Origin of the sequence: Trichocoleus sp. ST-U2 (assembly GCF_039961875.1) — a bacterium.
GTDB lineage: Bacteria > Cyanobacteriota > Cyanobacteriia > Cyanobacteriales > FACHB-T130 > FACHB-T130.
Genome location: NZ_JAMPJY010000029.1, coordinates 1 through 57,671, shown reverse-complemented (window position 1 = coordinate 57,671; position 57,671 = coordinate 1). Strand labels below are relative to the sequence as shown.

Annotated in this window: 49 protein-coding genes and 1 pseudogene (1 of these 50 running past the window's edge); 20 read left to right on the top strand and 30 right to left on the bottom strand. The window is 46.0% G+C overall.

Features of this window, described 5'->3' with window-relative positions; translation table 11 throughout:
- The 4 genes from NC996_RS18615 to NC996_RS18600 form a co-directional block, all read left to right on the top strand.
- Nucleotides 1-927, top strand: partial view of a sodium-dependent bicarbonate transport family permease gene (locus NC996_RS18615; protein WP_190412389.1) — the 3' portion only. The gene continues 45 nt to the left of window position 1, outside the view; the window shows 927 of its 972 coding nt (coding positions 46-972); its start codon lies beyond the left edge, outside the window; it ends in the stop codon at nucleotides 925-927.
- Between the two features lie 4 nt (nucleotides 928-931).
- On the top strand, nucleotides 932-1,243 hold the full coding sequence (locus NC996_RS18610; protein ID WP_190412390.1) for a P-II family nitrogen regulator: 312 nt from the start codon (nucleotides 932-934) through the stop codon (nucleotides 1,241-1,243).
- Between the two features lie 114 nt (nucleotides 1,244-1,357).
- Nucleotides 1,358-2,074: a carbonic anhydrase gene (locus tag NC996_RS18605; RefSeq protein WP_190683955.1), complete on the top strand. Its 717-nt coding sequence runs from the start codon at nucleotides 1,358-1,360 to the stop codon at nucleotides 2,072-2,074.
- A 447-nt stretch (nucleotides 2,075-2,521) separates the two neighbouring features.
- Complete coding sequence (locus tag NC996_RS18600) at nucleotides 2,522-3,061, top strand: inorganic diphosphatase (protein ID WP_190683952.1); 540 nt, start codon at nucleotides 2,522-2,524, stop codon at nucleotides 3,059-3,061.
- Nucleotides 3,062-3,096: 35 nt separating this feature from the next.
- Here NC996_RS18600 and NC996_RS18595 read toward each other — a convergent pair whose 3' ends face one another.
- A complete protein-coding gene (locus NC996_RS18595; protein ID WP_190683948.1) occupies nucleotides 3,097-3,459 on the bottom strand; it encodes a SnoaL-like domain-containing protein in 363 nt (120 codons plus the stop codon).
- A 140-nt stretch (nucleotides 3,460-3,599) separates the two neighbouring features.
- On the opposite strand from NC996_RS18595, the gene NC996_RS18590 reads away from it, so the two are divergent.
- Entirely contained in the window at nucleotides 3,600-4,481 is an 882-nt protein-coding gene (locus NC996_RS18590) for a LysR family transcriptional regulator (RefSeq protein ID WP_190683944.1), read from the top strand.
- 159 nt (nucleotides 4,482-4,640) lie between these two features.
- Here the strand turns inward: NC996_RS18590 and NC996_RS18585 are convergent, their stop codons facing one another.
- Nucleotides 4,641-4,880 carry a hypothetical protein gene (locus tag NC996_RS18585; protein ID WP_199302971.1) on the bottom strand — a complete coding sequence of 80 codons (240 nt, stop codon included), beginning with the start codon at nucleotides 4,878-4,880 and terminating at the stop codon, nucleotides 4,641-4,643.
- Between the two features lie 298 nt (nucleotides 4,881-5,178).
- Nucleotides 5,179-6,378 carry an FAD-dependent monooxygenase gene (locus tag NC996_RS18580; protein ID WP_190683941.1) on the bottom strand — a complete coding sequence of 400 codons (1,200 nt, stop codon included), beginning with the start codon at nucleotides 6,376-6,378 and terminating at the stop codon, nucleotides 5,179-5,181.
- Nucleotides 6,379-6,598: 220 nt separating this feature from the next.
- On the opposite strand from NC996_RS18580, the gene NC996_RS18575 reads away from it, so the two are divergent.
- On the top strand, nucleotides 6,599-7,495 hold the full coding sequence (locus NC996_RS18575; protein WP_190683938.1) for a pirin family protein: 897 nt from the start codon (nucleotides 6,599-6,601) through the stop codon (nucleotides 7,493-7,495).
- 124 nt (nucleotides 7,496-7,619) lie between these two features.
- The gene (locus NC996_RS18570) at nucleotides 7,620-8,978 is read left to right on the top strand and encodes an aminotransferase class V-fold PLP-dependent enzyme (protein ID WP_190683936.1); all 1,359 of its coding nucleotides are present in this window, start codon (nucleotides 7,620-7,622) and stop codon (nucleotides 8,976-8,978) included.
- On the opposite strand, the gene NC996_RS18565 is transcribed toward NC996_RS18570, so the two are convergent.
- The 8 genes from NC996_RS18565 to NC996_RS18530 form a co-directional block, all read right to left on the bottom strand.
- Nucleotides 8,941-9,078 carry a hypothetical protein gene (locus NC996_RS18565; RefSeq protein WP_339380246.1) on the bottom strand — a complete coding sequence of 46 codons (138 nt, stop codon included), beginning with the start codon at nucleotides 9,076-9,078 and terminating at the stop codon, nucleotides 8,941-8,943. The two genes, NC996_RS18570 and NC996_RS18565, sit on opposite strands and share 38 nt — an antisense overlap.
- Before the next feature lie 129 nt (nucleotides 9,079-9,207).
- On the bottom strand, nucleotides 9,208-10,794 hold the full coding sequence (locus tag NC996_RS18560) for a DUF2326 domain-containing protein (RefSeq protein WP_199302969.1): 1,587 nt from the start codon (nucleotides 10,792-10,794) through the stop codon (nucleotides 9,208-9,210).
- Between the two features lie 167 nt (nucleotides 10,795-10,961).
- Nucleotides 10,962-11,231 (bottom strand): ABC-three component system middle component 6, encoded by a 270-nt coding sequence (locus tag NC996_RS18555; RefSeq protein ID WP_347277783.1) that lies wholly within the window; start codon nucleotides 11,229-11,231, stop codon nucleotides 10,962-10,964.
- Entirely contained in the window at nucleotides 11,228-11,857 is a 630-nt protein-coding gene (locus NC996_RS18550; protein ID WP_190683931.1) for a hypothetical protein, read from the bottom strand. Before NC996_RS18550 ends, NC996_RS18555 begins: the two co-directional genes overlap by 4 nt.
- Nucleotides 11,858-11,860: 3 nt before the next feature.
- Nucleotides 11,861-12,571, bottom strand: a complete 711-nt coding sequence (locus NC996_RS18545) for a hypothetical protein (RefSeq protein WP_190683928.1) — start codon at nucleotides 12,569-12,571, stop codon at nucleotides 11,861-11,863.
- Nucleotides 12,572-12,743: 172 nt separating this feature from the next.
- The gene (locus tag NC996_RS18540) at nucleotides 12,744-13,364 is read right to left on the bottom strand and encodes a DNA-3-methyladenine glycosylase (RefSeq protein ID WP_190683925.1); all 621 of its coding nucleotides are present in this window, start codon (nucleotides 13,362-13,364) and stop codon (nucleotides 12,744-12,746) included.
- Nucleotides 13,365-13,387: 23 nt separating this feature from the next.
- Nucleotides 13,388-15,283: a potassium transporter TrkA gene (locus NC996_RS18535; RefSeq protein ID WP_190683922.1), complete on the bottom strand. Its 1,896-nt coding sequence runs from the start codon at nucleotides 15,281-15,283 to the stop codon at nucleotides 13,388-13,390.
- 508 nt (nucleotides 15,284-15,791) lie between these two features.
- Nucleotides 15,792-16,145, bottom strand: a complete 354-nt coding sequence (locus NC996_RS18530) for a DOPA 4,5-dioxygenase family protein (RefSeq protein ID WP_190426645.1) — start codon at nucleotides 16,143-16,145, stop codon at nucleotides 15,792-15,794.
- A gap of 541 nt (nucleotides 16,146-16,686) precedes the next feature.
- Here NC996_RS18530 and katG point away from each other — a divergent pair.
- Entirely contained in the window at nucleotides 16,687-18,915 is a 2,229-nt protein-coding gene (katG, locus tag NC996_RS18525; protein ID WP_190683919.1) for a catalase/peroxidase HPI, read from the top strand.
- Nucleotides 18,916-19,308: 393 nt separating this feature from the next.
- Here the strand turns inward: katG and NC996_RS18520 are convergent, their stop codons facing one another.
- Nucleotides 19,309-20,040: a DUF3427 domain-containing protein gene (locus NC996_RS18520; RefSeq protein WP_190683916.1), complete on the bottom strand. Its 732-nt coding sequence runs from the start codon at nucleotides 20,038-20,040 to the stop codon at nucleotides 19,309-19,311.
- 364 nt (nucleotides 20,041-20,404) lie between these two features.
- On the opposite strand from NC996_RS18520, the gene NC996_RS18515 reads away from it, so the two are divergent.
- Complete coding sequence (locus NC996_RS18515) at nucleotides 20,405-20,824, top strand: phage integrase N-terminal SAM-like domain-containing protein (RefSeq protein WP_339380245.1); 420 nt, start codon at nucleotides 20,405-20,407, stop codon at nucleotides 20,822-20,824.
- A 21-nt stretch (nucleotides 20,825-20,845) separates the two neighbouring features.
- On the opposite strand, the gene NC996_RS18510 is transcribed toward NC996_RS18515, so the two are convergent.
- The 6 genes from NC996_RS18510 to tmpT all read right to left on the bottom strand — a co-directional run bounded on the left by NC996_RS18510 (nucleotide 20,846) and on the right by tmpT (nucleotide 27,429).
- Nucleotides 20,846-21,364 carry a DUF1993 domain-containing protein gene (locus NC996_RS18510; protein WP_190683913.1) on the bottom strand — a complete coding sequence of 173 codons (519 nt, stop codon included), beginning with the start codon at nucleotides 21,362-21,364 and terminating at the stop codon, nucleotides 20,846-20,848.
- Between the two features lie 152 nt (nucleotides 21,365-21,516).
- The gene (locus NC996_RS18505; RefSeq protein WP_190683911.1) at nucleotides 21,517-22,014 is read right to left on the bottom strand and encodes a cupin domain-containing protein; all 498 of its coding nucleotides are present in this window, start codon (nucleotides 22,012-22,014) and stop codon (nucleotides 21,517-21,519) included.
- A gap of 426 nt (nucleotides 22,015-22,440) precedes the next feature.
- Nucleotides 22,441-24,453 carry a methyl-accepting chemotaxis protein gene (locus NC996_RS18500; protein WP_190683907.1) on the bottom strand — a complete coding sequence of 671 codons (2,013 nt, stop codon included), beginning with the start codon at nucleotides 24,451-24,453 and terminating at the stop codon, nucleotides 22,441-22,443.
- A gap of 310 nt (nucleotides 24,454-24,763) precedes the next feature.
- On the bottom strand, nucleotides 24,764-25,738 hold the full coding sequence (locus NC996_RS18495) for an aldo/keto reductase (RefSeq protein WP_190683904.1): 975 nt from the start codon (nucleotides 25,736-25,738) through the stop codon (nucleotides 24,764-24,766).
- Nucleotides 25,739-25,972: 234 nt separating this feature from the next.
- Nucleotides 25,973-26,776, bottom strand: a complete 804-nt coding sequence (locus NC996_RS18490; protein ID WP_190683902.1) for a sulfite exporter TauE/SafE family protein — start codon at nucleotides 26,774-26,776, stop codon at nucleotides 25,973-25,975.
- A 14-nt stretch (nucleotides 26,777-26,790) separates the two neighbouring features.
- A complete protein-coding gene (tmpT, locus tag NC996_RS18485; RefSeq protein ID WP_190683899.1) occupies nucleotides 26,791-27,429 on the bottom strand; it encodes a thiopurine S-methyltransferase in 639 nt (212 codons plus the stop codon).
- 136 nt (nucleotides 27,430-27,565) lie between these two features.
- Between tmpT and NC996_RS18480 the strand changes: the two genes are divergently transcribed.
- Nucleotides 27,566-27,985: a helix-turn-helix domain-containing protein gene (locus NC996_RS18480; RefSeq protein ID WP_190524816.1), complete on the top strand. Its 420-nt coding sequence runs from the start codon at nucleotides 27,566-27,568 to the stop codon at nucleotides 27,983-27,985.
- A gap of 222 nt (nucleotides 27,986-28,207) precedes the next feature.
- Here NC996_RS18480 and NC996_RS18475 read toward each other — a convergent pair whose 3' ends face one another.
- A complete protein-coding gene (locus NC996_RS18475; RefSeq protein ID WP_190673192.1) occupies nucleotides 28,208-28,960 on the bottom strand; it encodes a DUF4336 domain-containing protein in 753 nt (250 codons plus the stop codon).
- Between the two features lie 182 nt (nucleotides 28,961-29,142).
- On the opposite strand from NC996_RS18475, the gene pyrC reads away from it, so the two are divergent.
- Both pyrC and NC996_RS18465 read left to right on the top strand, forming a co-directional pair.
- The gene (pyrC, locus tag NC996_RS18470; protein ID WP_190683896.1) at nucleotides 29,143-30,195 is read left to right on the top strand and encodes a dihydroorotase; all 1,053 of its coding nucleotides are present in this window, start codon (nucleotides 29,143-29,145) and stop codon (nucleotides 30,193-30,195) included.
- A 180-nt stretch (nucleotides 30,196-30,375) separates the two neighbouring features.
- Nucleotides 30,376-30,996, top strand: a complete 621-nt coding sequence (locus tag NC996_RS18465) for a heme-binding protein (protein ID WP_190683893.1) — start codon at nucleotides 30,376-30,378, stop codon at nucleotides 30,994-30,996.
- Here the strand turns inward: NC996_RS18465 and NC996_RS18460 are convergent.
- The 6 genes from NC996_RS18460 to NC996_RS18435 form a co-directional block, all read right to left on the bottom strand.
- The gene (locus NC996_RS18460) at nucleotides 30,993-31,289 is read right to left on the bottom strand and encodes an antibiotic biosynthesis monooxygenase (protein ID WP_190434234.1); all 297 of its coding nucleotides are present in this window, start codon (nucleotides 31,287-31,289) and stop codon (nucleotides 30,993-30,995) included. The two genes, NC996_RS18465 and NC996_RS18460, sit on opposite strands and share 4 nt — an antisense overlap.
- 47 nt (nucleotides 31,290-31,336) lie before the next feature.
- A complete protein-coding gene (locus tag NC996_RS18455; RefSeq protein WP_190412415.1) occupies nucleotides 31,337-31,561 on the bottom strand; it encodes a hypothetical protein in 225 nt (74 codons plus the stop codon).
- Between the two features lie 283 nt (nucleotides 31,562-31,844).
- Nucleotides 31,845-37,238: an AAA family ATPase gene (locus tag NC996_RS18450; protein WP_190683891.1), complete on the bottom strand. Its 5,394-nt coding sequence runs from the start codon at nucleotides 37,236-37,238 to the stop codon at nucleotides 31,845-31,847.
- A 528-nt stretch (nucleotides 37,239-37,766) separates the two neighbouring features.
- Complete coding sequence (locus tag NC996_RS18445) at nucleotides 37,767-39,341, bottom strand: amidase (RefSeq protein ID WP_190683888.1); 1,575 nt, start codon at nucleotides 39,339-39,341, stop codon at nucleotides 37,767-37,769.
- A 90-nt stretch (nucleotides 39,342-39,431) separates the two neighbouring features.
- A complete protein-coding gene (locus NC996_RS18440) occupies nucleotides 39,432-40,328 on the bottom strand; it encodes an AraC family transcriptional regulator (protein WP_190683885.1) in 897 nt (298 codons plus the stop codon).
- 321 nt (nucleotides 40,329-40,649) lie between these two features.
- Entirely contained in the window at nucleotides 40,650-42,353 is a 1,704-nt protein-coding gene (locus tag NC996_RS18435; RefSeq protein WP_190683882.1) for a bifunctional diguanylate cyclase/phosphodiesterase, read from the bottom strand.
- Between the two features lie 887 nt (nucleotides 42,354-43,240).
- Here NC996_RS18435 and NC996_RS18430 point away from each other — a divergent pair.
- Nucleotides 43,241-44,992 carry an ABC transporter transmembrane domain-containing protein gene (locus tag NC996_RS18430; RefSeq protein WP_190683989.1) on the top strand — a complete coding sequence of 584 codons (1,752 nt, stop codon included), beginning with the start codon at nucleotides 43,241-43,243 and terminating at the stop codon, nucleotides 44,990-44,992.
- A gap of 129 nt (nucleotides 44,993-45,121) precedes the next feature.
- Nucleotides 45,122-45,715 carry a restriction endonuclease gene (locus NC996_RS18425; protein ID WP_190524801.1) on the top strand — a complete coding sequence of 198 codons (594 nt, stop codon included), beginning with the start codon at nucleotides 45,122-45,124 and terminating at the stop codon, nucleotides 45,713-45,715.
- 17 nt (nucleotides 45,716-45,732) lie between these two features.
- Here NC996_RS18425 and NC996_RS18420 read toward each other — a convergent pair whose 3' ends face one another.
- Both NC996_RS18420 and NC996_RS18415 read right to left on the bottom strand, forming a co-directional pair.
- Nucleotides 45,733-46,719 (bottom strand): site-specific DNA-methyltransferase, encoded by a 987-nt coding sequence (locus NC996_RS18420; protein ID WP_190683880.1) that lies wholly within the window; start codon nucleotides 46,717-46,719, stop codon nucleotides 45,733-45,735.
- A gap of 44 nt (nucleotides 46,720-46,763) precedes the next feature.
- Nucleotides 46,764-47,012 (bottom strand): helix-turn-helix domain-containing protein, encoded by a 249-nt coding sequence (locus NC996_RS18415; RefSeq protein ID WP_190683876.1) that lies wholly within the window; start codon nucleotides 47,010-47,012, stop codon nucleotides 46,764-46,766.
- A 413-nt stretch (nucleotides 47,013-47,425) separates the two neighbouring features.
- On the opposite strand from NC996_RS18415, the gene NC996_RS18410 reads away from it, so the two are divergent.
- On the top strand, nucleotides 47,426-49,210 hold the full coding sequence (locus tag NC996_RS18410; RefSeq protein WP_190432910.1) for an ABC transporter ATP-binding protein: 1,785 nt from the start codon (nucleotides 47,426-47,428) through the stop codon (nucleotides 49,208-49,210).
- Between the two features lie 90 nt (nucleotides 49,211-49,300).
- On the opposite strand, the gene NC996_RS18405 is transcribed toward NC996_RS18410, so the two are convergent.
- Nucleotides 49,301-50,704, bottom strand: a complete 1,404-nt coding sequence (locus tag NC996_RS18405; protein WP_190412424.1) for a sugar porter family MFS transporter — start codon at nucleotides 50,702-50,704, stop codon at nucleotides 49,301-49,303.
- A 109-nt stretch (nucleotides 50,705-50,813) separates the two neighbouring features.
- Here NC996_RS18405 and NC996_RS18400 point away from each other — a divergent pair, with 109 nt between their 5' ends.
- Both NC996_RS18400 and NC996_RS18395 read left to right on the top strand, forming a co-directional pair.
- On the top strand, nucleotides 50,814-50,942 hold the full coding sequence (locus NC996_RS18400; protein ID WP_277881936.1) for a hypothetical protein: 129 nt from the start codon (nucleotides 50,814-50,816) through the stop codon (nucleotides 50,940-50,942).
- Between the two features lie 634 nt (nucleotides 50,943-51,576).
- Nucleotides 51,577-52,776 (top strand): PEP-CTERM sorting domain-containing protein, encoded by a 1,200-nt coding sequence (locus NC996_RS18395; protein WP_190683871.1) that lies wholly within the window; start codon nucleotides 51,577-51,579, stop codon nucleotides 52,774-52,776.
- 291 nt (nucleotides 52,777-53,067) lie between these two features.
- Here the strand turns inward: NC996_RS18395 and NC996_RS18390 are convergent, their stop codons facing one another.
- Together NC996_RS18390 and NC996_RS18385 are read right to left on the bottom strand one after the other, a co-directional pair.
- Nucleotides 53,068-53,676: a DVUA0089 family protein gene (locus NC996_RS18390; protein ID WP_190683986.1), complete on the bottom strand. Its 609-nt coding sequence runs from the start codon at nucleotides 53,674-53,676 to the stop codon at nucleotides 53,068-53,070.
- A 411-nt stretch (nucleotides 53,677-54,087) separates the two neighbouring features.
- Nucleotides 54,088-54,435, bottom strand: coding sequence for a hypothetical protein (locus NC996_RS18385; RefSeq protein WP_190683868.1), 348 nt, complete (start codon nucleotides 54,433-54,435; stop codon nucleotides 54,088-54,090).
- A 269-nt stretch (nucleotides 54,436-54,704) separates the two neighbouring features.
- Between NC996_RS18385 and NC996_RS18380 the strand changes: the two genes are divergently transcribed.
- The 3 genes and pseudogenes from NC996_RS18380 to NC996_RS18370 all read left to right on the top strand — a co-directional run.
- Nucleotides 54,705-55,955, top strand: coding sequence for a glycoside hydrolase family 10 protein (locus NC996_RS18380; protein WP_190683865.1), 1,251 nt, complete (start codon nucleotides 54,705-54,707; stop codon nucleotides 55,953-55,955).
- A 508-nt stretch (nucleotides 55,956-56,463) separates the two neighbouring features.
- The gene (locus NC996_RS18375) at nucleotides 56,464-57,057 is read left to right on the top strand and encodes an HPP family protein (RefSeq protein ID WP_190683862.1); all 594 of its coding nucleotides are present in this window, start codon (nucleotides 56,464-56,466) and stop codon (nucleotides 57,055-57,057) included.
- Nucleotides 57,058-57,351: 294 nt separating this feature from the next.
- Nucleotides 57,352-57,537 (top strand): annotated as a pseudogene (locus NC996_RS18370) (neutral zinc metallopeptidase); the annotation flags it as partial.
- Between the last annotated feature and the right edge of the window lie 134 nt (nucleotides 57,538-57,671).

Genomic DNA, 57,671 nt, shown 5'->3' with positions numbered 1-57,671 from the left:
CTATTCTTCTTTCTAGGTATGGTGGCAGTTTTTGTTAAATCGGATCTGGAAATTCCGGCTCCTTTCCCCAAGTTACTGTCACTTTATCTACTATTTTCCATTGGCTTTAAGGGAGGAGTAGAACTGATTAAAAGCGGCTTAACCCAGGAAGTGATATTCACCATGCTGGCAGCCGTATTGATGGCGTGTGCCGTCCCGATCTATACCTTTTTTATCCTGAAGCTGAAGCTGGATATCTACGATGCAGCAGCGATCGCCGCGACTTATGGCTCCATCAGTGCCGTAACTTTTATCACGGCAGGAGCTTTTTTGACCGAGTTGGGGATTGATTATGATGGTTATATGGTTGCAGCCCTAGCGCTTATGGAATCTCCGGCTATCATCGTCGGGCTGATTCTGGTCAATCTATTCACACCCAGCCAGGGAGATCGGGACTTTTCCTGGCCCGAAGTGTTGCAAGAAGCCTTCCTGAATAGCTCCGTATTTCTGCTGGTTGGTAGCCTGATCATCGGAGTCCTAACTGGAGAACGCGGTTGGCACACTTTGGAACCCTTTACTCAAGGATTGTTCTACGGTATCCTGACCTTCTTTTTGCTCGACATGGGGTTGGTTGCAGCTAGAAGGATTAAGGACTTGCAAAAAACGGGTGTTTTTCTCATTTCTTTTGCAATACTAATCCCAATCCTCAATGCAGGCATTGGAATTTTGATTGCAAAATTCATCGGAATGCCCAAGGGGGACGCGCTCTTATTTGCGGTACTTTGTGCAAGTGCTTCTTATATTGCTGTTCCCGCCGCTATGCGTTTAACGGTTCCTGAAGCGAATCCTAGCTTGTACGTTTCTACCGCACTAGCTGTAACGTTTCCTTTCAACATCATTGTCGGAATTCCCGTATATCTGTACGGCATTGAGATGCTTTGGAGATAACATCATGCATTCAGTTAAACGAATAGAAGTCATCGCAAATTCAGTTGAACTTGGCAAAATTTTAGACAGTTTAAAAAAATCAGGTGTAACCGGGCACCTAGTCATCCGAAATGTTGCCGGACAGGGGCTTAGAGGCGGTTCTGAAGATTTAGATATGACGATGCTGGATAATGTCTATGTCATCGCATTTTGTGCGCCAGAAAAACTTAAAGGTGCTGTGGAAATTATTCGACCAATCCTCAACAAGTTTGGAGGCAGCTGTTACATTTCTGATGCGATGGAAATTCGCTCGACGAGATGCGTTGCTTCGTTGTAAGGCGGCTGTTTCTATCTTCTGTGAATCTGAAGAAACTAAAAAACAAAAATAAAGTCTAGCTTCGGCTTTGAACTTTGAATCGTTTATTCTGCAACTTTTACTTCTTCAATAGCGATGAATCAAAACAATGGGTTGATGGGGCGGCGCAATTTCTTGAATTTAACGGGAAATGGCGGAATAGCACTGATGGCGGCTGTGGCGGGAAGTGCATTCTGGGGCGTGCAAGCAAACCGAGCGATCGCAGCGACCGTTGAGCCTCCCAGCCCTGATGCCGCCCTAAAACGGTTGATGGAGGGCAATCAACGGTTTGTGCAACACAAGGCTAAACATCCCGATCAATCAGAGGCACGGGTTAAAGAAATTGCCCAAGCACAACACCCTTTTGCAACGCTGCTAACCTGCGCGGATTCGCGGGTATCTGCGGAAATTTTGTTTGACGAAGGACTCGGTGACTTATTTGATATCCGGGTTGCCGGAAATATTGTGACACCGGAGGTGCTTGGCAGTTTGGAATACGCTGTCGCTATCCTCAGCACTCCTGTGATTATGGTTTTAGGTCACGAACGCTGTGGTGCTGTCACTGCCGCAGTCCAGGGGGAACGTCTCCCTGGAAGCATGAATTCTTTTGTTAAAGCCATCAAACCTGCGATCGCTAAGACAAAAGATGAATCGGGCGATCCGGTTGATAACGCTGTAGTTGCAAACGTTCGGTATCAAATTGAGAAATTAAAACAAAATTCAACGATCGTTTCGGAACGATTGCTAGATGACAAGCTCAAAATTGTCGGAGGTCGTTACGATCTGGATACCGGAAAAGTCACATTGATTTAGGATTGCGTATAGCAGACATCTGAATTTCCATCAATGCTGATTCCACTGCTGCGAACATTCGCTCTGCTAACGCTGAGACTAGATAAATTCGCCCCTACTCTCTCTCTGCTAAATGATGGTTGCAATAGATGGGTAGGGGCGTTTGCATAGCCTGGTAGATAAACCCCGCAGGGTAAAGTACACCGAGAATTACATCCTAAGGTTGGTTGGCATGCTGAATTTTGAGCAAATCGGATGGAGTTGCAATCCAAGTTTGGATAGGTCAAGGGGCAGATGCAGTCGAACTCTATGTCCTACGCTCCATAAAACTAGATGACCGATCGCGATATGATAAGTGCGATCTGCGCTAGCCTTCGGCTTCTCCAACGGAGTACGCAGCAGCGCTAGGCTTACGCCTCGCTTCGCTAACGCTATCGCTAGCAAGAAATAGATACGTGCTAGTAAACTATGGCAACCGACCCTCTCCACCTCCCTCCGTTTGACTCAGATGATGCCGAAACGCTCAACGTCATCATTGACACGCCCAAGGGCAGCCGTAACAAATTTGAGTGGGACAAGAAGTACGGGTTGTACAAGTTGGGCGGCGTACTGGCAGCAGGCGCATTTTTCCCATACGACTTCGGTTTCGTGCCCTCGACTCTAGCCGACGACGGCGATGCTATCGACGTGCTGGTATTGATGGAGGAGCCTGCCTTCGTCGGCTGCCTTGTCCCATCGCGGCTCATCGGCGGCTTTGGCGCTTTTCAAACCGAGGAGGGGAAAACTGATCGCAATGACCGCTTGCTCGCTGTTGCCGCCAACTCCCGCAACCAGCATGACGTGAAAACGCTCGACGACCTGAATCAGAACCTCATCCACGAGATTGAACACTTTTTCGTGTCGTACAACGCGGCTAAGGGCAAAACGTTTGAGCCTCAAGGTCGCTTTGGACCGGAGCAAGCCCGCCAACTGGTTATTGAGGCTGCGGAGCGTTTTCGTGAGTGTTAGCAAGTTGTCGGATTCATCAAAATCGTTGAGGCAGTTTAGGCGGCGTAATAGAAACGCTCGTGGATTACTTTGCCATCTTTCCATCTCTGTACAGACACTTGATCGTGCGTGACTTTGCCCCATTCAGAATGGGTGTAATCGACAAACCACTCAGAAATAATCACGTCTTCGCCATAAGCAACCGCTTTCAGTTCTGCTGCACGAAATTCAGTCACTTTAGAAAAGAACTCCAGTTCTCTAGCGCGATTGGCTGCTTTCCCTACAGTGGCAGGCGTTTCATTTTCCTGCATCACTACATCCTCGCCATAGTATTTTTCAAAGGCTTCCATCGCTTTCCCTTGTAAAACCAGGGTCTTGATGTCTTCAAAGTTGGCTTTCAGGTCTGTTGCTGTAATCATGATTTTTCTTCTATTGGTTAGCTCAAAGTTGTTAGGTGAGAAACTTGATTTGCCTCACAACATCAATCATGTTTCATTCCTTCGGGTTTGAGAAGACTGCAAAATGGAATATGATTTATTCCGTTTGAGAATCAATCCCCATGTCAGACCTGATCGCCTGCATCAAGAGTTTTGTGCGAACAGTGGAAACGGGCAGTTTCTCCGCCGTTGCTAGAGAGATGGGTACCACTCAACCCACGATTAGCAAACAGATTGTTGCACTAGAAGAGTATCTGGACGTGCAATTACTGGTGCGCTCAACGCGCCAAGTGAGTTTGACCGATGAGGGAATGCGCTTTTATGAGCGTTGCCAAGCCGTTCTCGAAGCACTCTCTGAAGCCGAGTCTAGTGTGGGAAAACGGCAGAACCCTTCTGGACTATTGCGGCTCAATTGCTCGGTTGCGTTTGGGCAGATGCAGGTACTCCCTCGCCTGAAACGATTTCTCGATCGCTATCGGGATATCAAGATTGACCTAACGATGTCTGACCACTTTGTCGATTTAGTTGGAGAGGGTATCGATTTAGCAATCAGAATTGGCAAATTTGTCGATCCCAACTTAATCTCACAGCCACTCGGCACATACCGATTTGTCGCAGCCGCATCGGCAGCCTATTTGGAGAAGTTTGGTGAGCCACAAGTACCAGCCGACCTTTTGCACCACAACTGCATTGTTTATACCCGGCAGTCTACGGGTAATGAATGGCATTTTCGAGGCACGACAGTAACAGTGAGTGGAAATCTGCAAGTCAATAACTCGATGGCGCTACGTGAAGCCGTGTTGGCAAACATTGGCATTGGCACCTCCCCCATATGGGCGTTTACTGATGAACTCCAAAATCAATCGGTCAACGTCATCCTAAAAGAATACGAACCTGAGCCAATCCCGATTCAGGTCGTTTACCGTCGAGGACGCTTTCAGTCGGCGAAGATTAAATGCTTTATTGACTTTCTCATAGATGAGTTTAAGGCTGGACTGTCTTGATACAATAGACCTCTTGCTCTCATTCGCTGCTGGGATACTATGGGGTCTGAAATTAGGCGATAGCGAAGCGAGAAGAGCGAAGCGCAACTTGATTGATGCGTCGGCACAGATGCCTTCACTGCTGATGCTTTCACCACTGATGCCAATTTTAGAAGCTGCTTATATAGATTCGATGACCCTAAGAATATCTTCATCAGTAGCCGGACTATTATTATCAATAACCGCATCCCATTGATGGTTAATGCTTGCTGCTATCTTATTGTATTCTTCTACTTTCTCATCTAATACTGGTATGTGTTCTGAATTGTCTCTGTTTCTCACTCTCCTCAAACACTCTTCTAAATCAGCAAAGACTTTTATCAACTTGACTTCGTATTTATTTCTTAATGACGAATGCATCTAATTGAATCCGTCTCCTGCCCCTAAACTTTCAATCATTACCTTACTATGCTGCTGAAACTCCTTATCGATTTCCTTCTCAACTGTTTCCAACCATTCTCACCTGGCGCTAATTTCAGCCAGATCGGCTCTACTCTTAAGAACTTTATGTCTGTATTTTTATTGACTTGACTTCCAATATATGTTTTTCCTGAGCCTTTTGGACCAATGAGTATGTATAGTATTTTCCTCATCTTGTTATTACCTGTAACGGCTCTACTGGTATTGCAAACATGACGACAGGAGTTTACCCCCTAGTTCACACCGTTAACTGTATCTGCGTTACCCCTTGGCGCAACTGGCGCTGCCTTTGTAACCAAGAGTGCCTCACGCCCTTGCCCAGCAGGGGAGCTAGCTGACTCACCGCCCATCGCAGCAGTGCGCTTTTACGCAATAGCTCAGCCTGAGCCGCTTCCTGACTTTGAAGCTGCTGCACTCGAATAATCTCTGGCTCCCGTTCAGATTGAATCTGTGGCAACACCGCATCAATTGCCGCATCTGTTGCTCCCTCACGCAACAAGGGAACCAGATGATTTGCTGAAACGATCGCATCCCGCAATGCCATATTGATGCCTTGGGCGCGAATCGGTGACATTGGGTGAACGGCATCGCCCAGTAACAGTAAGCCTGGTGCATACCAACGCGGACAACGCCCGACGACAACGGATAACAGAACAGGACGCTCAATACTTTCCGCATGAGTCCGGATATGCTCGGCTAACCACGGGGGCGAGGCTTCTGCCAAAATATCAGGCCAATCGGCTTGCTTCCAGTCCATTGGGGCATCTTCATGGAGTGCCCAGCCTATCTGAAGATTCCCCTCGGAAGAGCGAAACAGCCCAAATGCATTGCGATCGCGAACAATCGAATAAAATACGTTCTCGGATTCAAAGCGATCGCTATCAGCCAATTTAAACCAAAGAATATCAAAGCTTCCGGACTGTTGCTCTAGAGGTAAGTTGGCTTGCTGCCGAACAACAGAATTACGACCATCCGCCCCAATGACTAGATTGGCACAGATGGAGCGATCGTCACCCAGCTTCACGCCCGAAACCCGTTGCTCGCTCCACACCAAATCCTGCACTGGAGTACCCTGGACAAACTCAAAATTGGGATAAGTGCTTGCCTGGTCGATCACGGCTTCCAGGAAAGCAGGTTGTGAGACAAGGGTGCAGGGCTTACCACCCGGTTCGATTGGCTCATTAACTCGAAACAGAAACCGATTTTCGATCAGGACTTCCCAGGCATCCAAAGGTCGATGAGGGATGCTCTCTAGCACAGACGACAATCCCATCTGCTCTAGAGCATCTAGCCCACTGGGCATCAGCCCCTCACCGCGAAAAACTCTCCGGAAGTTACGGGAGGATTCAATCAGTTTGACGGCGATGCCACGTTTGACGAGAAGCAGTGCAAGCGTTGCACCAGCAGGACCTGCCCCGACAATTACAACCTGAGTCATCACTTTAAAACTGCTTTGAATGACTTCAGAATACCAAAGTTATCTGTGCCATCTAACTCCTAGTAATAACGTGGCACAGCCCACTTGAGGTAAGCAGTTCCAGGCTGTAGAGAAGATGCGATCAACAATCTGTATCCCTAATCAAAAGGAAGAAGCTGATATAGCTCTAAGATTAGAAAATTAATCAGGCTTTGGTCAGAATTACGGGGTAATCTTTGCTATGTCCAACAGCATTGGTGATGTTCTTGAACCCGAAGTTAAAGATTTGGGCGGATTTGAGGCGAGGCGCATCTTGCCTCACGCAACTCGGCAGATGGTTGGACCATTCATCTTTTTCGACCATCTCGGCCCAGCTATCTTTGCACCGGGTCAAGGGATGGATGTGCGACCGCATCCGCATATCAATTTAGCAACACTGACTTACTTGTTTGAAGGGGTGCTGCTCCATAGCGATAGTCTCAAGGTTGTTCAAGAAATTCATCCCGGAGCAGTGAACTGGATGACTGCGGGTCGTGGCATTGTCCATTCGGAGCGAACGCCCAATGCGGTTCGGAGTCGCGAAAGACGGCTACATGGTATCCAGACGTGGCTCGCACTTCCTTCGGAACATGAGGAGACCGAACCTTGGTTTCGTCACTACCCAGCGACTGACATCCCCGCTTGGCAAGATGGGGGTGTCTCAATCACACTAATTGCAGGGCAGGCGTATGGTCGCACATCACCCGTTCAAACGTTCTCGCCGATGATCTACCTCGATGTCCAACTGCCGACTGGAACCGAGTTCACGCTGCCTCCGGACTATAGTGAGCAAGCCGTCTATAGCGTTACAAACGGTCTGAGCATAGATGGCGAACCGCTGGAGCCACAACGAATGATTGTATTGAATCCCAATCAGACTGTGAGCATTAGTGCGAAAGCTGACGCTCGTTGCATTGTGGTAGGTGGTGAACCTGTCGGTGAGCGGCACAAGTGGTGGAATTTTGTCTCTAGCCGCCTTGAGCGCATTGAGCAAGCGAAAGCGGACTGGAAGAACGGACGGTTTGAGCGGGTTCCACACGAAACCGAGTTTATCCCGCTGCCTGAAGAACCCCTCTCGCTGCCTGAACAACCCATGTAAAAGGAGCAGCTTATTCCTATTTAGGCGCGACGGCAGCTTGTTGCATCCAAAAATCATTCCAGTAGCGCTGCGCTATGCTCGCTTATGCGGGATTGTTTAGCCCCGTGCAGGGAAGGAAGAGGATATGCGAGAACTCTTGCAAACAACGTCTGAATATGCTGTTCGCTATCTTGAAGGCTTGGACGCTCGGAACGTTGCGCCAACCCAGGAAGCGATCGCTAATCTCATCCAGTTCGATGAACCCCTCCCCAATGAACCTGTCGATCCTGAACTTGTCTTGCAACTACTCGATCGAGTTGGTTCACCCGCATCAATCGCACAAGCAGGTTCCCGCTTCTTCGGACTTGTCACGGGTGGTTCACTGCCTGCCGCTTTAGCAGCCAACTGGTTAGCTGCCGCGTGGGACCAAAATTGTGGAATGTATCGCATCACCCCAGCTACAGCCTTACTGGAGCAGGTAGCTTTGCGCTGGCTGCTAGACGTACTGCATCTCCCTGCCGACTGCGGTGGTGCCTTCGTCACGGGAGCAACTGTTGCTAACTTTACAGCACTAGCTGCCGCCCGCCACGCCGTACTCGAACGGGAAGGTTGGAATGTAGAAGCAGACGGGTTGTTTGGTGCGCCACCGATTACGGTTGCAGTTAGCGAGGAAGCGCACCCAAGCTTGTTGAAAGCGTTGGGATTGCTGGGATTAGGTCGAAGCCGAGTTGTGAAAGTCCCCGTTGATGGACAGGGGCGGATGCGTCCAGATGCGATTCCATCCCTTAATCGTCCTGCGATTATTTGTACCCAAGTCGGAAATGTGAATACAGGTGCGTGCGATCCAGTTGGAGAGATTTGCGATCGCGCCAAGGAAGTGGGAGCCTGGGTGCATGTAGACGGCGCATTCGGACTCTGGGCCGCCGCCGCTCCATCGTTGGCGCACCTCACCGCTGGTATGGAAGAGGCTGATTCTTGGGCGACAGATGCTCACAAGTGGTTAAACGTACCGTATGATAGTGGGCTGGCGTTTGTTCGCGATGCCTATGCGTTGCAAGCGGCAATGGCGATTACTGCCGAGTATTTACCCACTGTCAGCGAGCAGCGCAACCCGTCAGACTATACTCCTGAATTATCGAGGCGTGCGCGTGGTGTTGAGGTGTGGGCAGCTTTGCGATCGCTCGGTCGCTCTGGTTTGGCAGACTTAATTGAGCGTACCTGTCGCCATGCTAGACACTTTGCCAAGGAGTTGAAAGCGGCTGGTTACCCCATTCTCAATGATGTGGTGTTGAATCAAGTCTTAGTATCCTTTGGGGATGCAGAAACGACCCATCAGGTGATTGCCGATATTCAAGCCGAGGGGACTTGTTGGTGTGGCAGTACGCTTTGGCAAGGGCAGACGGCGATGCGAATTAGTGTTTCGTCTTGGGCAACAACGGATGCTGATGTGGAAAAAAGTTTGGCAGCTATACTGCGAGTTGCTGGGAAATATTGTTCTCGATAATTTTAGGATGAGCGATCGCTTGACGATTGCAGATTGCGATCGCTCGATAAATCCTCTCACCACTCGCATCGGATATTGGCAAGATCGCGACTGTAGTCATGTCCTTAGCTAAGAGCGTCTTACTCACCAACTATAGTTGGCTTAACTTTAGATAGGAGACTGTAGGGACTAGTGCTTGCGTTTAGCGAGAGCTGATGCCAAAGGCAATTGCACTGGGGTAAACTTCCGTCTAAAAGCGAATACCTAGTAGTCCTCCCTCATCACTATCGTCAGTAAGTGTAAGTCTTATAAAGGAATCGAAATTCAAATTAAAATCAACTGCGAATTGTGAACGTGGAATCATATCTGAATTAAAAGTACATATGTACTGAAAACCACATCGCCTAGACTCCCTATCAGCTAACTGAAGAGCAAGTGATACTTGTCTCTCATCTACACCATCAAAAATCGTACTGTCGTGAATAAGTAGGTATGGTGATGTCTCACGTTCAGACCAAAGTTGTGCCAACATTAAGTCGTAACAAAATATCTTCATGTTACCAATCCCTTCACTACTGTCACGCCTAATATCTACTCTGAATTGAAAGCCATTTTCGCCTACATCTATAACGAGTGTTCCTGGAACATGGTAAAGAAACCGAGAGTTATCATTAAATAAACTAATAGCTCGCTCTACTTGAATATGCCGCTCTTCGTAATCACGGCGTGCGCGTTGCAATAGTCGTTCTTTTTCGATTTTTAAAGTGCTTTTTAATTCCTCAACTTTTTTTAATTCTTCTATGCGTTTATTTATTTCATTAAGGTCAGCTACAGTTTTTAGATAAAGTTCTTGAAGCATTGTATATTCTTCTAGCGCACCGTGTGTCTGTAGCACTTCCAATAAAGAAGCACGTTCTTCAGTTTTTTGCCGAATGAGAAATTCTCTAGACGATATATCCCTCATCAGACGTTGAATTTCAGCAGATAAAAACTCGCGACGATTCTCAATAAGTTTACGATGAAATATTTCTACTTCTTCTAGTCGTCGAATTACTAACCCAGGCAACTCAACACCAGCACCTTCGTATAGACGAACAATATCACTGGGTAAAGGTTCGTTTTCTGCTTCAAGGCTAACCTGATAAAATTTAAGTAATTTCTGATCTGTAAAATTGCTATTAGTTGCTTCATGGATTTCTGTAGTCAAACGATTAGCAGTCTCTTCTAATTCATGGTACTGAGGAGCAACTCGAAAATTACTTAGAGTTTCTTTCCTTTCACGTAGTTGTGACTCAACCTGAACTTTCAGAGCTTCGAGTTCACCTAAAGAACCAAGAATTCCTATTACAACTCCAGTCTCAGTATCTTTTTTAAGTTTTTTGAAATCGTCTAGTAGTTTTTGTTTATCTTTTAAGAGTTGCAAGTCTCTAGCATCTTCCCACGCAAGACCTAATAGAAACGCATTGTTAATTTGCTTGTCCCACTCAATCTGCTTTCTGTAATGTTCAAACGGTGTAGAAAATGCATCCCGCCCACGACGTATAAAGTAAGAAATGAGGCTTCTAAAAGTAGGGTGATATTTTCTATCTTCATCATCATTGGGTAGCCCAAACATTAAAGATCCAAGGACTGTAGTCCAATCCTTAAGACTAAGAATTTGTTGCCCTTCTTTTACCTTTGGCTGAATAGGCCAGTCTGTAGTATCTCCCTTAATTAGTATCTTTGATTGATCCTCAGTGCTTCTAGTTGCTGTAACAACTCGATTAGCAAGTGTAAGCTCTAAACTAAAAGCCCAACCTCTAAGATTTATAACACCGAGTCCTTTGCCTCTTGTCATCCTGGCTCCAAGGCAAAAGTGAATAATTTCGATCAGAGTTGACTTACCTAGACCATTACGCGAATCCCTCCTCCCCGATACTTCTGTCCGATCTGCCAAAACGACGTTGAAGCCAGGTGTGAACTCAACTTCCTTGAACGAAGCATGATTGCAGCGAACAGCACGGATCATCGATTACACCTGCGAAGCAGCCCTTCATCCATCTCAACTGCTCCAATTATGTATAGAAGGTCAAGAGTTAAAACAAAACGTTCAAAGGTCGCAACTTCAGGCATGGTAGATACAGCGTTCCAAAGCGATGAAACTGTCTTTGGATAGTACAGATGTTCTAGTAGTTTAGCACCAACCCCCAATAAAGAGTTACGGATAGAGATGTGCTTTGTAGGGAGAATGATGGGAGAGTTATAACTAGAGCTGTGGTTTGTAGAGAGAGTCATCGCTCAAACACCTCGCACTTCTCGAAGAAATAGGATAAAACTGCCAAACCTGCTGCTGCTTTCCTAATATCGGCACTATTACCACAAGAAAACTTATACAAAGAGTCGAATAAAGCATCTCCTTCAATGCCTGCTGTGCATAATCTTTGATATTCTGCAAAAAATCCAGCCTTCAACTTTTCAGGAAAGTCAGGGCGTAAAAGCGCATTGTGTTCGATGAAACGCCCAACTTCTTTGACTTTACCCATTCCCATCGTTAGTAGAAAATGAACCTCCTGCGTGAGATGGTTTTTCGATATTTTCTGTGTTATGTCTGTAAGATTAAAGTTTATTTCAGGAGAAGCAGGTGGCATAGCAAGAATGAATTTAGTTACGATATCTAGCTCATCAAAGGTAACTAATGGCATTTCACGGGCAATAGATTCTCGTCGTTGTGTGAGATTTGTGTTTATTTCATTTTGATGATCAGAAATATTCTGTTTAAGCTCTTTTATTTCATTTTTTAGTTTTACCTTATCCTTTTCATCTGTTGACAAGCGCAATTTATCTTCTAGGCTCTTTAGTAATTTTAAATCATTTTCGATGTGTTCATGCAAGTCTTGTTCGCGTTGTTGGTGCAGATTCACTATCTACTCTCCTCTAAATGGCACCACCAACTTTTGCCAAGCCGCCTTGAGATTAATTCCTGTTCCTAGTTCCAACTCTGCTTCATATTCCAATATTAAGGGAATAATAGGTAGAGTAACCCTTAACTTATGTTTTGCATCAAGCTCAGGAGCCTTAATAGTCTCAGTTACTTCTTGCTCTCCGGGCAGTACAATATTCCGCTGGTTTAATACAGCTAGCATCTGCTGAGTTCCTTGTAATAACTGCTGTGTTTCAAACTCTGATATTTTGTCAGCTTCAAGTGCTTCTAGTACAGACGATACTGTAGCTATTTGAGCCTTATCTAGCCGTTCCGTAATCACCGCAATTATATGCTGCTCACTAGACTTGTAGCGGTTTAGCAGTCCTTTACGTAAATGATTAACGTTTTCATAGATAGCTTTTTGTCCAGCATATAGAGTATTTAATTTAGTATCCATCTGCTGCAACTGGATTGCTATACTCTGCATTTGTAGAGTGGGTTCACCAGTTATCTGAATTTGCAGCTCATCGTACTCCTGTTGATATCGAGTAGCTGATTCCTTTAATTGATCAATCTCTCGCTGATACCTGGTCTGGCGACGTGGATCATCTTCGTAGCGCTCAGCATCTTCATACTTCTTGAGTAAAGCTAAGTCTTGTTTAATATTGTCTTCTAAATGTTGGAGTCTTAGGTTGAAGTTTGAAGAAACCATTTGCTGAGTGTTTTTACTTTATAAAATTGCCTGTTAACAAGGTAGCACTTTACACATCTAGCCGTAACTGTATAAAAATCTAGTAGTTTTAGCCAAAAGGCAATTGCACACTTTGGATCTATGAGGATGAACCGTGAGAGCGATCGCATCTTCTCCCCTTTCCCAGCAATCCTCAAACTGGCTTTAGTTCCAAACTGCGCCACAAGTACCACGAGGCAATACTGCAATAAGGCTTCCACTTTTGTCCAAAACCTTCTGTAGTCTTACGATCGGGAAGTGCCTCAAGATCGTAGAGTTTCCGAATCCCTGCACGTACACCCAAGTCATCCACAGGCAAAACATCCCATCGTTTGAGACGGAAAATCAGGAGCATCTGCACAGTCCATCGTCCGACGCCTTTGACCCGCGTTAGACTCTTGATAATCGCCTCATCGTCCATGACTTCCAACTCTTCAAGCGTGGGCAATCCGGAGATCGCGTGACGTGCCAAGTCTTTGATATAAGAGATTTTGGGGCGCGAAATTCCCACGCCGCGAAGGACTTCATCCGGCGTGTCGAGGACATCTTGTGCCGAAGGAAACAGAGTGTCTGGGTAAAGCTGGAGAAACCTTTGGTGGATGACTTTAGCCACCTTGGTGGAAAGTTGTTGGTGGAGAATTGACCGGGATAGGCAAAAGAACAAGTCTCCCTCCAGTTCGTACTGGTTCAGTTGACACGCACCAATTTGGTCAATGAGTCGTCCCAGGATAGGGTCGGAATCCTTAAGATAGTCAATGGCGATCGCGTACATCAATACAAAAAGATTGAAACTAAAATTTAGTTTTCCGCTAATAGAACGATCGTATCTTGCGGGGTAAACGTAATCAGTTGATCTTTTTTGGGATTAATCGTCACCCCATAAGCTCTACCTGAATTATTAGCATCCGCTTTACAACGATAGCCAATTGCCGATTCACCACGTTGCTTGGCAGCTTCAACAACTGTGTAAAAATTAACGGGATGATCGAGCGCAACATACTCACCGACAGGCTTAAGATAAATTTCTGAGCCTTCAGGACTAAAGAGATCGGCAAACACAGCATTGAGGCTTTTCTGTTCGGAAACTTGAGCCAGCAGCCGACTAACAATTTGCTCGCTGATGACAAAATCATCCGGGCGAGCTACTTGTGCCAAGGCTTGATTTCGCAAATCTAAAATTTCCGTGACAACCTGAAAATTGCACTTATAGCGATCGGCAATATCCCGCAGATAAAGCAATGTAATCAAGATTTGAGCATCCGCTTGCTCTGGTTCTAAGTCAGTATTGCAGAGTACGAGAACATGATTGTATTTAGTTAAGTCGAGGCTTTCTAATACCTGACGCTCGGTAGGATTTCCCTGGGAATACCGCACAGTCTGTTGTTGTAAGTTGAGCGATTCAGTTGATACGACCTCAGCTTCTGGAAACTCAGCAACGACTGTAACGGTGGAGCCGGGAGCAACGTAACGATCGAGTAGTTGAATAATGGTAGAAATGCGGTCATTCCATCCCAAAATTAAGGTGTTTTCTGCGGCGGCGATCGCATTTTTCTCTTTAACTTGAATCGCTTGACGATCGATAGGGATATTAGATAGTTGAGACAGATGAATGGTACTGTCATCTTCGCTAATCAAAACAAGTTGTTCGTTGGGTTGTAACGACCTGTCGATCGGTGGATTAAGCTGGATCGTCCCATCAGCGTGTTTAATTCCCAGTACCGCAGAATCGTTGTAGGCTAAAAGCGCATCGCCGTAGGTTTTTCCTTGTAAAGTTGGTTCTGCTTTGATATAAATTTCATTCCCGCTAAAGTCAAGTAGCTCCATGTAAACCGTTGACAAGCCTGATTGACGACAGGTTTGCACGACGATCCGCGAGATGAGATCGTTCGTCAGTAAAACCTCTATGTCGTTGCGTCCGATTAGACTAACAACGTCGGAACTCTTGGGGTCTTGAACTTGAGCAACGATGTGATAAGGCTGGGGTACGCCGCGTGGAATACTGGTAATCGCCAACAGCGTTTTAACGAGTTGAATATCAGCATGGGCATTGGATGAGCTTATAATCACGATTGAGCGTGCCGTTTGGACATTCACCATCCCTAAATCAGTAATATTGCTGGGACTACCCGTGCGACAAACTAAGCGAATTTTGGAACGTTTACCCAAGATATTAGAAAGGGTATCTTCCATCTGTACTTTGTCCTCTTCACTGAGAATGACAATGCAAGTACCGGGTCGATTGGCATTAGCAAGGGTGAGTTCTGAGATGAGGGTAAATACTTGCAGCGACCAACCCAAAATTACAATGTGATCGGTTTCAACGACACGGGAACGTCCTTTCCGTAAGTCTTCTAGCTTCGTATCAATGCCGCTACTGAGAATGCCGATTAGGGTACTGATGATGAAGATACCGCCAAAGGTGACAAAGAGCATCGCAAACCGAAATAGCCAGCCTGTATCGCCGCCCATTGCGCCTGAGTCTAGAGTCCGCATGAAAACGCTCCAAATCGCTTCTAGAGGATGAAGGCGATCGCTTCCTTCCGGCGCAACTCCGGTGATGCTGACCAAGAACCCCATTAAAAAGATAAAGGCTAGAGAGGTCAAGGCTAATCCGCCAATCAGAGCAACAGTACCTCTAGCCATGAAATTATCGAACCCGTAGCGGACGCGCTCTGAAAGCGTAATTTTACTCATCTTGATGGAAGTTTCCTTGCTGCGATGACAAATAGTTTTAGGTGAGGGAGCGGAACTCCTAATTTTGGATGAATTTCAGGTTCCCTAGTACCTTTCGGTAATCTATATAAGTATTCCCAGATTTACTGGCACTACAGCTATTTTTTGAAAGTTTGTTACGAACGGCTGAGCTGCGTACCTTTTTAGTAGAAGCGATCGCACGTTGCAAAGAATCAATTATTGACCGGATGAAACCCAGGAATATTATGAGGAGTTACTGTCGCTCGAAGACAAAATAGATAGCTTAGTGTACCGTCACAACTCACAAATGAAGCAAGCTAATTGCCTACGGAAACCAACTTCTAGTACACGATCAGATGCTGAGCGATCGCTCTCAGTTTAGGTACCGAACTGGGCGAGAGGTGTGAAAAGGGGGCTAGCCTTCACTTTGTGAATGGGAGTGCGATCGCCTCATAACACCCTTATTAGAGGAGATAGACAACTGCGATCGCCACTAGCTGTCTAATTATTAGCTGATTCCAATCGCCCTTAGGATCTCGATATTCAGCTCTAGCTTCTCTCCCAACCACAGAGAACGATCGGTGTGGTCTCCCACATCATCGCCTGTTGAGGGGTGGACGAGAATATCCAATCCCTCACGATTGAGCATTAACCAGGGGACAACCTTGCCAAATTGCTCTGGTAAGAATGCAACTTGATACATTGCCTTTGGGTGTGGACCAATGGGCTTGTCATGCCAACGCCCCAGCTGCACTTCAAAAGACGCGCCCAATCCTTCACGTACACGCGCCGCCGCATCACGACTGGAGGTATCGAAGTAGATATGAGCATGAAAACCCGTAATCTGGGCAGTATCTTTCATAGCGCTTAGCTCCACTTTATCTAGGCGTCAACGAATCGTAATGGTTGATATTTCTCTGTGGCAGGCAATACTTGCATCATAACTGACACTCTTGTCCGTCTAGTGCGATCGCCCCTTGCCATAGGTTGGGTTGACAGAAGGAAACTCAACATCCCCATTCGGCAAAGTTTGATCTAATTCGATAATGAACAATCAGTGCGATCGCAATGAGTACACTGTGCTAGTAACTTAACAAACCTAATAGAGTTGCCATCTGCGCGACGCTTCGGTAACGCCTGCCGTAGGATGCAAGGGAGGGCTGTAGGGCGAATGCAGCAGCGCTGGACTACGTCCCGCTTCGCTAACGCGATCGCACTCTTGGTTTATTGGTAATTAACTAATTGTTGCAAATCACAAATTCATTGTTTCAAATCATAACGTTGATTATATTTCTCTTCGATTATTTGTTCATCGATTATTCCAGTAATTACTATGTGCTATTTGTTGGCAATACCCGCAGTACATCAAAAAATCGACCCACACATCTTGATAGGAAAATAGTATGAGCAGCGGAAGCGGATGCCCATTTACGGGCGGCGGTCAGAAATCTCAGCCTCGTCATATGCCGTCGAACCGAGACTGGTGGCCGAATTATTTGAATCTGAGCATCCTCCACCAGCACACCCCCCAAGCCAATCCTATGGGTGAGGAATTCAACTACGCTGAGGAATTCAAGAGTCTTGACTTAGCTGCCTTGAGGGCAGATATCTACGAGCTGATGACCACCTCCCAGGACTGGTGGCCAGCCGACTACGGTCATTATGGGCCGCTCTTCATCCGGATGGCTTGGCACAGCGCCGGCACATATCGGATTGGCGATGGTCGCGGCGGCGCGGGTTCGGGTAGCCAGCGGTTTGAGCCGCTCAACAGTTGGCCTGACAATGCCAACCTCGACAAGGCGCGCATGTTGCTTTGGCCCATCAAGCAGAAATACGGCAAGAAAATTTCGTGGGCTGACCTGATGATCTTCGCCGGCAATTGCGCCTTGGAATCGATGGGCTTCAAAACGTTGGGCTTTGCTGGTGGGCGCGTGGATGTCTGGCAGCCAGAAGAAGACATCTACTGGGGTTCTGAGAAAGCTTGGCTCGGCAATGAGCGTTACGAAGGCGATCGCGTCCTCCTGAATCCCCTCGGCGCTGTTCAGATGGGCCTAATCTACGTCAACCCGGAAGGACCAGACGGCGAACCCGATCCGATCGGCTCAGGGCGCGATATTCGCGAGACCTTTGCTCGGATGGCGATGAACGATGCAGAAACGGTCGCGCTCACCGCTGGTGGACATACCTTTGGCAAATGTCACGGTGCGGGCGAGGCGACGCACGTAGGTGCCGATCCTGGGGGTGCCACCATTATCGATCAGGGCCTCGGCTGGAAGAACGCCTTCAACACGGGTGTCGGTGTCGATGCGATCACCAGCGGTATCGAAGGCGCATGGACCCCCACGCCGACGCAGTGGGACAACAGCTATCTTGAAACCCTGTTCAAATATGACTGGGAGCTGACGAAGAGTCCCGCTGGCGCGTGGCAATGGAAGCCCAAGGGCGATGCTGGTGCGGGTACGGTGCCCGACGCACACGACCCGTCAAAACGGCACGCCCCCATGATGACCACGGCGGACATGTCCATGAAGATGGACCCCATCTACAACCAGATTGCGAAGCGCTACCACGATAACCCGGATGAGTTCGCAGAGCAGTTCGCCAAGGCGTGGTTCAAGCTGACCCACCGCGACATGGGACCGCGATCGCGCTATCTCGGTTCAGAGGTTCCTCAGGAAGAGTTCCTGTGGCAAGATCCCATCCCCGCAGTTGACCATGAGTTGATTGATGAGCAAGACATCGCCGCTCTCAAAGCCAAGATTTTAGCTTCGGGGCTGTCTGTCTCCCAACTGGTTTCGACTGCTTGGGCGTCGGCAGTGACCTTCCGCTGCTCCGATATGCGCGGTGGCGCGAATGGGGCGCGCATTCGTCTTGCGCCGCAGAAGGATTGGGAAGTCAACCAGCCAGCCCAACTGGCAACGGTGCTGCAAACCCTAGAGGGAATTCAACAGGAGTTTAACAGCTCGCAGTCTGGCGGAAAGCGGGTTTCGCTCGCTGACTTGATCGTTCTGGGCGGATGCGCGGGCATTGAACAAGCGGCGAAAAATGCTGGTCACGACGTGACGGTTCCCTTTACACCGGGACGCACGGATGCGTCGCAAGAGAAAACGGATGTAGAATCCTTCGCTCCACTTGAGCCGACGGCGGACGGGTTCCGCAACTACACGAGCGGCAAACACAGCGAATCACTCGAAGAGTTGCTGGTCGATCGGGCGCAATTGCTGTCCCTGTCAGCCCCTCAAATGACGGCTCTCCTGGGCGGCTTGCGCGTTTTGGGTGCGAACTATGGAGGGTCTAAGCACGGCGTCTTTACCCATCGCCCAGAGACGTTGACAAATGACTTCTTCGTGAACCTGCTCGACCTGGGTACGACGTGGAAGGCGACCTCTGAAGATGAGTATGAGTTCGAGGGGAGCGATCGCAAAACAGGCGACCTGAAGTGGACTGCGACCCGTGTTGACCTGATCTTCGGCTCAAACTCTCAGCTCCGCGCCCTTGCAGAAGTCTACGGATGTGTGGACTCGCAGCAGAAGTTTGTGAATGACTTTGTAGCAGCCTGGGACAAGGTGATGAACCGCGATCGCTATGACCTTCGCTCAGTCTTAGCGAAAACCTCTGCGAGGAGTTTTTAAGCCTAGTATCAGCTACGCTAACTTGCAGTAATTTTGAACGCGAGTAGAAGCCAGAGACAAAAATGAGAGCGGCATTTCAACTTTTCTTGAAACGCCGCTCTCGGCTTTATACCTTGATGCAAAGCTGCTTAAAAACTGCAATTAGGTTCTTGTTGGTGCCTAATTGTGCGATCGTTAACATGACCCAAAGCACACAGAAAATCCAATATATAAAATAGCTGTCCACAACGTTATGTGCAGCTGCATGCAGAGTAAATCTAACCTCTTGATGTACATCGCTACTTGTTCCGAAGCATAACGGCAAAACGCAGCGGCGGCAGATGAACTTGAATTCAGCACCAGTAGCTTTCGTCCGTCCGCTGCCGTGACGTGTTAGGTTGCCTCGCGTGTTAACTATGTGATTAAAACCTTAACTTCTTCAATACTAAGTGGTGGGGAACGTCGATGAATCATGGCATGGCAATTAGGACATACGGGACGTAAATCTTCCACAGGATTAACTTCGTATTCTTCACGAATCTCAGAAAGGGGTCTGAGATGGTGAACGTGAATGAAACCTTCTCCTAATTTTCCAAATATTTTCCCAAAGTTAAAGCCGCAAATATAACAACTTGTGCCGTAGTGTTTAATGCATTGCTGTCTAACAACTGGGTTACGTTCATAAGCGTTGACTGATACTTTACACACTGCCCCCTCTCGTAGTATTGCAGATGCAGGAATCTCATCAGGGAATATTGCTGTCGCAAATGTCCAAATGATTTTGACAGGTGTTATATCTTCAACTTCTTCTGCATTCCCAATTCCAGCAAAGATAAAAGGTTGTTGGTTGTTTTCACGCCAGAAAATATAGGTATCACTATCTAAGCTCAACATGGACTGAATAGATGGATGGTGTAATTGTGAATTAGTTTTTCCATACCACTCCAGTCGATCTCCTACCCATTTATTGGCATAGTCATGTCCTGTTCGTCCAGAGGTTCCAACATTGCAGAAGATAAACCAATCATTACCATGACGCGCATATCCTGTATCCCAATTTCCTCCATGAGTATCTTCAGGGATTCCAATTACTCGGTAAACATCACGCCTTGTGTAGCTATGCCCAATTTGAAACGAATATGGCATAAATGAGTAACCTTAAACACCTAACAGATGCGCTCGAAATACCAGCCTTACAGACAATCTATGCAGCCTAATTATTTATTATACGGAAACTTTCCGTATAATCTTTTTCTCAATCCTAATACATCAAGGATTATAACGGATTCTTGCCTGAATCTACGGAAAACTTCTTTTTTACCCGTTTATTTAGGTATTATACAGAATTTTCCCGTATAACCACCCTTTACAGGAGGATTATATAGAATTTTTCCTTGTATCCCTTGATGTTATATAGAAATTTTCCGTATAACATCCTTATTTAGGATATGACACGGAATTTTCTGCACAACTTCCAATAGAACAACGTCCAAAGAAACTCCTCGAACAGGTGCAAGATGTTATCAGCCTTAAGTACTATTCTTATCAAATAGAAAAAACCTATATCTATTGGATTAGACGCTATATCCTTTTTCATAATAAGCGCCATCCCAAAGATATGGGAAGTAAGGAAATTGAAGAATTTTTAACACATCTTGCTGTCAATGAAAATGTGGCCGCATCAACGCAAAATCAAGCAATTCATGCTGTTTTGTTTCTCTACAAAGAGGTATTAAAACAAGATTTAGATTTGAAAGTCGATGCAGTTTGTGTAAAGAAATCTAACTATTTACCAACCGTTTTGACAAAAGATGAAGTTTTAGCAATTCTTCAAAAGTTATCCGGCGTATATCAACTTTTAATTAAGTTGCTTTATGGCACTGGTTTACGTTGTGGCAATAATCCCGAATTTAGAGCGAGTGACTCTTGACCGTTCGCTGCAAATGAATACTTAGGCTTCATTCTTTCTGATTAATGGCACCAAGTGCAGCATATAATCTCGTTTTCCAATTGGTACACCAGCCATGCGAAGAATATCGTAAGCCGTGACCAGATGGAAGTAAAAGTTTGGAATTAGAAATTCATTCACGTAGGCATTACCAGACAACTCGACGTAGAGGTCCTGACTCAAGTTAATGCGCGTCACCTCAGCTAGCTTTGCATCTTCAGCGTTAACACCCAAAAGAAGTTCCTTAGTGTTTGCTATGTGTTCGTATGCCTGTGTGAGAGCTATGACGTGTGGATCTAGATTATTCGCAGGTTGGCCATCACACCAGAGAGCAAAGTTGCGTGGTTGATTGCAGGTGAAAGCAATCTGTGTACCGAAGGGAAACATATCAGCTGCAATGCGCTTTTGAAGAAACGACTCGTCATCACAAAAATGAGTCTGAGCTGACTTCAAGAGATGCTCAAGAGTCGCTAAGCGGCTTTGAAAAAGGGTTCGGATTAAATCTATATTCTGGCTTTGCATTTTGTGATCCCTCAAGTCTTTTCTATGAACCCTAGCTGTACTTAGAACAAATTTCAGCCTAACGCTCTTGGTCAGCGGTTGCCAACACTTTATTTAACTCCACAAGTGGCCGCTGCACTAGGGTTGTTATGCCGCGATCGCTCCAACAGATATCAATCCTCAGTAGATTGCTTGCTGCTCCAAAAAAGTTGAAGCGCTGACTCATCAACGATGTAAGCTGACTCACCATCCCTAATCACTCGTTTACCAAGCCGAGGAAAAACGCCAACATCTAAGCGTCCTGCTTCTCCACCTATCAGATATACAAGGTCTTCATCGAATGGATTACGAAGATGATGGGGTTGTTGAGGTAGCCCAAAGCCCATGAAGTCTCCTGGTTCGACTTCGTACTCCACATCTCCAATTTCCGCAATACCTCGACCCGACAAAATGTAAACCCATTCTTCTTCATTTTGGTGAGCGTGGAAAATGAAGGATTCCTTGCCTGATGGTACACGAGCAATCGTTACACCAATGCGTTTAAGACCAACAGCACGCCCAAGGAAGCGTAAATAAATTTCTGAATTGGGGTTAAGCGGATGATGAAACTCAAACGCATCCATTGAATTGATGTCTGATGCTTTCAGCAGGGAATGTTGTTCATCAGTCACGTTGATGTCCTCCTATCAAGTTGGTAAAGGGTCTGAGCACCACAATAAAGCCTAAACCGCTCCGCAGATACCCTTCACCTGCCGCCCTACCGAAACCTCAAAATAATTCAATCCTGAACATCGACAGATAGCCCTTTGGTTGCCTCTTTACCGAAGACTCAGCAGCATAACGGTACAGTTGAGCCGATACAGATAACTTTGTGATTCCAACTAATCAATTTTGATGTTCGGCGGGTGCATGGGCGTTGTTGTACCGCGTAGTTATGGAACAAACCCAAACGAATCCATAGTTGTCGTGCTACTACTTGAGCAGGGCTATTCACCTCCAAATACGCCACAGTAACTTCTCCAATCGGAGTTCTCCCTAAAGCTTCACCAGATTCAATACTGGCCTGGAAATACTCACTCCATTGGGATTAATTGGGACTATCCACGGTTTGCAGCTTGACTCAAAGCATTCATCGCACTGACAACTTGCTGAATTCCGATCGACTGTTGTTTAGCCGTTAGAGAGATTTGCTGACTATTCACTGTAATCGTATTGACTGCATCTACGATCTCTTCCACGGTTTTACGGCCTTCATCGGATACTGCCACAGTAGCTTTCGTCGCTTTTTGAATACTGGCTACCAGTTCACTAATCTGTTCAGCCGATTTACGGCTTCTATCCGCTAGTTTTCGAATCTCAGCAGCCACAACAGCAAAGCCCCTACCATTTTCGCCGGCCCGAACTGCTTCGACCGCCGCATTGAGTGCCAACATGTTCGTTTGGTTAGCTAAATCACTGACTAAGTTAGAAATCGCATTGATTTGAGTCGTTTGATCTCTAAAGTGTAAGATTTGTTCTCCAATTTGTTCGACCTTCGCTTTTAAGCTAGAAGCAGTTCCAGAACCGTTCTTTTGCTCACTATCATCAATCAATATGAGAACTTGGCGCGCTCCAGTTGCAGCCGCTTCAGCTTGTTCAGCCGCTTGCCGAGAAGAGGTATTTAACTCATCCATTGTGGCAGTCGTCTGATTGACCGAAATAGCCTGCTGCTCCAGGTTTCTCTGTAATTCTGTCGTTTTAGCCTCCAATTCTGTCGTTTTAGCCTCCAATTCTGTCGTTTTAGCGGCGACCTCTCGGATCATTGTGTTGAATGCCTGTGCTAACCGACCTAACTCATCTTGGCTGCTGTCATCAAGAACCACCTGAAACTCTCCATTGGCAATTCGATTCGTTGCAACAGTGATTTCTTCTAAAGGAGTTGCAATGCGCCGACGTAAAACCCAAAACACAATTGCTACAACAATCATGAGGGAGCCAAAGCCTAGAAACAACGTAAAGCGAGCTAGCGAGATCGCTTTTTCAGCCAAAATTGCTTTGGGTAAAACGGTAACAAAGTACCAATCAGGTCCCTGTAGCGTAGTGACAGCTAAGTAATTGCTCTCGTTCGGATTATCGATGACGGCTTGATCGGTTGCTTTATTTGTGACCGCCTCAAAAATACGTTTTAGCTGAGTGTCTCCTGAGTCAAGAATTTTAAACTCACCTTTTTGTTGCTGAATTTGCTCCATCAATTGCGGATGAGCAATCAGGCGACCATCTTTTCGAAAAATTAGGTTATAACCGCCTTCAATGTGCTCCTCGATCGTTCGCTTAAATAAATCATTCAGTAATACATCCTGTCCAAGAGTACCGATGATTCTGTCATTAGAGTAGATAGGCGTTACACAAGAAAGAATCCAGATTTTAGCAACCCCATCGATTTGAGCCCCCGACCAAACCGTTTCTCTAGCTGGATTGTGCTTCTGGTCACCAACCCACACATATTCTTCCTTGGATAAGTCAAAGCCAACGGGGGCATCCTGTGCCCATGTTGGATAATCAGGCCAGTAAATAACAGCAATATTCTCTGGCATATTCAGGTAGAGATCCGGAAAGCGATTATGCCAGGGTGGACCATAGGCATTGATTAAATCGTAGGACGTTACTACGCGACGGCGAATGTCATCATTGATTAGAACTGGCTTATCAATGAACACGCCTGCTTGCCGTTTGCCATCGAACAAGTTGGGGCGATTGCGGGTTGCCCCATCGGGAAAACGCACAAATAGCTGATCGAAGCGAGCTTTCACGCCTTCGCTATCAGTATTTTCCAAGCGTCGTAGCCACTCCTCCTTAAAGATGGCATGGTTATCTTCTGCCATTAAAAAGATACTTTGTTCTCGTTGACCTCGCTCTATTACATGACTCTTGAGTTGGTCTAACGTCTGCGACTTGAGAGTAGAAACAATCTGAAAGTAGCTAATCGCTGTTGAGCCAACAATAACAGCCGTAACACTAAACGCAATTTGAATAAGTGTTCGACGAGCAAGTGATTTTTTCGTTTTAGCTTGAGAAGATAAGGATTTTTGACTCTGAGAGCCTTGTTTTGTAGGAGAATGAAAGTCAAACATTTATAGTTTTAAGTTAACAGTTATGTTTCAGCTTAATTAAGCTGCCCACAAACTATCTAAACTTAGTAAAAATCCTTACAATTTGAAATAATACTGAGAGTTGTGCTAATACTGAGTAAGCGGCACCTGAGACTGTAAATTATTTTGTGAAGCGGTCAAAATTAACTCAAATATTAGAAGGTCGCCTATGCCTCACCGTCGTCGCGAAGATAGGCATTGCATAATAGAGGGCGGACATGCAGCATGAGGAGTGCTCCGCTGCTCAGCGTGCGATCGCAATTCCCGCTGAGAGCATCGGCCCCACCCCTGTTTAAGGAACCCGCCCACCCCTAGCTGCTGTAAACAACGAGTACCACTCTTCCCGCGTCAAAGCGACTTCATCGGCTAAAGCGCACGCTGCAATCCGTTCTGGTTTAGTTGACCCCACAATCGGTTGAATGCCCGCAGGATGGCGCAACAGCCAAGCGAGAACAATGGCTTCACGACTTGTCTGCTTTGCTTCAGCCAACTGACCCACCAGCGGAGCCATCTTGCTCAACGCCGGATCTGCCTCTGCGTTGGGTTTGAAAAGCTTGCCACCTGCCAGCGGTGCCCAGGCCTGTATTAAGATATTGTGGTTGCGGCAGTAGTCCAGCGTTCCGGTTGCCAAGGCCGAGCTGATGCCAGACATGTTTGCAACAATGCCCTCGTCAATCAAATACGAGTGCAACAGGCTTAGCTCCACCTGATTGATCAGCAGCGGTTGCCCCACGCTCTTTTGCAATAGCTCAATCTGCCCTGCTGTATGATTACTGACCCCGAAGTGGCGCACCTTGCCCGCCGTCTGCAACGCATCAAAGGCTCGCGCGACTTCCTCGGGTTCTACTAGCGGGTCAGGACGATGCAGCAGCAGAATATCGAGGTAGTCGGTTTGCAGTCTTTGCAAACTGCCCTCCACCGACGCAACGATGTGCTCATAGCTAAAATCGTAGCGCTGGGGGTCGCTAGGCTGAGGATCTCCCGCGAAACGAATACCGCACTTCGACTGAAGCACAATTTGCTCACGCAAACCTGGCGAGGCTTTGAGCACATCACCAAACACCTGCTCTGACTTGCCCCGCGTGTAAATATCTGCATGGTCAAACAGGGTAATGTCTGTTTCCAGAGCTGCCTTAATGACCCGAGATGCACTTTCCCTCACATCTGTAGAAAGCGGTGTATCATCCCAAGTGCCGCCAATATTCATGCAGCCATAGGCAACTCGCGAAACTCTCAAATCAGTGCCCGACAGCGTGTAGGTATGCATCAGCGTCTGAAGCTAGAGGGAGCGGTGAACAGGTCAACCTGTCTCCATCCTAATCCTACTGACCGTCACAGCATCTGCCCATCGATTTCTGTTCCTAAGTTTCCATTTACCCACCGCTAGCTGCCTTTCATTCTCAATAAATTGTCTAAATCCGGTCGGTGGGTCATGGGCTGGTTCTGTGCTTTGCTGTAAATACCTAACTACACACTTCTGAGGAACACTCTTAAGTCAACACTAAACAACTGAGAAAAGCATCTTGATACTCAGAATGAGCGAGAGAACGGCGAATATCTTCTTCAAATGAGTCTCAGGTAAACGATGAGAGTAGCGAGCACCATAGGGAGCTGCAATCGAACTTGCGATCGCGATTACCAAAAATGCTGGCACATAAATGAATCCAATCGTATAGGGAACGCTCAATGTTTGAGACCAGCCAGTCATTATGTACCCAACAGTACCTGCGATCGCAACGGGAAATCCAATTGCAGATGAAGTACCAATCGCCTTTTTCATCTCTATATTCTGATAGCTGAGGTAAGTGACTGCTAAAAAACCACCACCAACCGCAGCAAGAGCAGATACCGATCCAATGCCTGTCCCCGCTAGCAATAAGCCACGTAACTTAGCTGGCTTTCGGCTAGCTTTTGGTTGCCAATTTAGAAACATCTGACCCGCGACCAGAGCCATAAACAGCGCAAAGAATATAGCGATGTAAGCTGAGTTGACCTTGGCGGCGATGCGGGTAATCAGAAAGGCACCTACCATAATGCCGGGTGCCATCCCGTAAACCACCTTCCACAATACAGTTCCTTGAGCAGCATGGGCGCGAATACTTGCGATTGAAGAAATGATCGTGCAAGCCAATGTTGTTCCTAACGCCAAATGAACGACGTTATCTGCACTGATACCCTGGTTACTAAAAATGGATACTAGCAGGGGAACGAGTATTCCACCGCCACCAACCCCCAGTAAGCCTGCCATAAAACCGACAAAGAAACCCAACAAGATGTACAACAACATCCATTCAATACTCAGCATATCAACCTAACTTTTTAGAATCTTTTGAGCAACCAAATCCTCTCAATTGCTGCAACTTTTCCCTTTAATCCACCAGTGATTTCCCTGCTTTCAACAGACTTCAATTGATAAGCAGACGCATAATGGTGTTTTACTTCTGCTTCACCGACTGAGAATGGAGGGCCATCCATGAGTTGTTGATTGTATTCGTAAGAAATCAGCAACTGCGGTGCCGCGTGGGTGATTTCCATCAAGTGTGACGTATATTGATGACGCCTATTTTCAGGCATTGCAACCAACGCTGCGCGGTCATATACCGCGTCAACCGGCCCAAGAACTTCAGCAGACACATCAAAAATATCGCCAACAAAGATGTCGATATCCTTGGCGGAGTAGTGGGTTAATTTACCAACTCTGGAGATTTTTGGCTTGACTCCCAGGTCGTTAAACAATTCGTTAATTGCGAGTTCGCTTAACTCTGCACCAACCACTCGATGACCACAATTAAGCAACCATGCAAGATCGCGCGTCTTGCCACACAACGGTAGAAATACACAACCGCCCTTCGCCACATTTAATTTTTCAAAATGTTCGACAAGGAATGGGTTTTCCTCACTTTGGTGAAAACCAATATCTCCCGCTTCCCATTTTTGCTGCCAAAAACTTGCTTCCATATCAACGCCTCCATTGCTCAAGGTATCCATCATCTGCCACAAACCGATCGCGTCAGCCTTGTGCTTATTTGTGTTTGAATATACGATACAACTTCAAGTTGACTTGAAGTCAAGCAGTCGTTGCACCAAGAAAATCATGGATATCACTGAGGTCTCAAAGGCTTCTGGATTACCGACCTCAACGCTACGATTTTATGAGGAAAAAGGACTGATCCAGTCGAACGGCAGAAATGGCTTACGGAGGCTCTTTGATGCCAGTGTCATAGAACGGCTCGCTTTGATTTCCTTGGGGCGTAGCGCCGGTTTCTCACTCGATGAGATTCGTGAAATGTTTACGCCTGAAGTCCCTGAAATCAATAGAACGCTGCTCTTAGCGAAGGCAGATGAGTTGGATAAAAAGATTAAAGAACTGACTGCGATGCGCGATGGTCTCCGCCACGCGGCAGCTTGCACTGCGCCCAACCATTTTGAATGTCCAAAATTCTTGCGGCTCCTGCGTATTGCTGGTAAAAATCGTTTTAGGCAACCCAATAAATTGAAGGACAATAAGCTTTAAGCAAGAGGCTCAGAAAAAGTAATGCAAACGATATTAAATGCTTTTAGAAATGCTTAACTTAGCCCTTCACAATACGTTCAGTTATACAATTTAGTCCAATAACGCCCTAAATGCTTGCTGGCTAACGGCAAAAGTGAGCGACGGTAGATACAAGTGAAACTAAGCATGAGATCCTTTACACTATCCGCTTCATTAAAGTGTTAGCTTGCTGTCGTCTAAACGTTATTCAAGCCAGCGAAAAGCACGCCGTAACTCAGCAGTACCGTTATTCTCATACCAACGACCGTGGGATAGGATAACTTTTTCAGGGTTCCACTGAAGTATTCGCTGTAAGCAGCTACGTGCCTGTTCCTTTTTCCCGAGAAATGTCATTCGCAAATCCAATGGGAGTTTTCCATCCGGATCGGCAACACCCCCTAATTTAAGTAGCCAATGCAACTGCTGACTTACTTTATTTAGTTCAAAGTTTTCGATGAGATCGGCAAGGATGAGAGTGGCACTCTTGCGGTGGAAAAAGACGACTTCTTCCATAAATCGACCGCCACGAAAGATTAATTGGTCTAGGTCTGCTACCCACTCACGTGGTGCTTCATCTTCCAAGTCAGCATCAAAATCTACTGCAATTTTCTGCTGCGCGGCACGATCGCGAACACCTGGAGATGCCCATGCTACAGCTTCTGGATAGGCGCTAGCCCAAGCACTGATATAGGCGTAATGGATTTTGTTGGGCGAAATGAGGTGGCGCAGTGAACCGAGGGAGTCAATTTGAGCTTTCAGTTCTGGAGTCAATTCTGTTGGTGAATGGCACCATAGGTCACCAGTGCTCAGTCGCACAATCGTCATTCGGGTTGGGAAGGGCACCTTTGCTCCATACATTGCCATCTGCACGATGGAACCATCTACGATCCAAATATCTTCGTCAACCTGCTTCAGAAGGTTGATTGGTTCATAAAGTGCGATCGCGTCGTTGCTCATAGCTACGAAAGGAAGGTAAAGGCTTACTGCTCTAGCGTGGGGTATAAAAGTAGGCTAGCAGTGACCATCACCTGCCGCAAGTAACCTCTGCATCAAACCGATTATCTGTTGGTAGGTAGTGTGCCTGGGCGTTGTTAGCTTGGTCTTCCTTGCTAAATCACTCGCGGTTTTATAATTGAGTGATGCAAAAGCTTACGATTACCCGACCTGACGACTGGCATCTGCATCTACGTGACGGTGCAGCGCTGAAAGCGGTTCTGCCCCATACGGTGCGTCAGTTTGCCCGCGCTATCATCATGCCGAACTTGAAGCCCCCAGTACGCACGCTCGCTGATGCTGCGGCTTATCGCGATCGCATCCTCGCAGCGATTCCGGCTGACCAACGGTTCGAGCCACTGATGACGCTCTACCTCACCGACAACACCAGCCCCGAAGAAATTATCCGGGCTAAAGAATCCCAGTTTGTCAAAGCGGTAAAGTACTACCCAGCCGGGGCAACGACCAATTCAGACTTCGGGGTGACGGACATTCGTCAGTGCGATCGCGTCTTTGAAGCAATGCAGCAGGTAGACATGCCTTTACTACTGCACGGGGAAGTGACGGATCAAAGTGTCGATATGTTCGATCGCGAGAAGGTATTTATCGAGCGACATTTGATCCCCCTCAAGCAGCGATTTCCTAACCTGCGCGTGGTGCTTGAGCACGTTACCACCTCAGATGCTGTGCAGTATGTCCTGTCTGCGAACAACATCGCTGCAACGATCACCCCACAACATTTGTTATTTAACCGCAATATCCTATTTCAAGGTGGCATTCGCCCCCATTTTTATTGCCTGCCAATTTTGAAACGTGAGGAGCATCGCCTAGCCCTTCTGCAAGCGGCAACCTCTGGCAATCCTAAGTTTTTTCTTGGCACCGATAGCGCCCCCCATCCCCGCAATGGTAAAGAAAGTTCCTGTGGCTGTGCGGGTTGCTACTCGGCTCTGCACGCGATGGAGTTATACACAGAAGCTTTTGAGAGCGTTGATGCACTCGATAAACTTGAAGCTTTCGCCAGTTTCTATGGGCCAGATTTTTATCAACTCCCGCGCAATACCGAACAGATTACCTTGACCAGAACGACCTGGCGCGTTCCCGATGAAGTGCCATTTACTGAATTCGGACTTGTGCCCTTACGGGCAGGTCAGGAGATGACGTGGCAAATGCTTGACGCTAGCATGGCTGAAGCTAATTGATTTGGATGATCGTGTTATAGACACGCTATTCCTTAGGTTCGGAGCTGATGGGTAAAGGTAAGATAGGTACTGTGTCGGGGGGAAATTGCGATCGCATGATTGCGCTGTGCAAGGAAGGTGAAACCCTGCTCGCATGAAAAACTGCCAGACTGAGAATAGGATGAATTTCTGAGGTTCCCTGTGAAGCTAGAGAACATATTATTCCCCGTAGGAATCCTGGTAGTAGTTGCGATCGCATTTTTCGCCTACAGTGCTACCGCCGCTCCCTTGCCAGAAGGATTTCCACCTCCAACACCAGAAGGGCAAATTGAAGTCAAACAATATCCCGCATACCGTTCTGCCACAGTTCGCTATTCAGGAGAACTCTCAATGGCAGCTAATAGAGCTTTTGACCCTCTCTATCGCCACATCAGCTCTAACAATATCTCCATGACGGCTCCGGTAGAAACCCGTTATCCAGTTAACACCCTAGAAGCCAGTGAGATGGGCGCATCCAATGAACGGGGTGAAGCACTTGTTTCATTCCTCTACCGCAGCACTGACATCTACCCTTCTGAGATTGCACAAAACATTCAGGTAGAAGATATTGCACCCATGACAGTCGTCAGCCTTGGGCTAAAAGGCAGTTACGATTACGTAAGCTACCAAAAGAACATAGAGCGATTACGGGAGTGGTTAGCGCAGCACCCGGAGTACACCGTTGTTGGCTCACCTCGCCGCTTCTTCTACGATGCTCCCTATGTCCCCGAACCTGCCAAGCGCAGTGAAATCCAAATTCCAATTCGTCGGGTAGATGGCTAGCGAAAAGCAACGACCTCATAGTGTTCCACTGTTGGGAACGGGTCATAGAAGTGATGCAACAAGGAACGCCACTGTTGGTACTCTGGCGATTGTCGAAACCCAATGGTGTGATCTTCTAACGAATGCCAGCGCACAAGTAGAATATAGCGGTTCGTGGTTTCTAAGCAACGTTGGAGTTCATGAGAGATGTACCCTGGCATGGAGGCAATGATGGTTGAAGCTGTTTTAAAAGCAGTTTCAAACTCATTAACCATACTGGGCTTAACATCAAGGATGGCAACCTCTAGTATCATGGGCTGGATGTTTTTAGCACGGATACTATAGTACAAGGTGCTATCAACTAGCGGCGGCTTTCACAGCATCGCTTTCTCTTCAGTAACATTGGTGCAGTCGAGAGTGCATGAATGATACTCAATACATCATAAGTCCACTGAGGAAGGATTAACGTCATCGCAATTTCTTCTAGGGTGTGAATAATGCCCACTGCGATCGCAAGATTCAGCGTCAATCCTCCATAACAAAAGCCGAACAGAGCGATCGCTCTAATATATCGCTCTTGTGTCACTCCAGGAAAATAAAAATAGTAGCCAATGGATGAAAGCCTTACTCAATGGACAATCTAGCGATCGCTTGCCTGATAGAAACTCATGTCATAGGCTCAAATGCTAAACCTAGCTTGGTGTAAGGGTTTCAGCTTTCGCTCAGGCGAGAGTGACAATAGAGCGATAACAAGCGGTGAAAACGGGTATCATTCATCAGTAAAGAGACAAAGGCTGAAACCTATACATATCAATAATTCCAACTCAGAGTTGCCCTAGGTTGCACCAACCTTCTATTTTTGCCTAGTCCTAATCGGGTTGAGTGCAGCGCTGTTGATAAATTTGAGCTGCTTTATCTGTAGGATTGCGGCGCAGGCACTCAGCAAATAATTGTTCAGCATCTCTAAGCTTTTGCCAATGGTAGAGTATCAAAGCTTCTTCAAATAGCGTTCTCGTGGCTACCTTGCCCTCATAAGTCTCAGGCGGATCGGCATCGAAAACTTCAAAAATCGATACCGCTTTTGATTTTCCCTTAACTTTTACGCGATCGATAAGACGGATAGCATACTGGTTAGAATCTGGCAAAGACTGGAAAGTTTTGTGACTAATTAACAGCGAAATCCCATATTTTTTAGTCAAGCTTTCTATCCGCGAGGCTAAATTCACTGCATCGCTGATCACCGTGCTATCCATCCGGTTTTTTCCCCCAACCGTACCGAGTATTAAAGAACCTGTATTGATGCCAATGCCAATCTTAATCGGCACGTGTCCAGAAGCGGTGCGATGTTGATTATATTCGGTAAGACGACGCAGCATATCAATTCCTGCTTTCACTGCATTATCTGCCTCGCCACTAAATAGAGCCATAATTGCATCGCCAATATATTTATCAATAAATCCTTGGTTTTCAATAATGGCTGGCTCCATGTGAGACAAATAGGAATTAATAAATGTGAAATTGTCTTGAGGGTTCATACTTTCCGATAAAGTTGTGAATTCGCGAATATCGGAAAATAGTACCGACATCTCCTGTTGAACTTGGTCGCCTAATTTAACATCAATAATGCTCTCTTTATCCAAAATTTGGAGGAACTGGCGGGGGACGAAGCGCTCAAAAGCGTGATTGAGTTCGGTGAGATTGTTGTAGAGACGGGCATTGTCAATAGAAATAGCTGCCTGGGAGGAAAGTAGATTTAAGAGTTCTACGCGATCGGGAGTAAAAGCCTCTGTGGTTAGATTATTTTCTAAATAGATAATTCCTGCGAGTTTACCTTGATGTTGGAGAGGGAAGCACAAGATTGATTTAGGCTTATGTACTTTGATATAGGGAGAATGAGCAAATTTAGGGTCATTAGCAGCATCATTTAAGACTACACTTTCCTGCGTGCGAGCCACATAGTTAACAATTGTGTGAGACATTAGAACTTTATCCTCAGGTTCCCATATAGACTGGACGGGGATGGACTGCAACACAGTCACGCCATGTTTATCCGCAGCTCCTTCAGCTTCAATTAGCAATTTTCCCTTCTTTTCCAGAATCAAAAAGCCCGTTTGCGCTCCGGCATTCTCAATAATAATCCGCATCAATTTTGCCAGTAATTTATCTAGCAGAATTTCTTCAGATAGAGTTTGCGAAGCTTTCATGATTGCGATCAAATCCAGTTCAGAGGAAGTGCTACTTCCTGTTGTGGTAGGCGGCGTAGATAGCTTAGTGCTAAGTGTTCCCCTGTTCGAGGGCTTTCTTTGTAATAAGTGAGGATAGCGCGTATCTAAATCGTTAACTTTAGCTGTTGCACCCCAGCGGAGATAGCAATAACGGGCATCTTGCATATAGACTTGCGCGATTTTATCTTGATCTAAAGCGAGATAAAACTTAGCGGCGAGTTCGTGCGCTAGTGCTTCTTCATTGATGTATTCATGTTCTTTAGCAAGAGCAATAGCTTTTTTGTAATAGTCCATTGCCACAACTTCTGACCCTTGAACTCGGTGCCGTTCTGCTTCTACAAGATAAAATTTATGTAAATGATTCATTGGGGCATGATGCGCCCATTTTTTAAGTTTTTTCTGGTTAGATTGTACCTTTCGAGAAAGGCGTTTTTGCTGAAATTTTGAGGGAGAAGAAGACACGGCCACTCTTGCAAGCGAATCGTAAAAGTAAAATAACGTAGTCGTCAACATCCCGGCTGCACTATCTATATATTTTTCCGCTAGTGCCGCATTGTCTAACGCTTCCTCATACTCTCCAAATAGGTAACAGAGTGTCAGTTTTTCAAGATATGTATGAAAAAGTAGGGTTTGATCATTTGCCTCAAGATCAAGGGGCAGTCTTTTCGATTCGTCATAAACATCACCAATTAAACGGCAGGGATTTTTCGATTGCCCCATCAGATTCAGAACCATCTGCCGATTTAGATTAATGTAATGAAAGTTTCGCTCTTGCTTTAATTTTTGGATAGTGTCACTGTATTTGGCTGCCTCCCGCTCAACAACAGCTAACTCTTGCCCCATGCAATAGGAATTGTAGGAGTTCCACAATATGGAATATGTCCCATATTCTAAATCTCCTGTTTCTAGTCCGCTCGAGTAGGCGAGCAGTAAAGGCTGTAATGTCTGCCTTCCATGCTCCTTCCAATGCCTGATAAAGTAATTAACAATAGCGACTGTTTTCGCTTTTACTTTCCTAGCATTGAGCCGCTCTAATAGACTTAAAGCTAGATTGCCAAATTTATAGCCGGATTCAATGTCTCCTAATACTCCGCAAAGAATCAACCCATAAGCTGCATACATCACTGCTGAGAAGGAAGCATTACCGTATTTGACCGATATATTGATACCTTTAAAAATAACCAGCGGTAGTAAATTAGGAGCCGCTATATAGGAAGCAGAACTTACAATCGCTAGAATACGAATTGCTGCCAACTTATCAGGAGCAGTCATTTCCGGTAATTCGATTAAGTCCTCAATTCGTTTCCCCAGCAAGGCTAACTTTGTCCCTATCAAACCGAGTAAGATATCTAAGTTACTGGGCTTGTTAGGCAAACTTACTCCTAACAGCTTCAGAACTGTTAGTCCAGTATCGACTGCTTGTAATGGCTTGTTCTGCGTTAGATAAGCAGAGATTTTAACTTCATAAACTTTCACCTTATCCAGTAGTGCTTTGCCCTGTTGCAGCACGACTGGAACTAATCTCTCCATTTCATCGAATTGACCGCACAAATAGGCAGCTTCTGCGGCTTCTACATACAGAGCAAGTGTAGTATCGTACTGCGTCTGCCAACTTGACCCCCCTTCACTTCCCACGCCAGTTGCTACAACGGGGGAGACCCCCGCAACGCACTGGCTCCCCTTGCTAAGGGAGGACTCAGAAGGGTTCAACAAATCTAAGCCGACTGTTAGGTAGGTAAGGGCGGGTTGATAAGCGGCTGAGGCTTTTGCTTTCTTGCCAGCTATTAGGTTTAACTTTGCCAATTCATCTCGTTTCTGCTGGTTTTCGAGCAGGTTGCTGCCGAAATTCAATTGATTGACAATATCAAAGATTTTTTCCTCTTGCTGCCGGGGTGGGGTACTATTCAGCAGCAGTTGACCGATTTGCAGATGGTAGGCTTGCTTGCGGTGTGAGGGAATGAGAGAATAGGCGGCTTGTTGGATGCGATCGTGGACAAACCTGTAAGCTACCTTGAATTCATCCCCATTTCGGTCTGTTTGCAGAAATTTGTAATCATCTCCCACTGGAACAATTAGACCTTCTCGCACGGCTGACCAGAGCTCGGAAGCCGTTTCTTTTTGCGGCTTTTCACCTACACTTGAGACAGTTTTTAAATCAAACTGGTTACCGATACAAGCAGCCGTTTTTAATACTTCTTGCGTCAGTTCTGGTAGTTTTTGAATTTTTTGAGTCATCAACTCAACGACATTATCAGTAATACCTCGTGCTTGAATTTGATCTAAATTCCACTGCCAACTGCTACTGATAAAATCGAAATCTAATAGGTTTTCTGTATAAAGCGACTGGAGAAACTCTTTTAGGAAAAACGGATTACCCTGAGTTTTGGCAAGCACTAATTCGGCTAATGGCTTTGCCCTTTCAGCGTCGCACTTAAGCGTATCAGCAATTAATTGATTGATACAAGTTAAATCTAACGGCGAGAGCAAGATAGAATTTACAGTTGCTCCAGATTTTTGAATGTCTGATAAGGTTATTTTTAAGGGATGGGCTGCACTAACTTCATTATCCCGATATGCCCCAATCAGCAGTAGATACGAAGTATCTACATCGGTCATCATTAGCTGCATTAATTTCAGAGTAGCGATATCTGCCCACTGTAAGTCATCTAGAAAGATAACTAAGGGATGCTGTTGTTGACAAAAGACGTGAATGAAGTTTTGAAAGACTAAGTTAAACCGATTTTGGGATTCACTTGCTGCTAGCTCTAGGACGGCTGGTTGCTTGCCAATAATCAGTTCGATTTCGGGGATAACATCAATAATAATTTGTCCGTTTACTCCTAATGCTGATACGAGTTTGTCACGCCATAGGTGCAGTTGTTCAGACGTTTCAGTTAGCAGTTGTCGAACTAATTCTCGAAATGCACTGACGATAGCACTGTAAGGAATATTTCGCTGGAACTGGTCAAATTTACCAGAAATGTAATAACCGCGTCGTTCAGTAATTGGTTTATAGATTTCTTGAACTAATACTGATTTACCAATCCCGGAATATCCAGCAACGAGCATAAGTTGGCTAGTACCATGAGTGATTCGCTCAAAAGCTGCGAGTAACGTTTCAATTTGAGTTGACCTACCATAGAGCTTTTGCGGGATTTGAAATTTATTAGAAATATCCTGTTCACCTAAAACAAAATCTTCAATTTTCCCATCTGTTTCTAGTTGCCTTAGACATATCACCAAATCATCTCTAATGCCTAGAGCATTTTGGTATCGTTCCTCGGCTGTTTTCGCCAGGAGTTTCATCACGAGTTCTGAAACGACCAGAGGAATTTCGGGATTAATTATATGGGGTGGGATGGGTTGTTTAGCAATATGACAATGAACCAACTCCATTGCATCGATAGCATCAAAAGGCAATTGGTTTGTCAATATTTTATAAAAGGTAACTCCGAGCGAGTAAAAATCAGTGCGGTAATCGATTGCTCGATTCATCCTGCCTGTTTGTTCGGGAGAAATATAAGCTAACGTTCCTTCTAAAACATTAGGGCTTTTTAAGGCAGTGTTTTCCCTGGACAAGACTGTGGACAAGCCAAAGTCAATAATTTTTAATTCTCCGGTTTGAGGGTTTAAAACAATATTGGACAGGTTAATATCTTTATGGATAATGTTTGACTGATGAATTCTTCCCAGAGTTTCAGCGATCTGAATGGCGTTTTGGAGAAATTCTAATAAGGTAAACTGTCTTTTTTCTAGTAATCTTTCTAAAGATTGCCCACCGAAATCCTCTAATAGCATTACCAGTGTGTTGTTATGTCTTCGTAGCTCGTGAGCCTTCACAACTCCCCCTAGTTCAAAGCTGCGAGTAATTTCATATTCCTGCTGGTAACGGACAAGTTCGGCAGGGGTAGGATAGTCTTCTTTGAGGACTTTCAGGATCAGCGGTTGGTTATCTTGTTCTCTAATTCCTCGGTAGACCAGGGAATTGGCACTTTCGTAAATTTGGGCTAAAACTTTAATTCCAGGGAGTTTAATCATGTTTGGGTCTCCATTTTTGGCAGTCATGAACTTTACGGGCGATGGTCAACGACTGCTGATGGTACTCAATCGCCTTGGCCGAGTTGCCCAGGGAAGCGTAAACATTTCGCCAATTACCCAATGCTGACCCTTCACTTTAACGGTCTTTAATCTCTCGGTAGATAATCAATGTCTGTTGACAACACTCAAGGCTTCTTGAAATTGACTTGTCTGACTCTAGTGATTTCTTTGCTCCAACAACTTAGTATCGCAGCCAACAGGCTAGTATTTTTTCTAATATTCATCTAAGGATCGAGGATATATCGCTCTTTTATCACTCTCACCGGAGCGAAAGCTGAAACCATTACAGCAAGCTAGTTTTAGCATTTGAGCCTATGACATGAGTTTCTATCAGGCAAGCGATCGCTAGATTGTCCATTAAGTAGGGCTTTCATCCATTGGCTACTATTTTTATTTTCCTGGAGTGACACAAGAGCGATAACTGCGATCTCTCTTGAAAATAGGGGTCAAGGGAGATGTCAGCCTAACCTAAATAGGTGGATGAATCGGATAGTCAGGTTGCGACTGGAAATGTTCTTCTATTGCCGCCATCACCGCTAAAACAATATCTTCACGCCAGTGACGCGCTGCAACTTGTACACCCACAGGTAACCCAACACTCCCTTGTTCTACTTTGGAAGCTGTTTGCTCACTTAACTGTGTACTAAGTAAGCGATCGCTTTCTTCACCCGGACGCACCCGCGTGACGGATACCACGCCTGCGGGCATACCCAGTAAATTGTACGGGATAGTATAAGTCGCATCTTGGAGTAAATAATTACTACTGCCATGAGTCAGTGCTGGCAGAGCGCAAACTGGAGAGAGTATCGCATCCAATTGTTTAGCTTCCATTGCTGCCATAAAAGCTGCACGGTAGCGGTTACGTTCATCAACCGTTTGCCAATATTCGCTGACGGATACTTCGCCCATATAAGGGAAAAGCTTAGCGATGAGCGACTGACCCATCAATCCAGAAATTGCGGCAATAACTCTGAGTAAAGGTTTTGGCAGAGAAGCTGTTTGAATGGTCTGATTAATTTGTGGATGCCGTTTGCTGTTACCTAACTGCCTTTTCGAGGTTACTAAGCCATCTGCACCATAGAGTTGGAGGTATAACTGTAAAGCTTTAAGCAAGTCTGGAGGTGTCCACTCTTCGACGATCGCACCACGTTTTTCAAGCGAAACAGCAGCTTCTCTCACCGCACGTCGCACGGCAGGGGAAGGAGTAATGATGCCATTGTCAGTGAAAAAAGCGATTCGCAAATTCTCCACTTTGACATCAGACGGTTCGCGCCAAGGTACGGGTGGAATACTGGGGTCAAACGCTTCCTGTCCCGGTACCGCCAGAACTTTCATCGCCAGGTTCAAGTCAGCGACAGTCCGTGCCATTGGGCCGGGTTGTGCCAGTATCGCTTCTTGACCGGGTAACAGGGGTATGTGACCGACCATCGATAACCTATTCGATGTGGGTTTCAGGCTGGAAATCCCACAGGCATGAGCAGGCATCCGAACGCTGCCGCCAATATCACTCCCCAAGCCAAAACACGAACCCAAAGCCGCGATAATCGCCGCCTCACCACCACTGCTTCCCCCTGGAGAGCGTTCCGGATTCCAGGGATTCACGGTGCGACCGTAGATGGGGTTATCCGATTCGTTCGATGCTAGCAACTGGGGGACATTGGTTTTACCTAAAATAATCGCTCCTGCCTGTTGCAGTCTTTTGACCAGTGGCGCATCCTGCTTTGCCGTTTGACTGAGAGCAGAGATTCCCATGTTGGAGACAGTTCCCGCTACATCAAAGGACTCCTTGATAGTGATGGGAACTCCGTGTAATAGTCCCAGTGTTTCTCCCCTAGAACGAGCTTCATCAGCAGCTTTTGCTTGCGATCGCGCTTGCTCAAATAGAGGGATAATAACAGCATTTAAGCGAGGATTAACCTCTTCAATGCGTTGAATGTGCGCCTCAACGACTTCGCTGGCAGAAAGTTCTCCAGCCGCAATTTTTTGAGTAATTTCTGTGGCGCTACTGCCAAGAATAGCGGAAGGAATTTTGACGGTATCCATTGACCACTCGCTTGTAACTCTACATTACTTAGAATTACCTTTCTACTCCAGAGCGTCTTGTAGATTCGTCCAATTTTTTGTACGTTCTTGCTATCCTTGTCGGATATGTCTGGGAGTCACGCCTAGCAGACGTTTCAAGTGACGGTTGAGATGGCTTTGGTTGGCAAAACCAACGCTGTAGGCTACCTCGGCAATGCTGAGTTCTCCGTTGAGGAGTAATTCTTTAGCGCGTTCTACTCGATGACGAATCACATATTGATGCGGAGTCAAGCCCGTTGACTGTTTAAACAAGCGAGTGAAATAATGGGGACTCATCTGCACGATTTTCGCCAGTTCCGCTAAACCTAAATCTCGGTCGAGATGGTCGTTAATGTAGTCAATGACTTGCCGTAATTGGCGTCTGGAAAGACCGCCATTATAGTCACGTAGAATAGGTTGGCGTGCTGAGTAGTTTTGTAACAGGTGAACCGCTAGAGCATTAGCCATCGTCTCAGCGTAGAGACGGCTCCCTTGAGGATTGTTTTCTAACACTTGCTGAAGTGCAAGTCCTATTTGCAGAACTAGCCCATCAGATGTGGCAAAGTGGGGCACGAGTTCAACGTTAGAAGGTTCAGCCGATTCGTCAACAGCACGGGCGAAAACATCCGAAGCAATAGCGATAACAATAAAGTCATGTTCTGCATTCCAACAAGAACGATGACCAACCTGGGCAGGAGTAATAACAATATCCCCTTCAACGACTCGCTCGTGATGAATTCTCCCGTCTAGGGTTCGCCGTGCCTGAATTGGAGCCTCGGTTTTTGGGAAAATGAGAAGACCATGCCAAAAGAGACTGCAAACTTCAGGAGATTCAAAGGCGGGTGTGCGGAAATGTCCCAGAAAAATGCCATTCCATCCCGCATGAAGACTTGTGAGAATTGGTGAGCGATCGCAGATTTGGATGAGATCGTCTTCGTTTGCGATCGCTCTTGGTTTGGCTTCTGGCATGGGGTGAACTCATCCCTACATGCTTAGTGTATCAATATCGATCGCGTAGTTCATCGACACAAAAAGCCGCAGGCGCACAAAGATTCCATCAGAAAGATGGAGCAGCTTCTGCAATACAACCAAAAGTCTTGTTTATTTGCATAGGAATTCATCAGAGCCAAACCGAAGGCTCCCGATCGCTCTGCGCCAGAAGAAGGCGTGGAAGACTAGGAGCTGTTGTGAATGTGGTTGCACGCCAAAAGCGATCGCACTCACCCAATACGAAACAAGTGCGATCTCTAGAGATTAAAGGAGGCAGTCTAACAGCTAGCCAGATTTTCTCTAGGCTACGGCTTGCTGAAAACTTTCTTGGAGCATTTGGGCGATCGCATCAGCGGGGACAGGACGGCTAAAATAGAACCCCTGACCTTCTTCACACCCCCGTCTTTGCAGGTAGTCAAGCTGTTCTTTGGTTTCTATGCCTTCTGCTGTAATGTTCAACCGCAGGCTCTTTGCGAGGGCAATGATGGCATCGGTTACGGCGGCGCTATCAGGATTAGATGTCACATCCTGCACAAATGACCGATCGATCTTGAGCATGGTAACGGGAAAGCGCTTCAAGTAGTTCAGAGAGGAATAGCCGGTGCCAAAATCATCCAAAGCCAGCAAGATACCCAGGTTTCGTAATTGCTCTAAAGTGTTAACAGATCGCTGAACGTCTCCCATGAGGAGGCTTTCAGTCACTTCCAGTTCTAGGTAAGATGCTTTTAACCCGGTTTCCTCAAGGGTTTGGTTGACGACTTCGACTAGATTTGGTTGTTCAAACTGTCGAGCTGACAGATTTACCGATATCCGAATTGGAGGGAATCCGGCAAGCTGCCAAGCACGAGTTTGGGCGCAAGCAGTTCGCAAAACCCATTCCCCAATTTGCACGATCGAACCATTTGCTTCTGCAATGGGAATAAACTTAGCTGGAGAAACCAACCCTAGCGTCGGGTGCTGCCAGCGAACCAGGGCTTCCATTGCCGTGATTTTTCTGGTATGCAAATCAATCAAGGGTTGGTAATAAACCACCATTTCGTTGCGCTCAACCGCTCCATGTAATTCATTTTCTAATACCAGTCGTTCCTGCAACTGAGCATTCACTTCTGGCGAATAGAACTGATATTGGCTACGTCCTTGTTGTTTTGCCTGATATAGAGCCAGACGAGCCTGTTGCAACAGTTTATCCACACCATTGCGATTTTCTAGGTCATTAATAGCGATACCAATACTGGCGGTAATCCGAATCGAGTTTCCCTCTAAAAAGAAGGGTTTCGCCAGCGTACTTACTAGCAACTGAGATAGCTTGATCGCGCTCTCAAAGCAGGGAATTTCCGTTAGCGCGATCGCAAATTCATCTCCACTCACATGAGCCAGAATCTCTGTTTGACCCATACAGGTTGTCAAACGCTGGGCAACTGCTCTTAACAGCAAATTTAAGGTTTCCCGATCCAATGTATGACTCATGTCAGTGAAATCGTCGATACTCAACAAAAGCACCGCTATCAGCCGCTGGTTGTTTTCTGATTGGGATACTATCTGATGCAAGCGATCGCAGAATAAATCCCGATTAGGTAATCCAGTCAGTCCATCGTAGTTGCTGATGTAGTGAATTAATTCATCTAACTTATGAAGAGTTTGTGAGGTATCTGCCATTAATGTGCCTGCTTCATCGGCAAATTCTGTAGGCAGTTCGGGTAACTTTTTGGTATTCAAATAGTCTTGTAATGCAGCAGATGTCAAAATGACTGGGGCAAGGAGGTGGCGTAGTGCATACAGAGTAGCTGCTGTACCCACTAAGGTAGCCAACAGAGCAATCACCAGCACTCGCACTGTCATTTCCCAGGAATAAGAGTTTGAAATAACGAAAGTTATCAATAAGGTTAAAAGTGGTACGTGAGTGCCTAAAAATGCCACCAACATAATTTTGGCGGTATAGCTTTTCTTAAGCAGTCCGAACCGAGCTAGAAAGGAGTAGAGGGCAAGCTTGCAATTGAGTTTCATAGATGCTGCTCAAGGGTTAAAAGTTGGCAAATTACTTACCAAGTAATATGGCAGAACCATATCTGGCATTTTGGAGATATAGAGGACTACTTCCCTTTCAAATCAACCGATGCAAGGTTACATTTATAACCTTAAATATGGTATTTACCGAAACCAAATTTTAGATTTTCGATACATCTCATTACACAGTACATTTTTGAAATCATAAATGTTCACCGTATAATCACTGATTTATAAAAAAATTAAGAATAAATAAAGCTTTTATCTCCGAGAAATTAGGGAAAGTGAAAGCGATCGCCAGAGTTTAAGTTACTCAGTGTAATGCTTTGAGCGTGGGACGACCGGGAAAGATTGCGATCGCATATACAGCATTTTTCAGTTAGGTGGAGTAAATGGCGGTTCTAACGTTCGATAGAGGCTTTTTAATTGCTATGCCGCTATAGATGTATGGCACCCAAACGAGAATTGCTATAGATCTCCGGTGACTTCGATCAGGTGGGTAGATGAGGTATTGGCGTGGGTGGGTTTCCTCACATCTTGCAACCTGGTGGCTGAAACCGCACAGCGATCGCAAGCACACTAACAAAACCTAGCTACGCAGGTTATAAAATCCTTGCTCTTCGGTTAGTCTGCGCTTTTAGGACGGGGAATGCGATCGCCCCAGAATTCTATTGTGACGGCTTACGGCTTAGTGTTACGGCTTAGTGCATGATGCGATCGCGACTTGTAGTGAGGCGTGAGGCGACGGTTATGCAAAGCAGCTTGTCCTTGAGGATTGCAGCTTTTTTCTATCGAATCTTAGTTAATCTTAGTCAGGAGAGACTTTTCTAAATACAGAAGGGTAAATTCTATTGGTTCAGCAATCAGAACTCCAAAACAAGTCATCGATGCAGCCGCTTCAGCGCGTGCTGGGAAGTTTAAGCGTCTACCGTTGGATCTCGATAGGGGCGTTGCTCAGTTCCTTGCTCTTAACGGCTGCTTATGCCGTCACTCCCCAACTGTTTCGCTGGGGAATCGATGGAGGGATTGCCCAGCGAAACCTCCAAATTGTGTTCTACAGCGCTGGATGGATGGTCGTTGCGGCGATCGCGCGCGGTTTGTTTAACTTTGGACAAAGCTTTTGGGCAGAAACCGCATCTCAAGGGGTGGCCTACGATCTGCGAAACAAGATTTTCAGCAAGATTCAAAACCTCAGTTTCAGCTATCACGACCAATCCCAGACTTCTCAACTGCTAACTCGCGTCACTAGCGATATTGAGCAAATCCGCACGTTCCTGAGTACGAGCCTGATGCAAGTGATCGGTGCAGTCATAACACTTGTCAGCATTGCCACAATCTTGCTGTTAATGAACTGGCAACTGGCGCTGATTACCCTAACAGTCGTACCCATCTCAGGGTGGTTGTTAGCGCAGTTTCTTACCAAAAATAGCCGGTTGTTTGGGCAAGTTCAGGAGCAACTCGGCAATCTAAATACTGTATTGCAAGAGAATCTGCTGGGCGTGCGAGTGGTAAAAGCGTTTGTCCGAGAATCAGCAGAAGCAAAGCGTTACACGACGCTGAATGATGCGTTGATTGTGACCAACATGAAGACCATTCGCGCCATCCGCGATACTTTTCCGTTCATCTTTTTGCTCAGTAACTTGGTGACAGTCGTTGTCATCGGTTATGGCGGTGCAGAGGTCATTGAAAATCGGTTTTCAATTGGAGAATTGGTAGCGTTTAACTCTTACTTGCTGTTGATTCTTCAACCCGTTTTATTAATAGGATTTGCGGCTCCCGCGATCGCGCAAGCGGCAGCATCTGCCGAACGAGTCTATGAAGTAGTGGATGCAGAGATTGAAATTCGCAATCGCCCTGGTGCTGTCCCCTTTGAAACTTGCGGCGGTCGAATTACATTTGAAAACGTCTCGTTCCGCTATCCAGGAGCTACTACAGAAGCCCTGAAAGGCGTTTCCTTTGAAACTAAACCGAAAGAACTCATCGCCATTCTGGGGATGACTGGTTCCGGGAAAAGCACCATTATCAACCTGATTCCGCGCTTCTATGATGTTACGGCGGGGTCAGTTCGCATCGATGGACGAGATGTGCGGGACTTCACCCTAACAAGCTTGCGATCGCATATTGGCATCGTATTTCAGGAAACCACACTGTTCTCTGGCACCATCCGCGAGAATATTGCTTATGCTAAGCCTGATGCAGACTTGGAGCAAGTCATTGAAGTCGCAAAAGCCACGCAAATGCACGACTTTATTACTAGCTTGCCCGATGGTTACGAAACGATTGTTGGAGAACGCGGTGTAGGCTTATCGGGCGGACAAAAGCAACGGATCGCGATCGCTCGCACATTGCTGACAGATTACAGCATTCTCATCCTCGATGACAGCACTTCTGCCGTAGATGCCAGAACCGCTGCCCAGATTCAGGAGGAACTCGATCGCCTGATGCGCCAAAAAGCTTGCACGACCTTTGCGATCGCTCAACGCATTAGTACCGTGCGGAATGCCGATCGGATTTTGTTGATGGATAAAGGACGATTGGTAGCGCAAGGAACCCATGAAGAGTTAATGCAAAATAGTCCCCTTTATGGGGCAATTTTGGAGTCCCAGGTGAAGCGAAAGACTGAAAGTGGAGCAATTTAGTCTCAAGATAATTTGAATGTCACCTTGTTCGGGTTGTCTGTGGGACAATGCAGGAACTCAGCTTAATTCTCCGACCAAATAGGCAGAACTGTACTACTCTTGCGTAACAAAGTTATATGAGTAGTCAGGATGAAGATTGTTCAAGAGGTTTCCTTAATCAGCGTTGGCAGTTTTGAAGAATCAAGCGATTGGTCTATTATTCGCGCTGAAATTCGTGATGCTGTCTCTCTAATCGTTCATCCTCCTGGTACATCAAGCTTTACAATCAATCCAACTAAGCACGGTAATGGCGTTAAGCCAATTAAACAAGCTTGCACGATCGCGTTGAGGGACAGATACGGATGGAGGCTAGAAACTTCAATTAACTATGCAACCCGCTCGCCAGGAAAGGTAGATGCCACAAAAGTCATTGACAACCACCTTTTTGCTCTTGAGTGGGAAACGGGTAATATCTCCTCAAGCCATCGAGCAGTCAATAAAATGGTTCTTGGATTGCTACGTGGTGTTTTTCTAGGAACTGTTTTGGTACTCCCAAGTAGAAAACTCTATCCTTACCTAACCGATCGGATTGGCAACTATGAAGAGTTGGAGCCATACTTTGATGTTTGGCGGGCAGTCAGGATAGAAGAAGGTTTTCTGGCAATCTTTGTAATTGAACACGATCGAGTAGATAACAACGTACCAACGATTACCAAAGGAACAGATGGTCGTGCATTAGTCTGAATCGTTCTGCACGGAAGCTATGTAGAGTAAGGAATTGGCAGTTGTGATGCAATAGTTTTGCGTTGCTTCAATTTCTTGCTTCCCCTTGCTGATTCCCATTCCTCTATAATTCCATTAACCAAATCAGTCAATCGTTCTACTGCTGGCTCTGTATCCCCAATTTCTGAACCAATCCAGTAACGGTGTAGTTTTTCTGCTGCGTAAAATGTAGTACCAGAACCTCCAAATGGATCAACCACAATCTCACCGGGATTAGATGCCATTGCAATAATCCGTTCTAACATAATGGGAGCCAGTTCGTTGGGGATTCGTTTTTTATGCCGACGATGCCGAACTGGTGGAATATCAGTCCACATTTCCTCGGTTAATGTCCATAAAACTTCACTAGAATCAGCTTCAGGGGCATCCTCCCAAACATCCTCTGGCATATCCCAGACATCCATTAAGTTGATGCCTTTTTCATTGAGCTTTTTTCGATGTCCGCCATAGTCACGAATTTCTCCGCCACAATGCCGACAAACTTGAATGGGTGTGTAAACTTTGTTGAAGACTGCTGGTTCTCCTTTAGTGTAATAGAGTAATCCGTAGTGAGCGGGAGACATCTTTTTACCACGGGGAAAAGCTTTCGGCATTCTGCAAGCAATCCAATGCCGAAACCACATTCCTTTCTGATTGAGGTATGCACCATACTCTATGCACCATTTAGGTAGGTTGAATACAAATAAACTTCCACCAGGTTTAAGTACTCGAATGCTCTCCCCCAGCCACTGTTGCGACCAGGCTAGATATTTGTCTAACTCCATCCGATCGCTTACTCCTTCACCGTATTCTTTTCCAAGATTAAAGGGTGGATCGGCAAATACAAGATTTACAGACTCATTAGGCAATGCTGACAGAAGTTTAAGGCAGTCTCCTTGATAGAAGATGCCATGCTCACTAATGTAAACCTGTTGTAATTCTTGTTGAATTGCAACATCAGTTGCAATCAGTTGAAAAGGAAGCATTTATCTAACCTTTAGTACATTAGTATAGCTTGAGCCTACAAACTCTATTGTCCTTTGTCAATAGAGTTTGGTTCAGAAGTTGTACTCCGTGGCTGATAGGGTTTCCCCATAGGTTGATTCTTATATCTCCCTACTTCAGCAGCTTCTATGTAGTAGTAACGCCCAAGTTTGTGAGCTACAATCTGACCATTCTTAATCAGGTCGTGAACTCGCTGACGAGTTACGCATAGCAGCAAAGCTGTTTGAGCTACAGAAAGTAAGTCAGGGCTGTCCTTTGAAGCAAGGTCTGTCATACGATAAGCTAAAAGGGTGCTTTGATCTCACAAATCCTTCGTCAATATTGCATTTGTGACTTCAACTATCTGTAAGCTCTTAATTTCGCTGAGAAATGCGATCGCGTATTGCTTGAGGCACATTCTCCCAGTATTGGTCTGTCATTGGTGTTGCCGGAGCGAACTCTAACCCTTCCAGTCGAACTGATTCCAGCCGTTCCTTCGCTTTTCGTGCTCGATCCTGACGGATTAACTTGCAAAAATACTCGCTGACTGTACTATAGCCACCAGGTCATAAGAATTCCTCCAAGCCTCACAGCCTACATAATGTCAAATTATGCCATAACAAACAGTGAGCTATGACGGATGTAGGTTTGAGAGAGTCCTTCCAGACGATACGATAGCGAAGTGAAAAAATAAGTTGGGAAAAAAGCATGAGAGTCCCAGGTCCCGTTGTCGCATCCGAGCAAAAAGCAACTCACCAACTCTCAACCCTGCGGCGCTTTTTACGATATCTCCGACCCTATCGGAAAGAAATTCCCATTGCCTTAACCTTAGTGGCGATTGGGGCGGCAACGCAATCCATTGGCCCCTTCTTGATTGGTTGGTCTATTGACAATCTGATTACGCGGGGAAATCTGCGGGGATTGTTATTGATGTTGGGGGTACTGGGACTGATCTACATCCTCGGTGTTTGGGCAATTCGAGGACAGATTATGCGCGTGGGTTCGATCGTGCAGCGCGTACTGGCTCAACTGCGGCAAGATATTTTTATTAAAATCCAAAGCCTTCCAATCAGCTTTTTCGATCGCAGCGAAGCGGGTGATTTGATGAGCCGCTTGCTGAATGATGTGAATACAGTGAATCAAGCATTTGGACAGACGATTGCCCAAATGTTGGGCAACACGTTCAGCTTAATTGGCATTATTATTGCCATGCTCTCAATCGATCTGAAACTTGGTTTGCTGAGCAATTTAGCGGTGCCATTGATGATTTTCACGACTGGCTTGTTTTCCCGCTGGGCAAGAGCGAGATTTCGCGTCACGCGGCAGACAATCGGCGATCTTTCCGCCAAGCTAGAAGAAGGTATCAGCAGTGTCCGGGAAGCACAAGCATTTAATCGCATCCAACTCAATATTGAAGAGTTTGATGTTGTCAACGCAGCCAATCGCGATGCCAACGTTGAAGCAGTGGCAATTACGGCTGCATTTTTGCCGTCGATTGATTTTCTCAATACATTAGCTACCGCCGCAGTGCTGGCGTATGGAGGCTATCTGGCGGTAACAGGAGCCGCAACTGTGGGGGTGGTGACTTCCTTTTTACTCTACGTTCAGCAGTTCTTTCGCCCTATCCAAATTCTCAGCCAGTTTTACACCCAAGCTCAATCGGCGATGGCAGGTTTGGAGCGGATTTTTCTGCTATTAGATGAACCTTCGCAATTGAACGATGCCCCTAATGCGACTGAGATGCCGCCTATTCAGGGCGAGGTGCGGTTTGAAGCGGTGACATTTGGCTATACCCCTACTCAACTCGTACTCAAAGGGGTGAATCTGCACGCTCAACCGGGACAGATGATTGCATTAGTTGGACCAACCGGAGCGGGTAAAAGTACGATTATTAACTTAATTCTGCGCTTCTACGATGTGTCTGGGGGCGCAGTTAAAATTGATGGGATTGATGTGCGGAGCGTGACGCAGGCGAGTTTGCGTCGTCAAATTGGCATTGTTTTGCAAGACAATATTTTGTTCAGCGGTACAGTTGCGGAAAATATTGCTTTCGGCTGTCCTCACGCCACGCAAGCTGATATTGAAGCAGCGGCGCAATTAGCTAATGTGCATGAATTTATCATTTCCTTGCCGCAAGGATACGCGACTCAATTGGGAGAACGGGGTGCGCCTCTGAGCCAAGGACAGCGACAGCTGGTAAGTATTGCGCGTGCTGTATTAATCAACCCCCGAATTTTGATTCTGGATGAAGCGACCAGTAGTATTGATACTCGCACAGAAGCGCTGGTGCAGGATGCGATCGCGCGTCTACTCCAAAGTCGCACAAGCTTTGTGATTGCCCACCGCCTCAGTACAGTAACGCAAGCCGATCAAGTGTTAGTGATTCAGCAAGGACAAATTGTGGAACGAGGTACTCACGCAGAACTCATCGCTCAACAAGGTGTCTATGCCAATCTCTATGCACTTCAACTGGGTGCAAATTCTACTCAATAGGGTGGTGCAAGGATGCTGGTTAAAACTTAGCGCGATCGCACTCTGCTCAATTACCGCCGATAACCAAAGAACCTGCGGTGAAAGTCGATACTACACCATTTCCTCTAGTTCTTTACCCTTGGTTTCTTTTATCAGCAGCAGCACGAAGAACAAGGAAATCGCCGCAGCAGTCGCATACAAGCCATAGGCAAAGCCTAAACCCACATCCTTGAGAGGGGGAAAGGTCGTGGACACCGCAAAGTTGGCAATCCACTGAGCCGCAGCAGCGACGGATAGTGCCGCCCCGCGAATCCGATTGTTAAACATCTCCCCTAGCATCACCCAAACGACGGGTCCCCAAGAGAAGCCGAAGCAGAAGACGTAGAGGTTAGCAGCTAGCAAGGCAATGATGCCAGAGTTTCCGGTTAGGGAGGGGTTCCCGGCGGCATCTAGGGGCGCACTGCCAAAGGTTGCCGCCAGCGTTCCCAGAGTCAGCGTCATGCCCAGAGAACCCAGGATCAGCAGAGGTTTGCGTCCAAACTTGTCCACGAAAGCGATCGCGACTAGCGTTGTCACAATATTGGTGATACTGGTAATCACGGTAATCCACAGCGAATCCTTCTCGGAAAAGCCTACCGCCTGCCACAGCACGCTGCTGTAGTAGAAAATCACGTTAATCCCTACCAACTGTTGCAGAACAGATAACCCAATACCAACCCAGACTATCGTGAGTAAGCCATGCCTACCCATGAGATCGGACAGTTGAGGTTTGCGTTCCCGCAATACCGTCTGCCGAATCTCCTGTACTTTCGCCTCAACATCTCCACCCAAAACCTTTGCCAAAACCGAAGCTGCTTCTGCTTCCCGTCCTTGAGCGACCAAGTAGCGGGGTGATTCTGGAATCCGCAGTGCGCCTACTGCATAGGCAATGGCAGCTGGGATCTCAGTCCAGAACATCCAACGCCAAGCCGGGACTCCAAACCAGAAGGGCGCTTCGGCGGAACCAGCAGCAACAGCGATGAAGTAGTCGCACAGCAAGGCAATGAATATCCCGGTAACGATCGCAAGTTGCTGGAGAGAACCGAGTCGTCCGCGCAGGTGTGCAGGGGAAACTTCGGCAATGTAGGCGGGGGCGATAACGCTCGCAGCACCAACTGCTACCCCGCCCACCAATCGCCAAACCATGAAATCCCAAATAGTAAAGGCAATACCGGAACCTACGGCGCTGATCAAAAACATAATAGCCGCGACGATCATCGTCTTTACCCGCCCATAGCGATCGGCGAGCTGTCCGGCAAAGAAGGCTCCCACTGCTGAACCCAGTAGTGCGGAGGAAACGGCGAATCCCGTTGCCACACTACCCACTTGAAACTCTCTTCCCAAAGCGGCTACTGCGCCATTAATTACGGCAGTATCAAAACCAAACAAAAAGCCGCCAATCGCAGCTACCAGCGCCAGCATCAGCACATAGGATGTGCTGGCTTTAGGCATAACAGGTTTGTTGTGAATAGTCATTTGTTAATCCCTAAGTCAAACGCAAATGCAAAGCTAAATTGATTTCGATTTGCTTATCCATACAAACTTTGAAACGCAAAGCCTGCCAAGCGATAGCCAGCAACCTATCGTGGTAGCTTTCTATCGCTTGGCGATTACCTCCAGTACGTTGCGCGATCGCTTATGTACTACGGCAATTTCTACTTTTGTGAACTCCGGAGACAACGATCGGATTGTTCTCCTGGTTCAGCTTCGATAGCTAGTCTGTGTTTAATGTGAGAAATGGGATAAACCGGGTTATCAGAAAGATGTAAATTTATTTCTCACCATGAGAACATTGTTTGATCCTACCTTCTGACTAGCATCAATCTTTAGGATTAAACCTACGAAAGCGTAAGAAAATGTAAGATTTAGCGAATAAACTTAACATAAATACCTGATTAAGAGTAAATATCCCAAAATATAGGAGCGTCAGGTTGTAAATAGTATTTAAGAGCGATCGCAAGGAGAGTTATCTAGAAGCAAATTGACAGACTACACGACCTGTGAAAACACATTCATGTACCGGATGCGATCGCAAGTGTCACCGAATCAAATTTCTCTTCACCATCAGCCGCTCGCCAGTGCGTTTTGCGGTAACATTAAGCACTCCCTAGCTTTCTGATAGATCGTTGATTTCAGTTTCACTTCATCCCTACTCACTCCAAAATCCGTTTGCTGAACTGAAGGGTGTTCCTCCACCTTACGCCAGTATCCCAAGTTTAATTAATAACTTTTTTCAGTGAAGCTTACACAAAAATACGGTAAATCTTGCGTAAAGCTACGCTTTCACTGACAAATTTGGGGTATTTTTCGTCTAACAGATACAAGTCTAAATCTATGGGAGGAGCCTTATGAAAATTAAAACTTTTACATTTAAACCATTCATCAAGCTACTGAACCTGTCAGCTTTAATCACTTTAAGTACCGCTGCCATTTTAGACCTTGGAGCTTCTGGAGCAGATGCTGCCTTATTAATTGGTAATACTAAAACCAACAATGTAGTGCGTTATGACGATAAGACAGGAAAGTTTTTGGGTGATTTTATTGCCCCTGGTAGTGGTGGCTTATCTAACCCAGATGATTTAGTATTTGGTCCTGATGGAAATCTCTATATCAGCAGTGGTAGTAGTTCTACAGGACAGATATTGCGCTACAACGGCAAGACAGGTGCATTTATCGATGTATTTGCTTCAGGGGGAAATCTAACTCGTCCCTATGGGATAGTATTTGGACCTGATGGTTATCTTTATGTGAGTAGCTTTCTTACAGATACAATCCTGCGCTATAACGCTACGACAGGCACATTTGTAGATGTATTTGCTTCAGGAAATGGATTACCTGGTGGTTTAAACGGCCCAAATGATTTGTTGTTTACACCTGATGGTAAGTTGCTCGTTTCTACTCAGGGTAGCGTTGCCATTCCTGGTGATGCTAACACAGATGGCATCATTTCACCTGGAGAGTTTGTTCCTGACTTTAGCAAGGGACTTCCCAGCCAAATATTGAGTTATGAAATTAAAACCAAACAGTCTACTGTTCTAGTAGATTCAGCTACTCCACTTCCCAACAGTTTTAACTTCGTCAGTTTTCTGGGTTTAGCACTTAGCCCCAAGGGAGATTTGTTCGCAACTGACTTTGCAAATGGACTTCGGGCTTATGACATTAATTCAGGAGCATTAAAAGCGACCATTCCAACTGACTATACTTCAATCCCTGGAGGTTTTAGCAATAACTTTATTGGCAATCTGACTTTCATTGGAAATACCCTCTTTACTGTTGGTTTTGACTTTACCAAAAACGATTATGGAGCGATTCTACGATATGACAGCGTAACAGGGAATGCTCAACCTTCGGCAGGTAATCAAGGTGCAGTCTTTGTCTCAACTAACAGTAATCTTCAGCGTCCAATTGGAATTACATCGATTACGTCTGTACCAGAACCGACAGCTACAATAAGTTTGTTTGCATTTGGTACATTCTGCGCGGTCTTTCTACAGAAGTCCAAGCGGAAAAACCACTGCTTGCACGCAGAAGATACAGTTATCAATTAACGAGATAGTAGCACTCGTGAAGGTATTACGACTGATGTCTTCACAGGCGAATTCAAGTGCCTTCATTTTACGCGATCGCCTTTATGGATGCTGTTGGGTTAAAAATGATTTGCATTTGCACCCAATGGAACTTCGTTTCGAGCATCTTTGAGCAATTCGGCAATTGCAGATAGGTGTTGGGAAGTTAGCGATCGCGCTTTGTGTAAAGTCAAAGTAAAAAACTGCCGTACCTTCATCATGGAAGACAAAGCAGTGAAAAAAATAGGTTTGTAATCAGTAGAGATTGTTATTCTATCCTTTGACTGTAGCTTTCTGTTGGTGTTTGCGATTCAGTACAGAACCAGCGCCTAATCCACTAAGCACTAATAGACCCAAGACAGAACCAGGTTCAGGGACAGAGCTAGTTGGCTGGTTTAGACTGATAGAGTAACTGCCACTGCTTTCCCCATTATTGTTATAAGTAGGGCCAGAGCTGGCAAAGTTGGAAAAGGATGATATTCCTAAGAAGTAGTTACCAGCATCCAGAACCTCGTTGAGAGTGGACTGGAATAAAAATGACGGATAAATCGGCGCAAAAAAAGTATCGTCGTTCTGAGCGAGTAGTGTGCCTGACGAATCAAACAGTTGCAGTATGGTATCGAAGATTGCACCACCAACTGTTGTAGCGTTGAATAACCCGCCGCTCCAAGAGAAAGAGAAAAGGTCGGCATCATTGGATGGAGAGATAGTTCCTTGGATGACATTAATGCCCTCGCCAACATTTTGGGCAGTATTTAAAGTCTGACCTGCATCGCCGGATTCAAAAAAAGTCGCAGCCTGTGCCGTTCCCCCTATTCCCACAATAAGTGCGGCTCCGACGGTAGTTATCGATAATTTATTCAGCAAAGTTGAGGTATTCATAAAATTCGTTACTTCAAAAAATTGAAGTTGATAGTGTAGATATTGATGTGAAATTTACTGGGGCGATCGCTTCATTCCGCTTGCAGCAAGCCATGCGAACTCTTTCCTTACCTCCAAAAAGTTGTTGAAGGGTAAGGGCGATCGCCTGAATTTTCATATCTATCTATAGCCGATGAAAGTTATTTAAGTAGAGCTTTAACTTGCTCTTGAATATTGAGTTTTTGCTTGATTGCTTGTTGAGTAAACTATGGCGTACTTTCCCTAACAGCTGCAATGTTTTTCGCGCATCTTTACCGAAAAATTACATACTTGCATATAGGTTTTGACTATACACACGCGAATTATTTAGCCCAATGGCAAGCTCCACAAGGCTTTTATGCGTGTTAATATTTAGGACTTTGATAGGAAAATTTAAAGTTTATGTGAAGTCTCAGTAAAAACTCGTAGTTTAGGCAAGCGCACTTTAATGTATTTACTGAGCGGGGCGACCGCACATAAACCCTCACTCGCCTTTCTAGCGGGATCGTGTGAGACAAGGGTGAGGTGAATAGCAGGCGCGATCGCACTTACGGAGCGAGTTGGAACAAAAACGATAGCTCCAACTGCCTCTGGGAAAGGATTTAGATGAAGGCGATCGCTAATAATCTTGGATGGATTTTGGAAAGTCTGGGTTAGGTGAGATAGCACCTTGCTCTCTGTGGATGCCGTGCAGTTGCCAGTCGGTGACATCTGCAAGCGAGAGAACTTCGCTTTGTGCATCACAATCTGGGCAAACTATTCATCTGCAACCAAAAACATCGTTTTGGCGACCTTACGATAGCGAATGCTGGGTATCAATCAAGGCAGCCCGTGATTCTACTTACAATACCCTGATGCCTCAGTTTTTCTAATACAACAATTCAAAATTACTGATTGAATGATTCCTGTTAAGAATCAACTTTTTAGTAGATATAAATACCTGTAAACTATTAATCGTTCATTCCATCACCAGGCTAAGCGATCGGATAGCTAACTTATCATTCAAACTTATGAAATTACATTTCATTCCTAGAGGTTGGTGGCGATCGCTCAAGTATCTCTTGTTACTGTTTCTGGCATCATTCATCACAGTATTGCTGGCTGGCAACCCCATCTCTGCGATCGCGCAAAGCCCAATGCCACTAGAAGCGATCGAGCAAAGCCCAATACCCGAAGCGACCCCTCAGAAACGTTTTCAAGAAATTCGCGGGGTTTGGATGACCAACAATGACAATAAAATTCTCAGAGATCGCCCCAAGCTGCAAAATGCTGTCAGTCAACTGGCGCAGCTAAACTTCAACACGATCTATCCTGTAGTGTGGAATTCTGGCTATACGCTTTACGAAAGTGCCATAGCACAACGGGAAGGCATTCAATCTTCTGTCAGCAAAGGTCTACAGGGACAAGATATCATCGCTGACCTGATTGCCCAAGGCCATCGCCAAGGCTTGCTAGTGATTCCCTGGTTTGAGTTCGGTTTCATGGCTCCCCCCCTATCGGAATTGACATCAAATCATCCGAATTGGATTACGCAACGGCGGGATGGTAGCCAAACTTGGATTGGCGCTGCGGGTGAGGTTGTGTGGCTTAATCCCTTCCATCCAGAGGTGCAGCAATTTATCACCGATCTGGTGCTGGAAGTCGTCACTAAATATGATGCCGATGGTATTCAGTTTGACGATCACACCAGTTTGCCCAATGAATTTGGCTACGATCGCTACACGCTTGCCTTGTACAAACAGGAAACCAAGAAAGATGCGCCTTCCAATCCCAAAGATCCTGCATGGGTGCGCTGGCGTGCAGATAAAATTACGGCATTCATGACACAACTCAATAAAGCTGTAAAAGAGAGAAAACCCAACGCAATTTTCTCCGTTGCTCCTAATCCCTACGTCACTGCTTACAATACTTATCTGCAAGATTGGTTGAATTGGGTGCGAAAAGATATTGTGGACGAGTTAATTGTGCAAGTTTATCGTCCCAATCTGCAAAGTTTTCTCGACCAGCTGACCCGCCCGGAAATTCAAGAAGTGCAACAAAAAATTCCAACTGGAGTTGGTGTTCTCACAGGCTTGAGAAATAAGCCTGTTTCGATGCGACTGATTCAATCTAAAGTACGGGCAGCTCGCGATCGCGGCTTGGGTGTAACTTTCTTCTATTATGAAAGCCTTTGGGACGATGCACCAGAACCCAGAGCGGAACGGCAATCTAATTTTCAAAATCTCTTCAACTTCCCGGCTTCCCGCTTTGCGATCAGATAACTTGGGGATCTTTAACAAAGCGATAGCTTCGCTTGCGCCAAGGGCGAACGCGCGCTTCTCCTCTATGCAGTAAAAATTCATCTATCCGAGCGATCGCTTGCTTCATTCACGCAAGCGATCGTTTTTTGCTGTCAACGTATCAATAAAACTGATTACTTAAATTGCTTATTCTTATGAATTAGAGGTTCCATTTTGAACGAGGAAAAGATAAGGTTAACCTAATGTTAAGATTTCATGACAATTGTTAACGCAGGAGAATATTTTTCATGTTAGATGAGGTTTTTTGTCATCCTTCTGCTTGTATGAAAGCGAATCATGGCATCTATACCTTCTTTCCCTAGATTGAATAACAGCATTTAAGTTTGCTATAGCAATACGGTTGAATTGCAGAATTTAGATATTTATCTGGTCATAGCTTGCAAATCCCTATAAAGATTTGCAAGCTGAGCAGAACGATTTTTTATGACCAATTTTTCCGATTTTACTATCTGATAAAAGTAAAAAAACGATGAGAAGTTATCTGCCTAAAGGGCGAAATTATCGCACCATTCTGCCTCAATTAAATTACAAAAGTATTCGTTTGAGAGTAGACAATTACTGCTTAAAAATACGCGGTAGTAAACGTGCAGTTCCTTTAGAGAGACCCGATCATAGGCATATTCTGTGGAGTTCGCTGGGTAGTTTCATCGGCATTGCAGCCACAGCTTATTTATCGGTGAAAACTGACGCTCCTCTACTAATGGCTCCCTTTGGTGCTACCAGCGTCTTGATTTTTGGTGTACCTGATAGTCCCTTAGCACAACCGCGTAATGTAATCGGCGGTAATTTTATCGCGGCTCTAGTTAGCTTGACGATTTTGCATCTTTTTGGTGCGGAACCCTGGGCGATGGGAATGGCTGTGGCAACTGCTATTGGCATGATGCAGTTCACAGGGACATTGCATCCACCTTCGGGAGCTGTTGCATTAGTCGTAATGATGACGAAGGCACAGTGGCAGTTTCTGCTAACCCCGGCACTTGAAGGTTCTATTATTTTGGTACTCTGTGCAGTAGTTTTTAACAATCTTGCTCAAGACAGGACGTATCCTAAGCACTGGTTTTGAGCAGTCTGAATCTCTACATGAGTAGTGGTAGAAAGGGTCGGGTTAACTAAGGATCGGAGGTTAATCAACCTCCGATTTTTTGCGTAGGGGCTTTTCTTGTGCCATTCTTCTACTGTTTGACCCTGAGATAGCCTTCCCTAAGAAGGATCGTCTATAAATCAGCGCCGTCCCTCTGGCAGAGGATCTAGATGAAGGCGATCGCTAATATTTGTAGTGGGTTGTGGAAAGTCTGGGTTAGGTGAAATAGCACTTTACTTACTTCTGCTGGGTTGAGTAGTTTGGAGACTTGAAGCTATGCGCTGGGAATTCGGTCGTAAAAGCAGCAACGTTGAGGACAGACGCGGGGGTGGGGTTTCTGGGCCTGTGGTAGGGGGCGGGATTGGGACAATCCTTTTGGCAGTGATTGTTGCTCTCTTGGGGGGCGATCCCGGTGCAGTGTTGCAACAAGGACAAGAACCAGCGCCAAGCGATCGCACTTCTTCCCAGTCTCCTCAAACACAATAGACCTCTTGCACGAATCAGCTAACCAGAGCTAGCTCAAAGTTGATGATGCCTGCGAGTAGATGCACTCGGCGCGTAAAGTGCCGCCGTCGATTCCGATAGCGCTCAGCCAA

Excerpts from the sequence above, each read along its gene's own strand:
- NC996_RS18390 (WP_190683986.1), bottom strand. The coding sequence starts at position 53,676 with ATGAATACCTCAACTTTGCTGAATAAATTATCGATAACTACCGTCGGA.
- pyrC (WP_190683896.1), top strand. The coding sequence starts at position 29,143 with ATGCAAAAGCTTACGATTACCCGACCTGACGACTGGCATCTGCATCTA.
- NC996_RS18500 (WP_190683907.1), bottom strand. The coding sequence starts at position 24,453 with ATGTTTGACTTTCATTCTCCTACAAAACAAGGCTCTCAGAGTCAAAAA.
- NC996_RS18495 (WP_190683904.1), bottom strand. The coding sequence starts at position 25,738 with ATGCATACCTACACGCTGTCGGGCACTGATTTGAGAGTTTCGCGAGTT.
- NC996_RS18520 (WP_190683916.1), bottom strand. The coding sequence starts at position 20,040 with ATGCCATATTCGTTTCAAATTGGGCATAGCTACACAAGGCGTGATGTT.
- NC996_RS18460 (WP_190434234.1), bottom strand. The coding sequence starts at position 31,289 with ATGATACTAGAGGTTGCCATCCTTGATGTTAAGCCCAGTATGGTTAAT.
- NC996_RS18415 (WP_190683876.1), bottom strand. The coding sequence starts at position 47,012 with ATGACAGACCTTGCTTCAAAGGACAGCCCTGACTTACTTTCTGTAGCT.
- NC996_RS18575 (WP_190683938.1), top strand. The coding sequence starts at position 6,599 with ATGTCCAACAGCATTGGTGATGTTCTTGAACCCGAAGTTAAAGATTTG.
- NC996_RS18570 (WP_190683936.1), top strand. The coding sequence starts at position 7,620 with ATGCGAGAACTCTTGCAAACAACGTCTGAATATGCTGTTCGCTATCTT.
- NC996_RS18410 (WP_190432910.1), top strand. The coding sequence starts at position 47,426 with ATGAGAGTCCCAGGTCCCGTTGTCGCATCCGAGCAAAAAGCAACTCAC.
- NC996_RS18420 (WP_190683880.1), bottom strand. The coding sequence starts at position 46,719 with ATGCTTCCTTTTCAACTGATTGCAACTGATGTTGCAATTCAACAAGAA.
- NC996_RS18490 (WP_190683902.1), bottom strand. The coding sequence starts at position 26,776 with ATGCTGAGTATTGAATGGATGTTGTTGTACATCTTGTTGGGTTTCTTT.
- NC996_RS18440 (WP_190683885.1), bottom strand. The coding sequence starts at position 40,328 with ATGCCAGAAGCCAAACCAAGAGCGATCGCAAACGAAGACGATCTCATC.
- NC996_RS18480 (WP_190524816.1), top strand. The coding sequence starts at position 27,566 with ATGGATATCACTGAGGTCTCAAAGGCTTCTGGATTACCGACCTCAACG.
- NC996_RS18510 (WP_190683913.1), bottom strand. The coding sequence starts at position 21,364 with ATGCAAAGCCAGAATATAGATTTAATCCGAACCCTTTTTCAAAGCCGC.
- NC996_RS18585 (WP_199302971.1), bottom strand. The coding sequence starts at position 4,880 with ATGCATTCGTCATTAAGAAATAAATACGAAGTCAAGTTGATAAAAGTC.
- NC996_RS18475 (WP_190673192.1), bottom strand. The coding sequence starts at position 28,960 with ATGAGCAACGACGCGATCGCACTTTATGAACCAATCAACCTTCTGAAG.
- NC996_RS18545 (WP_190683928.1), bottom strand. The coding sequence starts at position 12,571 with ATGGTTTCTTCAAACTTCAACCTAAGACTCCAACATTTAGAAGACAAT.
- NC996_RS18610 (WP_190412390.1), top strand. The coding sequence starts at position 932 with ATGCATTCAGTTAAACGAATAGAAGTCATCGCAAATTCAGTTGAACTT.
- NC996_RS18535 (WP_190683922.1), bottom strand. The coding sequence starts at position 15,283 with ATGAGTAAAATTACGCTTTCAGAGCGCGTCCGCTACGGGTTCGATAAT.
- katG (WP_190683919.1), top strand. The coding sequence starts at position 16,687 with ATGAGCAGCGGAAGCGGATGCCCATTTACGGGCGGCGGTCAGAAATCT.
- NC996_RS18565 (WP_339380246.1), bottom strand. The coding sequence starts at position 9,078 with ATGACTACAGTCGCGATCTTGCCAATATCCGATGCGAGTGGTGAGAGG.
- NC996_RS18595 (WP_190683948.1), bottom strand. The coding sequence starts at position 3,459 with ATGATTACAGCAACAGACCTGAAAGCCAACTTTGAAGACATCAAGACC.
- NC996_RS18555 (WP_347277783.1), bottom strand. The coding sequence starts at position 11,231 with ATGACTCTCTCTACAAACCACAGCTCTAGTTATAACTCTCCCATCATT.
- NC996_RS18580 (WP_190683941.1), bottom strand. The coding sequence starts at position 6,378 with ATGACTCAGGTTGTAATTGTCGGGGCAGGTCCTGCTGGTGCAACGCTT.
- NC996_RS18560 (WP_199302969.1), bottom strand. The coding sequence starts at position 10,794 with ATGACAAGAGGCAAAGGACTCGGTGTTATAAATCTTAGAGGTTGGGCT.
- NC996_RS18405 (WP_190412424.1), bottom strand. The coding sequence starts at position 50,704 with ATGACTATTCACAACAAACCTGTTATGCCTAAAGCCAGCACATCCTAT.
- NC996_RS18600 (WP_190683952.1), top strand. The coding sequence starts at position 2,522 with ATGGCAACCGACCCTCTCCACCTCCCTCCGTTTGACTCAGATGATGCC.
- NC996_RS18385 (WP_190683868.1), bottom strand. The coding sequence starts at position 54,435 with ATGCACAAAGCGAAGTTCTCTCGCTTGCAGATGTCACCGACTGGCAAC.
- NC996_RS18375 (WP_190683862.1), top strand. The coding sequence starts at position 56,464 with ATGAGAAGTTATCTGCCTAAAGGGCGAAATTATCGCACCATTCTGCCT.
- tmpT (WP_190683899.1), bottom strand. The coding sequence starts at position 27,429 with ATGGAAGCAAGTTTTTGGCAGCAAAAATGGGAAGCGGGAGATATTGGT.
- NC996_RS18395 (WP_190683871.1), top strand. The coding sequence starts at position 51,577 with ATGAAAATTAAAACTTTTACATTTAAACCATTCATCAAGCTACTGAAC.
- NC996_RS18430 (WP_190683989.1), top strand. The coding sequence starts at position 43,241 with ATGCAGCCGCTTCAGCGCGTGCTGGGAAGTTTAAGCGTCTACCGTTGG.
- NC996_RS18530 (WP_190426645.1), bottom strand. The coding sequence starts at position 16,145 with ATGAAAGATACTGCCCAGATTACGGGTTTTCATGCTCATATCTACTTC.
- NC996_RS18445 (WP_190683888.1), bottom strand. The coding sequence starts at position 39,341 with ATGGATACCGTCAAAATTCCTTCCGCTATTCTTGGCAGTAGCGCCACA.
- NC996_RS18450 (WP_190683891.1), bottom strand. The coding sequence starts at position 37,238 with ATGATTAAACTCCCTGGAATTAAAGTTTTAGCCCAAATTTACGAAAGT.
- NC996_RS18435 (WP_190683882.1), bottom strand. The coding sequence starts at position 42,353 with ATGAAACTCAATTGCAAGCTTGCCCTCTACTCCTTTCTAGCTCGGTTC.
- NC996_RS18425 (WP_190524801.1), top strand. The coding sequence starts at position 45,122 with ATGAAGATTGTTCAAGAGGTTTCCTTAATCAGCGTTGGCAGTTTTGAA.
- NC996_RS18590 (WP_190683944.1), top strand. The coding sequence starts at position 3,600 with ATGTCAGACCTGATCGCCTGCATCAAGAGTTTTGTGCGAACAGTGGAA.
- NC996_RS18380 (WP_190683865.1), top strand. The coding sequence starts at position 54,705 with ATGAAATTACATTTCATTCCTAGAGGTTGGTGGCGATCGCTCAAGTAT.
- NC996_RS18605 (WP_190683955.1), top strand. The coding sequence starts at position 1,358 with ATGAATCAAAACAATGGGTTGATGGGGCGGCGCAATTTCTTGAATTTA.